The 57,671-nt window shown below is 50.2% G+C and carries 43 protein-coding genes, 1 tRNA gene and 1 pseudogene (1 of these 45 running past the window's edge); 20 read left to right on the top strand and 25 right to left on the bottom strand.

The window, feature by feature from the left end; translation table 11 throughout:
- From rodA to T496_RS0105635, 7 genes are all read right to left on the bottom strand, one after another.
- A protein-coding gene (gene rodA / locus T496_RS0105665) for a rod shape-determining protein RodA (protein ID WP_027449884.1) crosses the window boundary here: on the bottom strand, positions 1-849 show its 5' portion. The gene continues 621 nt to the left of window position 1, outside the view; the window shows 849 of its 1,470 coding nt (coding positions 1-849); the start codon lies at positions 847-849; the stop codon falls past the left edge of the window.
- Positions 830-2,680 carry a penicillin-binding protein 2 gene (gene mrdA / locus T496_RS0105660; protein WP_027449883.1) on the bottom strand — a complete coding sequence of 617 codons (1,851 nt, stop codon included), beginning with the start codon at positions 2,678-2,680 and terminating at the stop codon, positions 830-832. Before mrdA ends, rodA begins: the two co-directional genes overlap by 20 nt.
- A 12-nt stretch (positions 2,681-2,692) precedes the next feature.
- Positions 2,693-3,193: a rod shape-determining protein MreD gene (mreD, locus tag T496_RS0105655; RefSeq protein WP_027449882.1), complete on the bottom strand. Its 501-nt coding sequence runs from the start codon at positions 3,191-3,193 to the stop codon at positions 2,693-2,695.
- Positions 3,194-3,196: 3 nt separating this feature from the next.
- The gene (gene mreC, locus T496_RS0105650) at positions 3,197-4,057 is read right to left on the bottom strand and encodes a rod shape-determining protein MreC (RefSeq protein WP_027449881.1); all 861 of its coding nucleotides are present in this window, start codon (positions 4,055-4,057) and stop codon (positions 3,197-3,199) included.
- Positions 4,057-5,079 (bottom strand): rod shape-determining protein, encoded by a 1,023-nt coding sequence (locus T496_RS0105645; protein ID WP_027449880.1) that lies wholly within the window; start codon positions 5,077-5,079, stop codon positions 4,057-4,059. Before T496_RS0105645 ends, mreC begins: the two co-directional genes overlap by 1 nt.
- 19 nt (positions 5,080-5,098) lie before the next feature.
- Positions 5,099-5,692: an IMP cyclohydrolase gene (locus T496_RS0105640; RefSeq protein ID WP_027449879.1), complete on the bottom strand. Its 594-nt coding sequence runs from the start codon at positions 5,690-5,692 to the stop codon at positions 5,099-5,101.
- Positions 5,693-5,803: 111 nt separating this feature from the next.
- The gene (locus T496_RS0105635) at positions 5,804-6,742 is read right to left on the bottom strand and encodes a UDP-glucuronic acid decarboxylase family protein (RefSeq protein WP_027449878.1); all 939 of its coding nucleotides are present in this window, start codon (positions 6,740-6,742) and stop codon (positions 5,804-5,806) included.
- A gap of 190 nt (positions 6,743-6,932) precedes the next feature.
- On the opposite strand from T496_RS0105635, the gene T496_RS0105630 reads away from it, so the two are divergent.
- Complete coding sequence (locus tag T496_RS0105630; RefSeq protein WP_081783560.1) at positions 6,933-8,438, top strand: SLC13 family permease; 1,506 nt, start codon at positions 6,933-6,935, stop codon at positions 8,436-8,438.
- A gap of 100 nt (positions 8,439-8,538) precedes the next feature.
- Here the strand turns inward: T496_RS0105630 and T496_RS0105625 are convergent, their stop codons facing one another.
- From T496_RS0105625 to T496_RS0105615, 3 genes are all read right to left on the bottom strand, one after another.
- A complete protein-coding gene (locus T496_RS0105625) occupies positions 8,539-9,480 on the bottom strand; it encodes a glycosyltransferase family protein (protein ID WP_027449876.1) in 942 nt (313 codons plus the stop codon).
- Between the two features lie 115 nt (positions 9,481-9,595).
- The gene (gene tamL, locus T496_RS0105620) at positions 9,596-11,989 is read right to left on the bottom strand and encodes a translocation and assembly module lipoprotein TamL (RefSeq protein ID WP_027449875.1); all 2,394 of its coding nucleotides are present in this window, start codon (positions 11,987-11,989) and stop codon (positions 9,596-9,598) included.
- Complete coding sequence (locus T496_RS0105615) at positions 11,973-16,484, bottom strand: translocation/assembly module TamB domain-containing protein (RefSeq protein WP_052342097.1); 4,512 nt, start codon at positions 16,482-16,484, stop codon at positions 11,973-11,975. Before T496_RS0105615 ends, tamL begins: the two co-directional genes overlap by 17 nt.
- 958 nt (positions 16,485-17,442) lie before the next feature.
- Here T496_RS0105615 and T496_RS0105600 point away from each other — a divergent pair.
- The 3 genes from T496_RS0105600 to T496_RS0105590 all read left to right on the top strand — a co-directional run bounded on the left by T496_RS0105600 (position 17,443) and on the right by T496_RS0105590 (position 19,522).
- Positions 17,443-18,036 carry a TetR/AcrR family transcriptional regulator gene (locus T496_RS0105600; protein ID WP_027449873.1) on the top strand — a complete coding sequence of 198 codons (594 nt, stop codon included), beginning with the start codon at positions 17,443-17,445 and terminating at the stop codon, positions 18,034-18,036.
- Between the two features lie 24 nt (positions 18,037-18,060).
- Complete coding sequence (fabG, locus tag T496_RS0105595; RefSeq protein WP_027449872.1) at positions 18,061-18,798, top strand: 3-oxoacyl-[acyl-carrier-protein] reductase; 738 nt, start codon at positions 18,061-18,063, stop codon at positions 18,796-18,798.
- Positions 18,799-18,859: 61 nt separating this feature from the next.
- Complete coding sequence (locus T496_RS0105590; RefSeq protein WP_027449871.1) at positions 18,860-19,522, top strand: RluA family pseudouridine synthase; 663 nt, start codon at positions 18,860-18,862, stop codon at positions 19,520-19,522.
- A gap of 120 nt (positions 19,523-19,642) precedes the next feature.
- Here T496_RS0105590 and T496_RS13575 read toward each other — a convergent pair.
- The 4 genes and pseudogenes from T496_RS13575 to T496_RS0105570 form a co-directional block, all read right to left on the bottom strand.
- Positions 19,643-20,803: pseudogene (locus T496_RS13575) on the bottom strand (cyclodeaminase/cyclohydrolase family protein); the annotation flags it as partial.
- 301 nt (positions 20,804-21,104) lie between these two features.
- The gene (locus tag T496_RS0105580; RefSeq protein ID WP_027449870.1) at positions 21,105-21,539 is read right to left on the bottom strand and encodes a transglycosylase SLT domain-containing protein; all 435 of its coding nucleotides are present in this window, start codon (positions 21,537-21,539) and stop codon (positions 21,105-21,107) included.
- Positions 21,540-21,866: 327 nt separating this feature from the next.
- The gene (locus T496_RS0105575) at positions 21,867-22,301 is read right to left on the bottom strand and encodes a transglycosylase SLT domain-containing protein (RefSeq protein WP_027449869.1); all 435 of its coding nucleotides are present in this window, start codon (positions 22,299-22,301) and stop codon (positions 21,867-21,869) included.
- Between the two features lie 187 nt (positions 22,302-22,488).
- On the bottom strand, positions 22,489-25,077 hold the full coding sequence (locus T496_RS0105570; RefSeq protein ID WP_027449868.1) for an endonuclease MutS2: 2,589 nt from the start codon (positions 25,075-25,077) through the stop codon (positions 22,489-22,491).
- A 109-nt stretch (positions 25,078-25,186) separates the two neighbouring features.
- Between T496_RS0105570 and T496_RS0105565 the strand changes: the two genes are divergently transcribed.
- Positions 25,187-25,271: transfer RNA gene (locus tag T496_RS0105565), tRNA-Ser, on the top strand.
- A gap of 205 nt (positions 25,272-25,476) precedes the next feature.
- Here the strand turns inward: T496_RS0105565 and T496_RS0105560 are convergent.
- The 5 genes from T496_RS0105560 to pfkA form a co-directional block, all read right to left on the bottom strand.
- Positions 25,477-26,280: an MBL fold metallo-hydrolase gene (locus T496_RS0105560; protein ID WP_027449867.1), complete on the bottom strand. Its 804-nt coding sequence runs from the start codon at positions 26,278-26,280 to the stop codon at positions 25,477-25,479.
- 13 nt (positions 26,281-26,293) lie between these two features.
- Positions 26,294-26,695 carry a NifB/NifX family molybdenum-iron cluster-binding protein gene (locus T496_RS13570; RefSeq protein ID WP_044110707.1) on the bottom strand — a complete coding sequence of 134 codons (402 nt, stop codon included), beginning with the start codon at positions 26,693-26,695 and terminating at the stop codon, positions 26,294-26,296.
- A 415-nt stretch (positions 26,696-27,110) separates the two neighbouring features.
- Positions 27,111-29,198, bottom strand: a complete 2,088-nt coding sequence (locus T496_RS0105550; RefSeq protein WP_027449866.1) for a tetratricopeptide repeat-containing sensor histidine kinase — start codon at positions 29,196-29,198, stop codon at positions 27,111-27,113.
- Positions 29,199-29,224: 26 nt separating this feature from the next.
- Complete coding sequence (gene greA / locus T496_RS0105545; protein ID WP_027449865.1) at positions 29,225-29,689, bottom strand: transcription elongation factor GreA; 465 nt, start codon at positions 29,687-29,689, stop codon at positions 29,225-29,227.
- A gap of 25 nt (positions 29,690-29,714) precedes the next feature.
- On the bottom strand, positions 29,715-30,692 hold the full coding sequence (gene pfkA / locus T496_RS0105540; protein ID WP_027449864.1) for a 6-phosphofructokinase: 978 nt from the start codon (positions 30,690-30,692) through the stop codon (positions 29,715-29,717).
- Between the two features lie 164 nt (positions 30,693-30,856).
- On the opposite strand from pfkA, the gene T496_RS14670 reads away from it, so the two are divergent.
- From T496_RS14670 to T496_RS0105520, 4 genes are all read left to right on the top strand, one after another.
- Complete coding sequence (locus T496_RS14670; protein WP_081783558.1) at positions 30,857-33,535, top strand: alpha-galactosidase D; 2,679 nt, start codon at positions 30,857-30,859, stop codon at positions 33,533-33,535.
- A gap of 81 nt (positions 33,536-33,616) precedes the next feature.
- Entirely contained in the window at positions 33,617-34,393 is a 777-nt protein-coding gene (locus T496_RS14890; RefSeq protein WP_052342095.1) for a M15 family metallopeptidase, read from the top strand.
- Positions 34,394-35,089, top strand: a complete 696-nt coding sequence (locus T496_RS14885; protein ID WP_027449862.1) for a nucleoside-specific channel-forming Tsx family protein — start codon at positions 34,394-34,396, stop codon at positions 35,087-35,089.
- Positions 35,077-36,105, top strand: coding sequence for a glycoside hydrolase family 53 protein (locus tag T496_RS0105520; protein ID WP_027449861.1), 1,029 nt, complete (start codon positions 35,077-35,079; stop codon positions 36,103-36,105). The genes T496_RS14885 and T496_RS0105520 overlap by 13 nt, the downstream gene beginning before the upstream one ends.
- A 104-nt stretch (positions 36,106-36,209) precedes the next feature.
- Here T496_RS0105520 and T496_RS0105515 read toward each other — a convergent pair whose 3' ends face one another.
- On the bottom strand, positions 36,210-36,974 hold the full coding sequence (locus T496_RS0105515) for a radical SAM protein (protein ID WP_027449860.1): 765 nt from the start codon (positions 36,972-36,974) through the stop codon (positions 36,210-36,212).
- A gap of 142 nt (positions 36,975-37,116) precedes the next feature.
- Here T496_RS0105515 and T496_RS0105510 point away from each other — a divergent pair, with 142 nt between their 5' ends.
- Genes T496_RS0105510 through folK form a run of 6 tightly spaced genes read left to right on the top strand, consistent with a single transcriptional unit; the run spans position 37,117 to position 41,482 of the window.
- A complete protein-coding gene (locus T496_RS0105510) occupies positions 37,117-37,995 on the top strand; it encodes a cell division protein FtsX (protein WP_027449859.1) in 879 nt (292 codons plus the stop codon).
- Between the two features lie 28 nt (positions 37,996-38,023).
- Positions 38,024-38,266 carry a DUF3098 domain-containing protein gene (locus tag T496_RS0105505; protein WP_027449858.1) on the top strand — a complete coding sequence of 81 codons (243 nt, stop codon included), beginning with the start codon at positions 38,024-38,026 and terminating at the stop codon, positions 38,264-38,266.
- Positions 38,263-39,138, top strand: coding sequence for an undecaprenyl-diphosphate phosphatase (locus tag T496_RS0105500; protein ID WP_027449857.1), 876 nt, complete (start codon positions 38,263-38,265; stop codon positions 39,136-39,138). The genes T496_RS0105505 and T496_RS0105500 overlap by 4 nt, the downstream gene beginning before the upstream one ends.
- A 1-nt stretch (position 39,139) precedes the next feature.
- On the top strand, positions 39,140-39,853 hold the full coding sequence (gene truB, locus T496_RS0105495; protein WP_027449856.1) for a tRNA pseudouridine(55) synthase TruB: 714 nt from the start codon (positions 39,140-39,142) through the stop codon (positions 39,851-39,853).
- Between the two features lie 26 nt (positions 39,854-39,879).
- Positions 39,880-41,022: a tRNA preQ1(34) S-adenosylmethionine ribosyltransferase-isomerase QueA gene (gene queA, locus T496_RS0105490; protein WP_027449855.1), complete on the top strand. Its 1,143-nt coding sequence runs from the start codon at positions 39,880-39,882 to the stop codon at positions 41,020-41,022.
- Positions 41,015-41,482 (top strand): 2-amino-4-hydroxy-6-hydroxymethyldihydropteridine diphosphokinase, encoded by a 468-nt coding sequence (gene folK, locus T496_RS0105485; protein WP_044110705.1) that lies wholly within the window; start codon positions 41,015-41,017, stop codon positions 41,480-41,482. Before queA ends, folK begins: the two co-directional genes overlap by 8 nt.
- Here folK and rpsO read toward each other — a convergent pair.
- Positions 41,451-41,720, bottom strand: a complete 270-nt coding sequence (gene rpsO, locus T496_RS0105480) for a 30S ribosomal protein S15 (RefSeq protein WP_027449853.1) — start codon at positions 41,718-41,720, stop codon at positions 41,451-41,453. The genes folK and rpsO overlap by 32 nt on opposite strands.
- Before the next feature lie 216 nt (positions 41,721-41,936).
- On the opposite strand from rpsO, the gene typA reads away from it, so the two are divergent.
- Positions 41,937-43,739 carry a translational GTPase TypA gene (typA, locus tag T496_RS0105475; RefSeq protein ID WP_027449852.1) on the top strand — a complete coding sequence of 601 codons (1,803 nt, stop codon included), beginning with the start codon at positions 41,937-41,939 and terminating at the stop codon, positions 43,737-43,739.
- Positions 43,740-43,916: 177 nt separating this feature from the next.
- Here typA and T496_RS13560 read toward each other — a convergent pair whose 3' ends face one another.
- The 4 genes from T496_RS13560 to mtnN all read right to left on the bottom strand — a co-directional run bounded on the left by T496_RS13560 (position 43,917) and on the right by mtnN (position 47,238).
- Positions 43,917-44,564 (bottom strand): DUF6563 family protein, encoded by a 648-nt coding sequence (locus tag T496_RS13560; protein WP_052342094.1) that lies wholly within the window; start codon positions 44,562-44,564, stop codon positions 43,917-43,919.
- A gap of 71 nt (positions 44,565-44,635) precedes the next feature.
- On the bottom strand, positions 44,636-45,763 hold the full coding sequence (locus T496_RS0105465) for a porin family protein (protein ID WP_027449851.1): 1,128 nt from the start codon (positions 45,761-45,763) through the stop codon (positions 44,636-44,638).
- A 177-nt stretch (positions 45,764-45,940) separates the two neighbouring features.
- Positions 45,941-46,435 carry an S-ribosylhomocysteine lyase gene (locus T496_RS0105460; RefSeq protein ID WP_027449850.1) on the bottom strand — a complete coding sequence of 165 codons (495 nt, stop codon included), beginning with the start codon at positions 46,433-46,435 and terminating at the stop codon, positions 45,941-45,943.
- A gap of 158 nt (positions 46,436-46,593) precedes the next feature.
- The gene (mtnN, locus tag T496_RS0105455; protein WP_027449849.1) at positions 46,594-47,238 is read right to left on the bottom strand and encodes a 5'-methylthioadenosine/S-adenosylhomocysteine nucleosidase; all 645 of its coding nucleotides are present in this window, start codon (positions 47,236-47,238) and stop codon (positions 46,594-46,596) included.
- A 111-nt stretch (positions 47,239-47,349) separates the two neighbouring features.
- On the opposite strand from mtnN, the gene T496_RS0105450 reads away from it, so the two are divergent.
- From T496_RS0105450 to T496_RS0105435, 4 genes are all read left to right on the top strand, one after another.
- A complete protein-coding gene (locus tag T496_RS0105450) occupies positions 47,350-49,947 on the top strand; it encodes a YfhO family protein (RefSeq protein ID WP_027449848.1) in 2,598 nt (865 codons plus the stop codon).
- A gap of 2 nt (positions 49,948-49,949) precedes the next feature.
- The gene (locus T496_RS0105445) at positions 49,950-50,771 is read left to right on the top strand and encodes a GSCFA domain-containing protein (protein ID WP_027449847.1); all 822 of its coding nucleotides are present in this window, start codon (positions 49,950-49,952) and stop codon (positions 50,769-50,771) included.
- Positions 50,772-51,242: 471 nt separating this feature from the next.
- The gene (locus T496_RS0105440; protein ID WP_027449846.1) at positions 51,243-53,189 is read left to right on the top strand and encodes a site-specific DNA-methyltransferase; all 1,947 of its coding nucleotides are present in this window, start codon (positions 51,243-51,245) and stop codon (positions 53,187-53,189) included.
- Positions 53,190-53,192: 3 nt separating this feature from the next.
- The gene (locus tag T496_RS0105435) at positions 53,193-56,093 is read left to right on the top strand and encodes a DEAD/DEAH box helicase family protein (protein WP_027449845.1); all 2,901 of its coding nucleotides are present in this window, start codon (positions 53,193-53,195) and stop codon (positions 56,091-56,093) included.
- Positions 56,094-57,671: the final 1,578 nt, after the last annotated feature.

The following is a 57,671-nucleotide window of genomic DNA, read 5'->3' as shown; positions in this document are numbered from 1 at the left end:
GAGAATGAGGCTGAGAGCCATCTGAACCCAGAAAAGGTCGAAGGGAATGACGTAAACAGAGAACAGCAGACAGATCAGGGTGGTGCCCAGGCACAGCCCCAGACAGTGAAGGGCCTGTTTCTGATTGCGACAGTAGATGCCAATGAGGGCAGATGAGAAGATCTGGATGAGCAGCAGGACAATGAACCTGCCAATGGATGTGGGTGTGTCGAACAGCAGCGGTTCGGCATAACGGATGCCAATGACAAAGTATATGACCATCGCTGCACCGGTGAACAAGACACTGCCGGTCATGCCTTCACGATAGAGCATGAGGAAGAATGACAGATAGACCAGGGCGGAACCCGTCTCGCGCTGCATGATGATGAAGAACATGGGCACGAAGATGATGGTCAGCGTCAGTAGGAAGTCCTTGGTGTCGTGGATGTTATAGCGGAAACGCCCCATGAACTTGGCCAGCGCCAGTGCTGTGGCAAACTTGGCAAACTCGGCAGGTTGCAGTCGCAGCGGACCTAACACGAGCCAGGAATGCGAGCCTTTGATGCTATGCGGATTGAAGATAGTACCGAAGAGGAGGAGTAGCAGGATGCCGTAGATGACAAAGGCAAAAGTGTCGTAGAATCGGTCGTCGAGCAACAGCAGTACGAGTCCCAGAAACAGTGAGGTGCCAATCCACACAATCTGCATGCCAGAGCGGGCCGACAGCGAGAAAAGGTTGGGCTCTTCGAAACTGTAGCTGGCGCCACAGACACTAAGCCAACCAAAGGTGAGCAGCGCCATGTAGATGGCGATGGTCCACCAGTCTATAGACCGTAATACACCGGGATGTTTATCTGTCGCCTGCTCCATAGTCAATACGTTTATGTTGTATCTCGCTGGCCTTGCTCTGGGATGCTGCCGAGAGCTCGCCATTGATGAATTGTTCCATGATCAGTCCGCCGATGGGCACACCATAGGTGGCACCCCATCCACCGTTCTCTACATAGACGGCCACGGCAATCTTGGGCTCTTCCATAGGTGCAAAGCCCATAAATACAGAGTGGTCGTGGCCACGGTTCTGGGCTGTACCGGTCTTGCCGCAAGCCATGAAGTCGTAGCCGGCCAGGGCCTTACACGTACCACCGAGCACAGCCGAACGCATGCCCTGCACCACGTAGTCGTAGGCTTGCTTGCTGGCCTTGGTGTAGCGCTTGTTGGTATAGAGCGTGTCCAGCTTTTCGCCCTTGATCTTCTTGACCACGTGAGGGGTGATGAAATAGCCGCGGTTGGCAATCGTGGCGCCTAGGTTGGCAATCTGCAGTGGCGTGGCGTTCACCTCGCCCTGACCGATGGATATACTGATGATGGTGAGTCCGTTCCATGAGCCTTTATAGGCCTTGTCGTAGAACTGGGCGTTGGGGATGAGGCCTCGTTTCTCGCCGGGGAGGTCGATGCCCAGTTGATAGCCAAAGCCCATAGACACCATATAGTCGCGCCAGGTGTTCATGGCATCCTGTACGGTGTGGTATTTCTGGCGGTTGCCTATCATGTGATAGAGTCCCCAACAGAAATAGCCGTTGCACGAGGTGGAGATGGCTGGCACAAGGGGAAGGGGAGAGGCATGACCGTGGCAACCCACGCGAAGGCCCTTGAAGACGAACCCGTGGTAGCAGGGGTAGGCTGTCTGGGCGGTGATGATGCCCTCGCTCAAGAAGGTGAGTGCCTGGGTGGTCTTGAAGGTTGAACCAGGAGGATATTGACCCATGATACTGCGGTTGAGCAGGGGTTTCCAAGTATTTCGACTCAGTTGATTATGACTCTTGGAGCGCTTGCGACCTACCATCATGCGTGGGTCGTAGCTGGGAGAGCTGACCATGCAGAGCACCTCGCCCGTCTTGGGCTCGATGGCTACAATAGAGCCAATCTTGCCTTCCAGCAGTCTTTCGCCCAGTTCCTGAAGCTTATAGTCAATGCTGAGGGTCAGGTTCTTGCCGGCCACAGGCTTTCGGTCGTAAAGACCGTTTTGATAGCTGCCCTGGATGCGTCCATGGGCATCGCGCAGCAGAATCTGCACGCCTTTCTTGCCACGCAACTGCTGTTCGTAGGAACGTTCCACGCCTAACTTGCCAATATAGTCGCCAGGCTGATAGTAGTCGTCGTTCTCTATGTCGGCAGGCGATACCTCGGCAACGTCGCCCAGGACATGCGCGGCGAAGGGATAGCGATACTGGCGGATGCTACGTTTCTGTACGTAGAAGCCAGGGAAACGATATTTCTTTTCCTGGAAGATGCTGAACTCCTGATCGGACAGCTGACTCATGAACATCTGTTGGGTGAAACGTGAATAACCGGGGTTCTTGTTGCGGTCTTTCATCATCTCCATGCGCTGGTCGAACTCTTCGCGGGTGATGTTCAGCGACTGGCAGAGCTCCAGTGTGTCGAACTGATCCTTGGCTTCGTTGACCACCACCATAATATCATAGGCGGGCTGATTGTAAACCAGCAGTTCGCCATTGCGGTCGGTGATGATGCCGCGAGCGGGATATTCGATACGTTTCAGAAAGGCGTTAGAGTCGGCATTCTTCTTATAGTCGTCGCTCATCAGCTGAAGTGAAAACAGACGAAGGATATAGATGGTGACGATTGCGACGGCCACCATAGCAATGACAAGCTTTCTATATTCGGCTGAGTTATCTTTCACTTTACTCTCCTTTTATTTCTTTCTGAGACTCTCTAAGGCCAGAATCAACATGGTCGTCAGTATGCTGCTTCCAAAGATGCACATGAGCCAATGGAAGAAGTTGAAGAAGCTGAATGCTTCGATGGTGTAGAATGCCACACAGTAGATGAGCAGCAGGATGTATGTCAGCGATAGGAACTTACCAAAGCCTAGTGTGCGGCTGGAGGTCTTGATGTAGTCGTCGGCATTGCGGGGCAAGAACAGCTCCAGCAGGTAGGGCTGCAGTGCGCCAATCAGCGTGAGTGACATGGCAGCCACGCCGGGCGTGTTGGTGAACATGTCCATGGTGAGGCCCATGGCAAAGCTCCACAGCAAGATGGCCCATTTAGGGTAGTTGCGTGGAAACATGATGACGAAGTAAACATAGATAAGGGGGATGGCGCCATAAAGAATGTCCATGCCGTTGAATACCAGAACCTGTGACAGCCCCAGCAGCACGAATTGCATCACCCGTTTTAATAGATCGTATATCATAGCTTACTTCAGTTTTGATAGTGAGTCAGTGGCTGCCGTGTTCAGGCGTGCACGCTCGGCAATTGAAGGGTCGTCGAACACGCAGACATCGCGCAGTTTACCAAAATCTGTAGAGAGACGGACTTTCACTCGATAAGAAAGACCGTCGGGCGAGTTATAGATGGCCAGAATCCTGCCCACAGAGATGCCTGGAGGGAAGATGGTAGAGAAACCACTGGTCTCTACCCAATAGCCTTTCTTGATGATGGCATGACGAGGCACATCTTCCAGATAGGCAATGGCAGGATCCGTACCGTCCCATACCAGATAACCGAAATAGTCGCTCTCGCGGATGGTGCAGCTGATGTGTGAATGGCGGTTCAATACAGGCAGTACCACAGAATAGTGGTCGTTGACCATATAGACAACACCCACTATGCCTTTACCACAGATTACACCCATATCGCGTTTAATGCCATCGGCACTGCCACGATCAATGGTTATCAAGTTGTCGGGATTGTTTATGGAATTGTCAACCACCTTGGCGGGAATCCATCTTACCTGGCTCAACACTTGTTTTTCGTCGGGTAAGAACATGGTGGTATCTCCTCGTAGTCTGGCATTCTCCTTTCTGAGTTCGTGCAGTTTTTCTTCCAAGTAGATGTTGCGCTGCGTCAATTGTTCGCTGCGCTGGGTTAGAGAGAAAAACTGCCAGAAGCTGGACTGCCATTCATATACTTTTCCTGCGATGGCATTCGACGAGGATACCCACATGCTACCCTGGTAGTTGTTGTATCCAAACAACATCACACCACTGACGATTTCCAATACGAGGAAAATCAGCCAGTGGTAGTATTTGATGATGAATGCGAGCAGGTTATTCACTATCGCATCAAGAACGAGAATCGGTCAACATTCTTAAGTGCAATACCTGCACCCTTAGCAACAGAGCGGAGAGGATCTTCAGGAACATGGAACTGAATGTTCATCTTGTCCGTCAGACGCTGGTCAAGACCGCGCAGCAATGCGCCACCGCCGCTGAGGTAGATACCGTTCTTGACGATATCTGCATACAACTCGGGAGGTGTGCTCTCCAGTGCAGAGAGAACGGCATTCTCAATTTTGGCAATGGTCTTGTCCAAGCAGTGAGCAATCTCCTGATAGCATACGGGCACCTCCATAGGCAGGGCTGTGATACGGTTTGGACCGCGTACGATGTAGTCTTCGGGTGCTTCGTCACCAAGGTCGGTCAGTGCAGAACCTACGTGAATCTTGATACGTTCGGCCATGCGCTCAGAAACCTTGATGTTGTGCTGGCGAAGCATGTATTCCTGAATATCGGTAGTCAGATCGTCACCGGCCGTACGGATGGAGTTGTTGGATACAATGCCACCCAGTGAGATGACGGCAATCTCGGTAGAACCACCACCGATGTCAACAATCATGTTTCCTTCGGGGGCTTCAACGTCAACGCCAATACCGATGGCTGCAGCCATGGGCTCGAAAATCAGATAGACATCGCGGCCGTTAGCATGCTCGGCAGAGTCGCGTACGGCACGCAGCTCAACTTCGGTAGAACCAGAAGGAACGCCGATGACCATGCGAAGAGAAGGCGAGAAGAAATGATGTCCTGTGTGAACCATGTTGATGAGTCCACGCATCATTTGTTCGCAAGCAGAGAAGTCGGCAATCACGCCATCGCGCAAAGGACGGATGGTACGAATGCTATCGTGTGTCTTTTCGTACATCAACTTGGCCTTTTGTCCTACGGCAATCATCTTGTCCGTACGACGGTCGAGCGCTACGACAGAAGGCTCGTCTACCACAATCTTGTCATCACTGATGATAATTGTGTTTGCTGTGCCAAGGTCCATGGCCAGCTCTTGTCTAAAACTGAAAAAACCCATTAATGTTATTAATCAATTATTATTTTTCAAACCAGCTGTGAATGGCTGTGTCGTAATGACTGCTGACGCCGAAGGCACGTGTGGCAAACATCTTACGGTCCTCGATGTCGGTCTGAGCACCCTTCTTGTTCAGGATGTCGAGCAATACGCTGTACTCTGCCTTTGAGGGAACGATAACGACGTCCTTGAAGTTCTTGGCAGCTGCGCGGATCAGTGAGATACCGCCAATGTCAATCTTCTCGATGATGTCGGCTTCGCTAGCACCGCTTGCAACGGTCTGCTCAAAGGGATAGAGGTCAACAATGACCAGGTCAATCTCGGGAATCTCGTACTGAGCCATCTGCTCACGGTCGCCTTCGTTGTCGCGACGTGCCAGAATACCTCCGAATACTTTTGGATGTAATGTCTTTACGCGTCCACCCAGAATAGAAGGGTAGGTGGTAACATCTTCTACCTTCTGACAATTGTAACCCAGTTCTTCAATGAACTTCTGTGTGCCACCTGTTGACAGGAAGCTAACTCCCTCTGCATTAAGCTTTTTCAGTAACTCGTCGAGTCCGTCTTTGTGGAAAACCGAAATCAAGGCAGTCTTAATCTTTTTTACTTCAGCCATAGTATTTTTATGTGATATATTATAACGAGCTGCAAAGGTACAAAATAATTCGTAAAACGCGGGTCTTTCTTTTCAATAATTAACGGTGCTTACTCTTTTTTTTATTCAAAGTCAAGTGTTTAGCTTCTTGCGGAAGTAATCGATGATATAATCAAGTCCTTCGTCAAGCTTGACCTTGGGCTCCCAGCCAAGCTTTTCTTTGGCTAATGTGATGTCTGGACGGCGCATCTTTGGGTCGTCGCTGGGCAGGGGTTGGAAGACAATCTTGCTCTTGCCGCCAACCTTTTTCAGCACTTTCTCTGCCAGTTCCAGCATGGTAAATTCGCCTGGATTGCCCAGATTCACAGGGCCTAAGAACGAATCGTCGGTGGCCATGACTCTGATCATGCCTTCAATGAGGTCACTGACATATTGGAAAGAGCGTGTCTGCTGACCATCACCATAGATGGTAATGTCTTCTCCACGCAGCGCTTGAACCACGAAGTTGGAAACGACACGTCCGTCATTGGCGGCCATGCGGGGGCCGTAAGTGTTGAAGATGCGTATCACCTTTGACCTCACACCATGCAAACGGTGATAGTCAAAGAATAATGTTTCAGCACAACGCTTGCCTTCGTCATAACAAGAGCGTCGGCCTATTGGGTTCACGTTGCCCCAATAGCTTTCTGGCTGTGGGTGCACATTGGGATCACCATAGACTTCACTTGTTGACGATTGCAATATCTTGCAGTGCGTTCGGCGAGCCAGGCCAAGCATGTGGTAGGCGCCGAATACAGATGTCTTGGTCGTTTGTATTGGATCGTTTTGGTAGTAGATGGGGGATGCAGGACATGCTAGGTTGTAGATTTCGTCGACTTCTGCCCAATATGGATTAACGACATCGTGGCGTACTAATTCGAAGTTGGGCTTGCCAATCAGGTGCCACACGTTTTCTTTTGAACCAGAATAGAAGTTGTCTAGGCATATTACATCATTTCCTTCATTCACCAGACGTTCGCAGAGATGTGAGCCGATAAAGCCTGCACCTCCAGTAACTAGAATTTTCTTCATAGTTTAATAGAACATTATTATATTATAGTATTTTCGCCTACAAAGGTAAGAAAAAAATAGGTTATCACAAAGAAAAAGGCTAACGAAAATAAAATGCGATAATAATTTGTGTTTATAAACTTTTTTTTTGTACCTTTGCGCTCGAATTTTAATAATCAAACTATAAAAATTACAAAAACAGTTAAACAAAATGGTACACCAACACATAGGTACTCATCTCGTTGACGTGGCCAGAAGATGGCGACATGAACGTAAATATCACCCTGGTAATAAATGTAAGATAGCGGCAAAGATAGCCACCGTGGCTATCGTTACGCTGTTGCTTTGGTTTATGCCAGCCGACTGGTTCGGAATTGCGGGATTAACAGTTATACAGCAGCGCATTATTGCTATCTTTGCTTTTGCAACGCTGATGTGGATTTTAGAGATTGTTTCTTCGTGGGCAACATCTATTGCTATCATCGTGTTGATGCTGCTATTCTGCTCTGACAGTGGTATTGCGCCGCTGGTAAATCCAGATGAAGTTGGTAGTGTTCTCTCTCACAAAGGTGTGATGGCTTCGTTTGCCGATCCTATCATCATGCTGTTTATCGGTGGTTTCGTTTTGGCTATTGCTGCCACAAAGACTGGTCTCGATGCACAGCTGGCAAAAGTGCTGCTCCGTCCATTCGGCACACGTAGTGAGATGGTGCTTCTGGGTTTTCTGCTCATCACCGGTCTGTTCTCAATGTTCGTATCTAACACAGCTACGGCAGCTATGATGCTTACATTCCTTGCACCTGTATTCCATCAGCTTCCTCCCGAGGGTAAGGGCCGTATTGCACTTGCAATGTCTATTCCTGTAGCAGCCAACCTTGGTGGTATGGGTACACCTATTGGTACGCCTCCTAACTCTATTGCCCTGAAGTACCTAAACGATCCAGAGGGACTGAATTTGGGTCTTGGTTTCGGACAGTGGATGATGTTCATGTTCCCACTTGTTATGTTGCTGCTGTTCATCAGCTGGCGTCTGTTGCTTAAGTTCTTCCCATTCAGTCAGAAAACGGTAGAGCTGAAGATTGATGGTGGTATGCAGAAGGGATTCCATTCGTGGGTAGTCATCATTACATTCATTATTACTGTAGTTCTTTGGCTTTCTGACCGTTTTACCGGTATCAATGCCAACACAGTGGCCATGATTCCTTTCTGTATCTTCGCCCTCACAGGTGTTATCAATAAGCGCGACCTTGAACAGATCAACTGGAGCGTGATTTGGATGGTAGCCGGCGGTTTCGCACTTGGTTATGGTCTTAACTCGTCTGGTCTGGCAGCTAATGCTGTAGAGAGCATCCCCTTCGGTGAGTTCTCACCGCTGCTTATCCTGCTCATCGGTGGTGCTATCTGCTATCTGCTGTCTAACTTCATCTCAAACTCTGCTACAGCAGCTCTGCTGATGCCTATTCTGGCAATGGTCTGCGGTGCAATGGGCGACAAGCTTGCACCTATCGGAGGTACACCAACCGTTCTTATCGGTGTGGCTATTGCAGCCTCATCAGCAATGATTCTGCCTATCTCAACCCCACCAAATGCTCTTGCTTTTGCTACGGGCTATGTCAAGCAGAAGGAAATGTCGAAGATAGGTATCATCATGGGTGTCATTTCTATGGTATTGGGTTTCGGCTTGGTTTACATGATGGGTACACTTCATCTCATTTAATGAAGCAAGCTTTCGTATCGTAAGTTCTTAAAGAGATAAAATAAATAGCGACCTCACTTCGAAGATGAGGTCGCTATTTTTTATTGATATCTGTTAAAGCTTAGAACAGCTTGTTGGGATATACACCGTCGTCAACCAGCTTCTTGATGCGTGCTACGGTAGCATCACGGTCGGCAGCATAAGTGACGCCAAACCATACGCTGGTGGTGTCGAGTACCTCGCAGGTAGCGGTGCCTTCGTTGATGAGTTTGTTGACCATCAGAGGAATGAAGAACTCTGCCTTCAGGTTCTCCATGTTCTTAGGATCGCTGAGGAACTCCTTGAAGTAAGCCTCAGAGTGCTCGAAGTAGTCGGGAGTGAAGCCCCACATGTTCATAGACACGGGTACGTTCTCGCCGAGTGCCACCCACTTGCCGTTCTCGTCCTTGTAGCGGATGGGCTGGTTGGCATCGCCAGCATTAGAACCGTCTTCTGCGCAACGAACGATCTCTGTGCGCTCAACAACGTCAGTCAGGTGACGCTTGTCGTTGTAAGCACATACGCCACGAGCTACAGTACCATTCTCAGAAAGTGTGTTGCTCACGCGGAAGCCAACCATGGCATACTGGTTCTTGGCGCCCTCGGGCAGGTTGCTCAGGTATTTGCCAATCTGCATGAAAGCATCACGGCCATAGAAGTCGTCGCAGTTGATAACGCAGAAAGGCTCCTTGATAACGTCCTTACCCATCAACACTGCGTGGTTGGTTCCCCAAGGCTTTACACGTCCTTCAGGTACTTTGAAACCTTCGGGCAGTGCGTCGAGGGCCTGGAAACAAAGTTCGCAAGGTACCTGTCCTTCATATTTAGCCAGAATTTGTGTGCGGAACTGCTCTTCGAAATCTTTACGGATGACCCATACGATTTTGCCGAATCCAGCCTGGATGGCATCGTAGATACTATAGTCCATGATAGTCTCACCATTGGGGCCCAGACCATCGAGCTGCTTCAGGCCACCGTAGCGGCTGCCCATGCCAGCAGCGAGCAAGAATAAAGTTGGCTTCATTGTTTCTTTTCTTTTTATAAAGTTGGAATTTTTAATGCTGCAAAGGTACTATTTATTGTTGAAGTAACCAAATGATTTTTTGGAAAAGTGTCATATGCGTCTCTGTCTCACGCCTTTAGAATGGGTATCCAATGGCAAAATGCAGTGAGTGCATGTCCTTGAAACGTGGGATGTTGAAATAGCCCCCTTTCGATGTCTCGTAGGGCACGTGCAAACCGAATCCCCAGTCAATGCGCACCACCAGAAAGTCAAGGTCGTAGCGTAGGCCAAGACCCGTGCCGGTGGCTATCTGTTTCAGCAGATTCTTAGGTTCAAATTTCGTTTCGCTGGTGGCCTTGTTCCAATCCTCTATGAATGTCTCTTCTTTGCTGTTTGTAGCACTGCTTTTGTCGATACTGTAGTCCGAACTGCTCCACACGTTGCCGGCGTCCAGGAAGACAGCGCCATAGAGGCTGCCGAACAGTTGACAACGGTATTCCAGGTTCATGACCAGTTTCGTATTACCGTTCTGCAGTAAGTATGACATCTGCTTGTTGACATTACCTCCAAAGCCACCAGGACCGATGCTGCGCACCGTGAAAGCACGGATGCTGTTAGCACCGCCCACGTAGAAGCGCTCGCTGAAAGGAGCTTCGTTCGAATTGCCAAAGCACCACATGTGGCCAGCATTCAGGTGACCCACCAACTGTGATTTGTTGTCTATCTTCCATGTCTTGGTCAGGTCTGTCTCTATCTTCACATACTGTGAATAAGGGTTCTTGAACAGCTTCTTTCCCTTTTCGTTCCATCCGTGACCTTTTATCAGCACATCATAGAGAGCCACCGCATTGCCCGATTCCTCGATCACGGTTTCCCAATGCACTGGTGAACGGTGCTTCTTCGACGACCCTTGGTAGATATGCGTATAGCGCATCTTCGGGATGAAGTAGTCATCCATCGAGGTCATCAAGTACGGATTCTGGCTCAGCATGTCGTCGAAGCGCTGCGTGCGTGTGTTGATAAACTGATATTTCAGTGTTAGGGGCGAGAACTCCTGATGTGTACTTTCTCTTGTTTGCCATCGATAGGTCCATTCACCGCTGACGATATGCATTTTATAGTAGTCAGGCCGGTTCACGATGTCAGTAGAAATCTTGGCGATGGTCCATGGTGTGGCAAAGAAGCGGCGAGGGCGCTTGAAACGTCCGTTCTTGTCGCGCTTCAGTCGTTCGCTGACAAATGGCGCCACAATGCGTGGAAACTCGACCGAGGCATCGGCACCATATTGATACGTGTTCATGTTGCTTTCCTGCGAACTGGTCTGCCATTCATACGAGCCATGCACGTTGATGTCCAGCTTTTCTCCGCCACGGAAGGCGTTTCTTCTCACAATACCGGCCTTTATTCCAGGTCCCATGCGCCCGATGGTGCGGTTGACAAAGTTGCCCTCCACATAGACGTCCCACGGCTGATCGAACGTGCAGTTCAGCGTCATGTCTAACGTGTCGCGGTCGCGTGGTGCAAACTGAAGGTCAACCGACGAGAAAACGCCCGTGGCGTTCAACTTCTGCACCGTTTGCATGTAGTCGTCATAGCTGAAAGCCTTGCGCGAACGTAGTTTCATGTCGCGGAAGATGACGCGTGGTCTGATGGGCGCATGCTTCTTGTCGCCGCCCCAGAACACCTTCAGGAAACTACGGCCGATGCTGTCTGTCATCTCCTCGCGGAAAGATTTCTTAAGGTTCACCCTCACATTACCCACATACCAAGGGCGCAGGGCCTGTTGTGGCAGCGAGTCGGCCAGCTGCAGACGCAGCTTCGCACGGTTCGCGATATCAAAAGTGTCTGCCAGATACGAGGCATATCCCGGTTGATAATAGTAGTAGCCATTGTTTCTGAATAACTGACTCAGTCTGCTTCTCTCGCCATCGAGCGATGCCACAGAGAACGGCGAGCCATTCACGATTCTGGCTTCGCTTCTGGTTGAGTCGATGAGTGCCTGCATGCCTTCCGGGAAGTTGACGTATTGCAGCGTGTCTATCGTGTAGAGCGTGTCGAGCACCACGGTATAGCCAATCTTCATCTTCTTCCTGTTGCGTTGAGGCACCTCTTGGTAAGTGACGTCGCCATGCATATATCCGTTCTTTCTCAACACCGAACGAGCCACCGAGGCGCGCAGAGCCGGGTTCACCTGGCTCATCAATACCGGTGCCTTGCCAAACGATTTGTTCAGCCACTGTTTGAATTTTCCACTAGAGCCATGTGCGTAGTTGTATATCCACAGTCTGTAGGGGAACGGCGTGCGGTAGTAGCTCGAGCCAAACAGCGCACCGTTAGGCGCTGTGGCCAAGGCTGCTTCTATCTCCTCTTGTGTCTCGATGAAGTAGTCATCGTCCACATAATTCTTATATTCAATCTTTGTGAGTCCTGTGAACAGTTTGTCGTCCTCAGGTACCATTTTCGTGGTGGAGCAAGCACCGGCAAGCACCATCAACAGTAAGCATGCTATATAGTTATTTCTTCTTTTCATATGGTTGTGGTGTCTTGATGCTGTCGTTGCTCTCTTTGCGTGGCAACAGCGAATCCAGTTTGCGTTTCCAGATATAGCCACCGCCATATTCACCGGTGTAACCCTCTAGCCAGTCGTAGATGTTCTGATTGTAGAACAACTTCACATATTGGTTCGATGTCGGCGTCAGTCGGTATTCCATGGACACGTTGTCAAAGAACGACTGGTTCTGGCCATTCTGCTGTGCCTCGCTTCCCGAAGAAACCTTTCCGCCAATCTGCACTTTCAGACGGTTGTTCCAGAATCGCTTTGCAAACTTAAACGAGTAGTCTGTGTGCATCTGTCCCGTGGCATCTGTGCTGTTGTCCAGACCAACGCTCAGGTCAACGGTCTTCAGGGCGTTGCCCGTGATGTTGTTGATCTCACTTTCCAGGAACGAGCTCAGTGCCGAGTTCATCGAGAAACCGCTGGTGTTTCCGTCGGCCAGATACATGCCTGTGGTCAGCATGGTGACTGCCAGCTTGCCGCGCTGTTCGGGCGTCATGGCCTGCAGTTCGCTGGAGATGCTCATGTCTTCAGGTGCGTTGATGATGAATTGCAGTCCCATGTTGTTCAGTGTCTGTGTGATCACTACGCCGCAGTCGAACAGCACACTTCTCGACGCCTGTCCCTCGCTGCCCACACTGGCACGGTTGCGCTCTGTTGCTGTGATGTTCAGCGTGGGGTTCATGGCATCGCCGGTGAATTCCACGTAGCTACCGTCTTGTATGGTGAAGGTCTTCAGCGGTATGACTGGCAGCGAGTATTTCATCTCGCCGCTGGTCAGTGTGTATCTGCCGTTCAGCGTCAGGCTCTCTGTGTTGTTGAATCGCATGCGCAGGTCGCCACCGCCAAACAGATCCACATAGTTGCTGAGGTCTGCGTTGAGGCCGCACTTTACGTGTGCACCCGGGTCAATGCTGATGCGCAGGTCCATGTCCATGCCCTCGGGAGCCGGACGCTCAATGACCATCTGCGTGGAATCGCTGAAGTCGGTGAACTTCACCAGCTCGTCCAACTGGTTGTCTGTGGATAGTGGAGAGTCTAATAATAAATAGGTGAGGTCTGTGGTGCCCAGCACGTCGAGCTTGCCCAGCACCTTCAGACGGTCTATCGGACCACGCATCACGGCAAAGAAGTTCACGAAAGCCTTGCCGAAAGCCAGTGACTTGGCGGTCTGTTTAGCGTTGATAAGCTGATAGTTTGTGGCCCTCATGCGCACATCCATGCTCATGTTGTCCATGTCGCCAAAGTCGATGAAACCCTGGATGTTCAGCGGGTTGTCGTTGTAGGCATACATGGTGAAGTTCTCCAGCAGCAGTTTCGAGTCCTGTATCAGCACAGGGTCGTTGTCGAATCGCAGACGAATGCCGTAGGGGATGCTGATCAGGTAGGCCGAGTCGAGCATCACCTCACCATCCATGTCGAGTTTGTCCAGTGAGCCATTCACGCTGATATCTCCTTCGGCATATCCCTCCAGACCAATCAGCTGGTCGGGTATGAATCCGTTGATGAGCGACAGTGGCGCATGCATCAGCGACAGGTTGGCATCCAACTGCTCTTTTCCGCCCGTCTCCTTCTTGTTGCGGTAGTTACCCTTCAGCTGGGCCACCTCTCGGCCGTTCTGCATCATGGTGCCTTCCACGGCATGCGTCTGGTCCTCACGTTGCAGATACACAAACTCCGTGGCGATGGTGCCCATCGCACTTCCTTCGTAGGTCATCTGTTTCACCTGCATGTCGCTGGCCACAGATATCTGTCGTTGCTGGTCCATCATCAGGTGATAGTCGCCATCCAGCTGGCCGGTGATGCGTGGCACGTAGGGTAGGGCTGCCGTGAGCTGTGCTAGGTTGATGTGGTGCAGACTGACGGTCAGGTCCTGCAGCAGTGTGGAGTCCTGACTCTCCGAATAGACCTTGATACCTGTCCCGTCGTCGGCCAGCAGGTCCACCTTTGCCTGCAGCTTGAAGTCGTTGCGCAGGAACAGGAAGTTATCTTTGTTCAGTGCAAACTCCTTGTAGCCGATGGTCGGGCGGCTAGGCATCAGTGTGAAGCGCAGACCGTCGCTCTCCATCTCTACCTTCGTGCCCAGTCGCAGGCCCATGTCGCCATTACTGTCGTAAAAGCGCACGCCCAGGCTCAGACCGTGCTCCTGCAGCAGTCCGTCGGCTGTGGCGGTGAAGACAAACTGCGGGTTGCGGCGGTTGTTGGCCACTCGGCTTTGGAAGGTCAGTCCGTGGTCGCTGTCTTTCAGCGTCACCATGATGGTGTCTATGCGGGTAGAGTCGGCATTCAGTCCGTAGATATGTGCCTGTCCGTTGATGCCATGCTCGGCAGAGGTGGTCAGGTCGATGCCCAGGTCTTTGAAATCAATGTTTTGCGACACGCGCAGAATATCGGCGAAGGGATTCTCGCGGCCACTGCTCACGTACAGGCGCATCGTGGGCAACAAGCGTTTGATGGCCTGCTGGTCTATCGCCCTGCGATTGTTCAGCTCCATGATGGTGTCGCCGAGTATGGTCAGCTTGTCTATCAGCTTCTCGTAGTTGCCGCTGGCATCAAACTTCACGATGAGGTTGCCGTTCTGCAGTCGGGCATAGGTGGTGTCGGGTTGTGCGCTGATCAGCACACCCAGGTTTTCCGGATGGAACGTGTTGGCCGAGTCGCGCAGGTAGATATCGCTGAACAGTCCGCTCAGCTTATGACTCTGCTTCAGGTCACTGTTCACGTTGAAGTTGCCCGCCAGTCCTATCTGCAGCGGCTCTTCCATGATGCCCAGCGCGTAGAGGTCCAGCAGGTTCAGTTGGGTGCTGACGCCCAGTTGCGAGATAGCCTCTTTCTGTCCGATGCGTGCATCCAGACAGATGTCGCCATCGAACACGCGGTTTCTGCCGTTCACCTCCAGTTGACCGTGACCGTTCTTCAGGTGTCCCATCAGCAGGATGCTGTCCAAGTGTAGCTTGCCGTATTGCAACTTGCTGATCTCGCCCTCGGCATCCATCCACGACTTGCGGTTCTGGAAGTCCAGTCCCTGTCCTTTGGCAAAGAACATAGCACTCAGGTCGTAGAGCGAGTCTTTGGGCAAGAAGGCATGCAGGTCCAGTCGATGTATGTCAATGTCGGCCTGATAAGCCTCAGTATTCTGGTTAAACTGCAGGTCGGCCATCATGCTGCGTTCCCCCGGCCATTGCTGTGCAAACAGGTGCGCATTGTATTGCGGACCGTTGATGTCGGCATCGCCGTTCAGTGTCAGTCCACCTGGGATACGTATGTTGTTTGGCAGACCGAACATCGGTGTAAGGAAGCCCATGTTGAAGGTCTCGGCCCTCAGGTCGAGCTGTGCCAACAGCTTGTCGGTGTCCATCAGGTTGCCCACTTTTCCGTTGGCTTCCAGGCGGAATGCCGTAGGCAACTCAGCCACCAGCTCGTGTATCTCCGCCTCTTTCATGTTGCCATCCATGCGTCCTCTCAGTGTCAGGGGCATAGCAGGCCAGTGGCGCACCATCGTGGCGTCCAGGTCGGGCGCAAACACCAGCATATCTTTCATGGCCAGATGTGCCAGCATGTCGATGTGCATCTGTCCGGGGTTGACAGAGTCGGCTATGTTGAAGTCCACATCCACGTTGCCGCTGATGTCCGACTGCGGTGTGCAGAGCCTTAGCGAAGCCAGTTTCGCATTCGTGTCGCTCACGCTGACGGCGCCGTGCAGTTCGGTGATTTCCAGTCCGCCTTGCTCCTTCAGGGCCGCCTGTCTGACAATCAGTTTGGTCAGCGGGCTTTTGAAGGCAATCGAGTCGATGCTCACGTTGATGTCGGTCAGTGCTATATGACTGTAGTCCATGCCCCTTTGCTGGCGCGGTTCGTAGGGCAGGTCATAGTAGGCCCGGCCGTTTTTCCAGTCGAAATGACCTATTCTGTAGTCCTCTTTGCCCAGGTCGATGTCGCCATCCAGCATGTTTGCCTCGCCGATATAGCCACCCACGAGCATCGAGTCGCCAGGCATGTGCAGAGCCACCTGCGTGTTTCTCACGGCCAGCTTCTCTATGCCGATGCGCCATAGCAGCGGTTCAGACTCTGTGGTATCTACGGCAGCCGTGTCGCTCATCAGTATCGTCACGTTGGCATCATCCAGCGCGATGGTGCTCAGGTCCACTTTGCCGGCCAGTAGGTGTATCTTGCTGGGCTCCAGTTGCAGTCGGCCCATCGCGCCCTTCACCTGGATGTCGGGTATCAGGCTCAGTGTGTTCACCTTGGCCTCGCTGATGCTCAGCTCGTCCACCACCACGTTGCCCACCAGCAGTGGCAACAGTCTGACGTCTATCACCACGCGCTTGATGTCGGCTACGGTGTCGGCTGTCTCGCTTTTCACCACCACGCCATCCACACCCAGATCCAGCGGGAAGTCCAGGTCCACATGTTCCACGGAAATATCGTAGCCCGTCTGCTCAGAAGCCACACGCGCCACCTGCTGTACCATCCAGTTTTGTACGGGTGGTACATATAACAAAATAAAGAGCAAAAGAAACAATAAAACCGGAATGAGGATCACTATCCCTATCCGTTTAACCGTTTTACTCATATTATACATATTTATAACGAGTGCAAAAGTAAATGTTTTTTTCGATATACACAAGTATTACAGGCCCTTTTTATTGGGGTAATAGGAAGTATATGTCCATTTTTGTCTCTCAATACTTGCTGTTTTGCTCCCCAATACTTACCAAGCAGCATCCTTGTTTCTCCACTCTTGTCATCTCATATTTCCCCTTTTGCTCCGATTCTAGAGTCTAGAATTCATGATTCCAGACTCTAGAACCGTTCAATCTAAACTCTAGATCAGTCCCATCTAGACTCTAGAATTCCCGAATCCAGACTCTATATCAGCATCAAAACTAAAGGAATTGCAGCGCAATACTGGCACTATTAGAAATCAAAACGCCTCATATTGCTGATGAAAAGTGCCCCTCCTAATTGCTGGTAGCTCAGATTTCCTCCCCCTTGGGGAGGTTAGGAGGGGGTCTGGTACGAAAAAAGCCCGATTAAATCGGGCTTCTGTAGTTGCGGAGGCAGGACTCGCGCTCGGCCCTTTGGGACGCTTCGCTTTGCGAAGAACTGCGACCGGGAGCATGTGAGAGTCTGCCGTAGCATACGAAAAAAGCCAGTCGAATTGACTGGCTTCTGTAGTTGCGGAGGCAGGACTCGAACATGGGCCCTCGAGGTTATGAGCCTGGCGAGCTACCAACTGCTCCACTCCGCGATGTGATTTCTATGCTTTGCAGAGGGGTGTCCCTCATTTGCGGCTGCAAAGGTACGGCTATTTTTCGAGATGACCAAATTTTTCTGCATCTTTTTTCATTTTTGGCATCTTTTCCACCCAAAAGCTTGGCTGTTTAAAATAAAAACCGTACTTTTGCACAATACTAAATTAGTGTGCAATGTCAATATCCAAAACCCGACAACTATTGGTTGATGTCGCCAGACAACTGTTTGCTAAGAACGGTCTTGAGAATACGACGATGAACGATATCGCCCAGGCTTCTGGTAAAGGGCGACGTACGCTTTATACCTATTTTAAGTCGAAGGAGGATATCTACTATGCTGTCATCGAGACAGAGCTGGAGCGACTGAGCGACAAGCTCGATGAGGTGGCTGCACGCAAGATTAGTCCGCAGGAGAAGGTCATCGAACTGATCTATACCCATCTGAGCATGATTCGTGAGACGGTGGTGCGCAACGGTAACTTGCGTGCCGAGTTCTTCCGCAATATATGGATGGTGGAGAAGGTGCGCCGCCATTTCGACGATGCCGAGGTGGAGCTGTTCCGCAAGGTGTTTGCCGAAGGAAAGGAAGACGGCGAGTTCGACATCGATAATGTCGATCTGGTGGCCGACATTACCCACTACTGTATCAAGGGCCTGGAGGTACCTTATATATATGGTCGTCTGGCACGAGGCATGACCGAGGAGGCTACGAAGCCTCAGGTGGCCAAGTTCGTGTATGGCGCACTGGGAAAGAAAAACAAGATTTAGTAATTTTAATAATTAAAACAAAAAATGGGATTGTTAGAAGGTAAGACTGCACTCATCACTGGTGCAGCACGCGGTATCGGTAAAGCTATCGCACTGAAGTTCGCCGCTGAAGGCGCAAACATTGCATTCACCGACCTGCAGGTCAACGAAGAGACAGAGCAGGAGATTGCTGCTCTGGGCGTAAAGGCAAAGAGCTATGCTTCTAATGCTGCCGACTTCGCTCAGACCGAGGAAGTGGTGAAAGCCGTTAAGGAGGAATTTGGTTCAATAGATATTCTGGTGAACAATGCTGGTATCACCAAGGACGGACTGATGCTTCGCATGACCGAGCAGCAGTGGGATGCTGTGATTGCCGTTAACCTGAAGTCGGCATTCAACTTCATCCACGCTTGTGTGCCCGTGATGATGCGTCAGCGTGGTGGTTCTATCATCAACATGGCATCAGTAGTAGGTGTGCATGGTAATGCTGGTCAGGCTAACTACGCCGCTTCTAAGGCTGGTCTGATTGCACTGGCTAAGTCAATCGGTCAGGAGATGGGCCCCAAGGGTATCCGTGCTAACGCCATCGCTCCTGGTTTCATCGACACCGCAATGACTCAGGCTCTGCCCGACGAGGTTCGCAAGGAGTGGTGCAACAAGATTCCTTTGCGTCGTGGTGGTACCGTCGAGGATATCGCTAACTGCGCTACCTTCCTGGCTTCCGACATGTCAAGCTACATCAGCGGACAGGTTATCCAGGTTGACGGTGGTATGAACATGTAATTGAAAAAATAACCCAACCCCAACCCCTCCACCATGGAGGGGCTTTTTGATTAATAGGACTATGGACGTAGTTTACGAGGACAATCATATTATCATCGTCAACAAGCAGAGCGGAGAGATCGTGCAGGGCGACAAGACTGGCGACCGGCCTCTTTCTGACATTGTGAAAGACTATATCAAAGAGAAATACCAGAAGCCTGGCGAGGTGTTTCTGGGGGTGGTGCATAGGTTAGACCGTCCTGTGAGCGGACTGGTGGTCTTTGCCCGCACGTCGAAGGCGTTGACGCGTCTGAACAAGATGTTTGCCGAGGGACAGGTGCACAAGACCTACTGGGCACTGGTGCAGGGCTGTCCTGAAAAGGATGAGGACTTGTTGACGCACTGGCTGACGCGCAACGAACAGCAGAACAAGAGTTATGCCTATCAGCGCGAGGTGCCGCGGTCTAAAAAGGCACAGTTGAAGTATCGGGTGCTGAGTCGGGGCGATAACTACTCGCTGGTGGAGGTGCAACTGATGACGGGGCGCCATCATCAGATACGCTGTCAGCTGTCGGCCATCGGCTGTCCTATCAAGGGTGACCTGAAATACGGCGCCAAGCGCAGCAATGCCGACGGCAGCATTTCGCTGCAGTCGCATCGGGTGGAGTTTGTGCATCCTGTGTCTAAACAGACTATCTGCCTGGAGGCTCCGCTGCCGCCTGATCCCCTTTGGAAGAAGTTTTAAGAACTATGATATGAGGAAAGTGGCACTTTACCATGCGTAAAGTGCCACTTTTCTTGTGGAAAAGCGGCACCTTGCTGATATGATTCTTAGGTGTTTTTACAGATAGAGGGGGTGGCGTGCTTAATGATAGCCCGATGTCAACTTCTCGTTGACGATAGCCAGGATTTCCGCCTCGTGAAGGTCGGACCGGCTGATGAGATCCTGTGCCTCTGAAATCAGTTCCTTGGCTTTGGTGTGGTCTTTCAGTTGTCTGGCGTTAAGCTTCACCTTCAGGCCGGCACCGATGACGGCCGCACGAGCAGCCAGTGCACCTATACCGGCATCGCTGGCATTGGCAGGACTGCCCTCTTTGGCCATGGCCTTGCAGATAATGAATGCCTGCATAGCGGATTTCATCGTGCGCAGTGGCACTTGAGCGGCATAGAGGGTGGCCTCCTGGATGGCTTCTGTGCGCAGGGCCTTTTCCTGTTCGTTGACGTTGGGCATGCCAATGGCTGTCCTCAGCCTGTTGTAGGCGATGGCATCTTCGTCTGTCAGGTGGAGCAGCGTTGTTGTCAGGTCTTGTCCCATGGCGGCCCAATCCGAGAATTCTTGCCATCGTTCCTCCCATCCTACCTTGGCCGACGAGAGGTTGGCAACCATCGTGCCTAGGGCGGCAGCCAGTGTTCCCATGTAGGCGGCAATGGTGCCTCCGCCGGGCGCGGGATTCTCGCGTGTGGTGTCTTCGGTGAATGCTTTCACGCTGAGGTCCACAAGTTTGCGAGGCGCCTCTTCTTTTTCTCTCTTCTCGTCCTCCAACAGGTATTCTATCACCTGTTTGCGCACGTTGAACGGCTTCACTGTGTCGAGTCCCATCGACTTGATAGCGATCTTGATGATGTCGTCTTCAGGCACGCCGAGCGAGCGATGCTGCTTCTCCAGGAAGTGTTTGCCGGCATCAATCAGGGTCTTTTTGCTCACGGCTCCCACCAGTTCAGTGCCCGTGATGCGGATGCCACGGCTTTGAGCGTAGCGGCATACTTCGTCGAAGGCCTTGTGTATGGGGGTCACGTCCAGGTCGGTGATGGTCATTGTCAGTTCGGCAATGCCATATTCATCGACATATCTTCCGAAGGCTTCGGTACATTTCAGTGTGCCTGGCTTCATCATGGGTTGTCCTAGGTCATCGTAGATGATGGCGCCCGTGGGTAGGTTGCCTTCGCGCATCGGACGTCCGGCCTCGCGCACATCACCTGCAATAGCGTTGGCACTGCGTGCCGAGGTGGTGTTGAGGTGGAAGTTGATGGTAGCCTTGTGCTGTTCCATGTCATGACAGGAAGCACTTCCGACGTTTCTTTCTTCGATTATCATACTGAATAATTCATTAGGTCCTTCTTATGTGTAGTTAATATCTTGTTGCAAAGATACATACTTTTTTTCTTTTTAACAAATATTTAGTAAAAAAAAGCCCCATCGTCAGGTTTTTGGTCTGACCATCGGGCTTGTATGCTAGCATCTTTTAGCAAAATGTTCTTTGTTTGAACGTTTGCGAGGCTTCCTTTGTGTCCCGTTGGTGCTTCTGACCTGGATGTGACGGGCGAGCCTACTTCATGCAACGTATCACTTTCTTGTAGTAACTGTTGGTGGCCCTTATGCTGTAGCAGGGACCGCCGTTCCACAAACGTATCGCCTTTTCGATGTTGTTCGTCTTGTTGTGATACGATTGAATCAGGAGGAACATCTCTTTCGACTTTCTGACATCATAACGGTCGTTCATCGAGTACCTCAGTTTGCGGCCCAACTTCTCAAGAATCTTGTTGCACTCCTTGACACAGATGGGCGTGATCTGCATGGCGCCTACCGAGTTCCCACTCACGGCGTTTGGATTTCCTCCGCTCTCTACCTGAATGATGGCCTCCATCACGGGGGTCCAGTCAAACGGGGCTAAGCTTTCGCTTCTAGTTACTGCCTCAGCTCCGAGAGGCATCAGGGTTAGAATCGACAAGCTTAGACAGATTTTCTTCATTAGTCTTGTCATATACTTTATTTCTTTCGCTGGACCCCTGTGATATGCGCGATTCACCAACGGGAAGACATCGGCATGGCCTATGTTTTGGGACATGGGTGCTTCGTTTTATTTCGCGTATCAAAAGAGGAGTCCGTGGTTATGTAGTTATAGATCTGGTGCAAAGGTAGTTATAATATTTTGATTATACAAATTTTTCTTAAAAAAAATCCGATCGCCAGGTTTTATCCTGCCAATCGGACTTGTTTATAGCATGTTTGCAAAATGTTCTCTTTTGAACGTTTGCGGGGCATTTTGAGTTTCCCATTGATGGCCTGTGGTCATCGCTTGTGGGAATGCCTACTTTATGCAACGCATCACTTTCTGATAGTAGCGATTAGTAGCCTTTACGCTGTAGCGGGGTCCGCCATTCCACGAACGTATAGCCTTTTCGACGTTGTTCGTCTTGTTGTGATACGATTGAATCAGGAGGAACATCTCTTTCGACTTCTTGACATCGTAACGGTCGTTCATCGTGTATCGCAAATCGCGTCCTAGCTTCTTCAGAATCTTATTGCATTCCTTGACGCAAATAGGGGTGATCTGCATGACGCCTACCGAGTTCCCACTCACGGCGCGTGGATTTCCTCCGCTCTCTACCTGAATGATGGCCTCCATCACGGGGGTCCAATCAAACGGGGCTGAGCTCTCGTTTCTTGTGGCTGCCCCAACACTAAGGGGCATCAGGGTTAGAATCGATAAGCTCAGACTTACTAGCTTCACAAATCTTTTCATATACTCTATTTTATGGGGCTTTGCCAAGGCCCTCGTTTCTTTGCGTACAGTGCGTATGCCCGTCACGGGGAACGCCTGTTATCCTGAATTGCGGTGCAAAGTTAGGTATATTCTTTTGAAGAATAATCAAAAGTGAAAAGTTTTGTGCACGCACACAAAGGTTTTATTGACTTACATCAATTATTCGTTAATCCAGTTCGACCACGGTAATACCGGCGCCGCCAAACTGTACATGTTCGTCGCGGAAGTGGCTGACATTCGGCACGGTAGCCAAGTATTGACGGATGAGTTGGCGCAGAATACCGCTGCCTGTACCATGCAGAATGCGCACGCTCGACACGCCCATCAGGATGGCATCGTCGATGAAGTAGGTCACGGCATTGATGGCTTCGTCGCCACGCATGCCGCGTACGTCCAGATCCTGTCGGAATTTGGTTTTACGTTCGTCTATGGTGTTGCGTGTCATGCGCGAGGTCTGAATGGCCAGACCCTCATGTTTTGAGGCTGCCTGTTCGGCGCTGGCCTTTGCCTTCTCTCTTTCCGAAGCGGTCTCCAGACGGTCAATTCGCATCTTGGTCTTCATGCCGCCAAAGATGACGGTGGCCATCTTGCCATCTATCTTCTCTACCTCGCCCAAAGAGGTGAGGCCTTTGATGCGCACGATGCTGCCCACCTCGATGGGAGCCGATGCTGTCGTTGCTGAGGGGGTGCTGGGTTTCAGCGATTGGGCAAGGCTCTCTGTTGTTGCTTCTGAAAGGGCCGCCTTCTTTTTCTTTTCCTCTTTTCGCTTCTTGCGCTCTTGTATCTGGCGCATCTTGCGTTCTATCATCTCGTCGTTGGCACGTGTGTCAATGTCGGTGACTTGCTGCTTGAAGGTTTCCAGCTCTTCGCGAATACGGCGTGTGGCCTCTTTCTCGGCTTGTTGTTCGCGTATCTCGCGGATGGCATTCTCAATCTTCTTGTTTGTTTGTGCCAACAGCTCTTCGGCTTGTTCCTTGGCGCGGCGCAGAATCTGTTTGCGTTCCTGCTCAATCTCCTCGATGCTCGCCTCCAGTTTCTCGCCCTTCTGCTCCAGGCGCTTCTCGTGCTGGTGGATGGTCTGGCGCTTGCCTTCCCAGTAGCGCTTGTCGCGCACGATGTCCTGCAGGTACTTGTCGCTCTGGATATATTCTGTTCCCACAATCTCTGAGGCATCGTTGATGACCTCCTCGGGCAGTCCGGTATTGCGGGCAATCTCAATGGCAAACGAAGAGCCCGGCTGGCCGATGCTCAGTTGGAAGAGGGCCTTCATCTGATGACGATCGTAGAGCATGGCACCGTTCACCACACCTTTGTGGTCGTCGGCAAAGTGCTTCAGGTTCTGATAGTGGGTGGTGATGATGGCAAAGGCGTGCTTCTTCCAGAACTGTCGCAGCACGGCCTCGGCTATGGCACCGCCAATCAGTGGCTCCGTACCACCGCCAAACTCGTCGATCAGCAACAGCGTGTGCTCGTTGCAGTTGCGAATCATCTGTTTCATGTTCATCAGGTGGCTTGAGTAGGTTGACAGGTCGTCCTCGATGCTCTGCTCATCTCCAATGTCTATCATGATGTTTCTGAACAAGCCACATGACGAACGCTCGCTCAAAGGAATACTGAGACCGCACTGCAACATGTACTGCAGCAGACCTACGGTCTTCAGACATACTGACTTACCGCCGGCATTAGGACCCGAGATAATCAGGATAGATGCACCATCAGCCTCTTTCTTGTTGCCCAGCAGGGTGACGTCTAGCGGCACCACTTTCTTGTTTTGCTTCTCCAGCGAGTGGGCCAGCAGTGGGTGCACGGCTTGGATCCAGTCGATATGTGGCGTGTCGCCAACGTGTGGCTCATAGGCTTTCTGTGCTTTGGCCAATTCTGCCTTAGCCCTGATCAGGTCTATCTGAGCCAGAAACTGGTAGGAGTCCAGTATATCCTTGACGTGCGGACGTACCTCGTCCGAGAATACCGTCAGTATTCGGATAATCTCACGACGTTCCTCGGCTTCCAGTTCGCGGACGCGGTTGTTGGCCTCAACCACCTCTGTTGGTTCTATAAAGACGGTCTTGCCAGTGGCACTTTCATCGTGCACAATACCGCTGATCTTGCGCTTTAGCCCAGGTGCGATAGGTATCATAAGGCGCCCGTCGCGTATGGTTGGCGCTGCGTCTTTATCTACCAGTCCTTCGCGCTGCGCACTATGTAATATACTATATAATGTACGCGAGATGCTACCCTCAGTCTTGGCCAACTCATGGCGAATGCTGGCCAGCGTCATGGTGGCACCATCTTTGATCTTTCCGTATTTGTCGATGATAGAGTCGATGCGACGTATCATGGCTGGGAATGTCATGATGTCGGTGGTCAGTCGTTGCAGGGCAGGATAGGGGTAGGTCGTCGTCTCGCCTTTCTCCTCGCCATCCTTGTTCAGGTAGGCCACAATCTTGCTGATGGTCTCCAGCGAGCGGCGCAGGTCGAAGAGCTCCTGCTCTTCAAAGTGTGTGCCAGCCATGCGGATGCGTGCCACGGCTTCGCGCACGTCAAAGAAATATTGTAGGGGGAAATCGTCGGTGGTCTCTTGCAGTCGGCGGAACTCACGAATCTGTTCCAGCCATTCGTTCACTTCGCTGGCAGAATCAGAGAAGTGGACCTCGTCAACTTTCTCGCGTCCCAGCGAGCTGAGACAGTGTCCACGCAAGAGAGAACGAATATCTTCAAAACCAATCTTATATTCGTAATTATTTGGATAAATCATGGTGCAAAGATACAAATTTACCATGATATTGCAAAAAAGTTGCTGAAAAATTTGCAGGAGTGGAAAAATACTCGTACCTTTGCACCCGCTTTGAAGCAGTTCGAGCACTGGAGAGATGGTAGAGTGGTCGATTACAGCGGTCTTGAAAACCGCCGTGCTGAGAGGCACCGGGGGTTCGAATCCCTCTCTCTCCGCAAAAAGAAAGAGCAATCCAATAGGGTTGCTCTTTTTTTTGCTTCTAGAGAGGGATATCTCATACCCCGGTCGGGGGTTCTTGCTTCACTCCGTTTCGCAAGCGCCCCTTCGGGTCGAGCACGAATCCCTCTCTCTCCGCAAACTATATAACTTTGTACCCACGTAAGAAGACTACTGGGGAAGTCAAGTGGTGGTCAAATACGACTAACAGAAACGTGTTACATTTTGTGTTCCGCAAGAAAATGGATGTATTTTGTTTCCCATCACGTCTTGCAGAATGGCAAACGCTGCATCGCCTGTGCAGTGACTGGTGTAGAAATGTGTCTGAGGATAGGCTTCCGTCAACCTGCTGGAAAGTGCTGTGAGTTTGACTTCGTCCTCATGATTGTCGAGCAGATGAAATCCTCCGACAACCATCTTTACCGGCAACGGACATGCTGCAAGGATGTTTTCCAACCCACTGTGAGCACATCCCGTAAACAACAAGCCTTTTGTGTACAAAGCCAGCTCGTGGCGGAAATCATCATGAACGTACTGCCCCTGCTTGTCTTGAACGAAAAGGTGCTGATTGCCTTCTGGCATCGGATGAAGGTGGGGTATGTGTGCTATGACATAGATGTCGTCGCCTATGCTACCACTATGATTAATCTGCAGCAACCGTTCTTGCGGGAATTCCGGCCATTCGGTGGTAATCGAGTGCAGATATCGGCGTTTAGAATAAAACATGCCGCTGATGGCATCGGGAGAGACAATGACCTTTGCCTTCTTATTGATGTCCATAAAATGCTTCAGTCCTCCTGCATGGTCGCTATGTCCGTGTGAGATAAATACATAGTCAACACTGCTGAGGTCTTTCCCTAAACGCTCTGCATTGCGGATCAGTATGTCGCTGGCTCCCGTATCAAGCAGGATGCAGTGCTTCTCCGTTTCGAGAAGGATAGAAAGACCATGCTCTGTTTCAAAAGCTGGATTGATGGTCCTGTTATCTGATAATACTGTCCATTCCATGCTTCGATGCAAATCACTTGCCTAATGTCGGCATCACATACACGGGCTTCTCTTCGTGGTTGTTGCAGTCGTGATGATTGCAGGCTTCAAGAGAGTCTTTCAGTTCACCATTCAGATAGGCCTGGAGCACATCCTCAATTGTTCCATGACATCCCCTGACCACAGTGATGCCGTGAGCAGATAGCTTGTTGTAGGCTCCCGTCCCCATGTTGCCAGCCAGCATCAGGGTGATGCCCATCTCTTGCATAACTGATGCTATGTTCGACTTGCAGCCACATCCTTCAGGCGAGTCTAGTCGCTCTTGTTTTACTACCTGGTTTTGTTCGTCGAGTGTTACTATGCTATAATAAGCGCAGTGTCCGAAATGGTCGTCAACCATGCCGTCGCGTGTAGGTATTGCTATTAACTTTGTCATTATTTCAACATTACAATTTGTTCAAGTGATAATATTTGTGCAAAGTTACTCACAAATCCTCGCTTTCCATATAATTGCAGCTATATTTAACAAAATATGGCACAAACCTCGGCGGAAGGCTATTGTTATTTGGCCTGTTTGGATTGGCAATAGAGCCACTATAGCGATGCAATAGTGGCAGTTTTGAGATGCAATAGTGGCACTTTTGGGGCGGATCTAGCCCCTGGATGAGCTGCGCGCAGCCCCTGGACGGGGTGAATCTAGCCCCTGGATGCGATGCTTCTAGGGGCTAGATTCGTGTTTTCTAGGGGCTGGAACAAATGGGGGAGTGCCACTATTGCAGAGCAGAAGTGGCGGTTGGGCTGCGCCAGAGTGCCACTATTGGGTGGCGAAAGGGGCGCGATGGCAGAAAGAATCAGTGGTTGATGGGGAGTGTTAGCACAAACCTTGCGCCGGCGGTGTAGGTGGTGTCCAGGAAGATGTCGCCGTGCAAACCTCTGGCCAGCGAGCGGGCGATGGAGAGGCCGATGCCCGTGCCGTCATAGTACTCGTTGAGCTGTACAAACTCGGTGAAGATGTGGTTGGCCTCCTCGGGTGGCACGCCAATGCCGGTGTCTTCCACGATGAAGCATATCTGATCATTGGCCACCTCTATCTGCAGCGTGACGCGCTCCTTACGACTGCCTACAGACACGCCTGTGGCCTCGGCCGGGCGGGTGAACTTGCGGGCATTGTCGAGTATCAGGGTCAGCGCCTTGACGGCATGCGCCTTGTTGGTTGTGATGTGCTGCACCTCGGCCTGTTGCGACAGCTTGATGTCGAAGTTGAGGTGCGAGGCCTCTTTGATGCCACATTCCTCAACGGCCTGTGTTGCAATCTCGATGGGCATGACGTTGTCCTGGCAACAGTCGCATATCTCGTGGTTGGTGTCGCTGAGGTCCAGCATCTTGTCTATGAGGTCGGTGATGCGCTTGCTGTTTTCTTCAATCTTCTTTTTGGCTTCTTGCAGGTTCTCGCCGCTTAGTTCGATGTTTGGACTAGCCAGTACTTGGGTGAAGCCCGTCAGGATGTTGAGTGGCGTGCGTATCTCGTGTGATATCTGCTGAATGAAGTTCGTCTTCATTCTCGATGACTCCTCAGCACGCTTGTTGGCTTCAATGAGCTGATGGTTGGTGGTGTCCAGCTTGTCGTAGGCATCCTCCAGTTTCCGATGCTCTTGTTTCAGCTTCTTCAGGTGGTTGCGGTGGTTGAGGATGATGACGCCAAAGGAGATGACAATCAAAAACAGACAGACGGCGATGGCCACCAGTCGCATCTGGTAGAGCTTAGACCGCTGTTCGGCAATCTGGCGCTCCTTGCCCTGAATGTCATAGACGGCAGCCACCTCGGCAGCCAGACTCAGCTTCTGCTGGTTGAGTGCCGAGTCGTAGATCTGTGCCACCCGGTTGGCGATGCTCAGTGCCGAGTCGATCCTGCCGGCCAGCATGTTAGCTTGATATTTCGGGATGTAGTAGCGACCAATATTCTCGAGGTCGTTTTCCAGATTGCCTTCGAGCATATATTGATCCAGCAGACGATAGTTGTCGGCCGCCTCGCTGTAGCGTTGTGTCTGCAACAGGTATTCGTTGTTGTTGATGATGTTGCCTGTCACCTTAGAAGTCTGCGTTGACAGGTAGTCGTTGTAGGCCTTTTCTGCTTCGTCGTTACGGCCTTGTGCATGAGCCAGCAATGCCTTGCAATAGCAGATTTCCGCTTTCATCTCGTCTTGAAAGACGCTATCCCTATGAGGATGCTTGTCGGCCAGGAGATAGAGCGAGTCCTGTCGCTGGATCCATGGCGCGGCCTCATTGTAGAGCCCCTTCTCGATGTAGATACGCGCAATGGCGTTCATCGTCTTCTGGCATTCGCGGTAGTCCAGCGGCCAACTGTGAATGCTCAGTCGGTTGCGTACGCCCTGCAGCGCCCGTTGATAGCTCTCGGCCGCCTTCTGCGTCTGTCCCAGGTTCAGTTGGCAGTTGCCAATGATCTGAGCAATGTCGTGATGATCGATGAAAGAGTTGTGACCAGCCGCCTTCAACTTCTTATCCACGGTGAAAGCCACGTTGAGCGCTTCGTCGTAGCGCTTCATCTCGCAGAGCAGACGTACGTAGTTGTTGTAGGAATAGACATAGCACTCCACGTCGCACAGGTCTGTCAGCTTCTTCACGTTGATGTTGTCTAGCTGTTCGTAGAGTGCAAACGATGTGCGATACTCTTCTCTGAGATTATAAGCAACGGTCTTGTAGAAGATGACCCTGACCTTTGACAGTTCTCCCTCCTGCTCCAGACTGTCGATGACCGCCAGAATCAGAGGCACATTGCGCGTGTCGCCCACGCGATCGATAATCGAGTCGGCATGATTGGGGATGCCTTCCTCCAGCATGCACGTGGTCGGCTTGTCTTTGGTGCAGGATGTCAGTCCCAGCACCAAGATGGCAGTCAGTAGCAGAAGTTTTCTCGTCATGGTTAAGGCAGTGAAATGTTATTTTCTTAAAGACTGATACTTTCTATACGAAGCCGCTGTATGCCTGCCGGCACACGCACTTCGACGATGTCGCCCACCTTCTTGTTGAGCAAAGCCTGTGCTATGGGCGACTTGATAGAAATCTTACCTTCGCGCAGGTTGGCCTCGTGCGGGCTGGCAATGGTGTAGGTCATGCGGGCATTGTTGGCCAGGTTGGTCATCTCCACCTTGTTCAGCAGCCCGATGCCATCGTTGTTCAGCACCGCCTTATCAATGACGCGCGCATTCTCGAGCACCCGCTGGCGGAAGCGAATCTGACTGAGCAGTCGGCCCTGTTCGCGTTTGGCAGCGTGGTATTCGAAGTTCTCGCTCAGGTCGCCTTTGTCGCGCGCCTCGGCGATAGCGTCTCGCACTTGCGGCAGCTCCACGTTCTCCAGGTGGCGGAGTTCGGCTACGAGCTTGTCGTAGCCCTCTTGAGACATATATTCCATAACGTACTCTCTCTCTCCTTAGTGATTAGATGCTTAGCTCGTCGAGCACCTTGATAAGCTTCTTATTGAAAGGCTTGTCTGTGCGGATACACTCAGAGAATGGCACATAGACAATTTCATTGTTACGAATGCCCACCATCACGTTGCGCTGTCCCTGCTTGATAGCCTCAATGGCGCCAACGCCTGTGCGCGAAGCCAAGATACGGTCGTGTGCAGAAGGTGTTCCACCGCGCTGCAAGTGACCAAGGATAGATACGCGGACGTCGAATTCTGGGAACTCTTTCTTCACGCGGTCGGCATAATATAGGGCACCGCATTTTGGACTTTCGGAGACAATGACGATGCATGACTTCTTCGACTTGCGAATACCTCGTCCCATGAACTGTGATAACTGGTCCACATCGGTTACGTCCTCGGGGATGATGGCAGCCTCGGCACCGCTGGCAATGGCAGAGTTCTGTGCCAGGAAGCCAGCGTCGCGTCCCATCACCTCGACAAAGAAGATGCGCTCGTGCGAGTTGGCCGTGTCGCGGATGCGGTCCACACACTCCATGATGGTGTTCATGGTGGTGTCGTAGCCAATGGTAGAGTCGGTGCCATAGAGGTCGTTGTCGATGGTGCCAGGCAGACCAATCACGGGGAAGTCGTACTCCATGCCGAAGTTGCGCGCACCCGTCAGCGAGCCGTTGCCACCAATCACCACCAGTGCATCAATCTCTTCCTTCTTACAAGTCTCGTAGGCCTGCTGTTGTCCTTCGGGTGTCATGAACTCCTTTGAGCGGGCCGTCTTCAGGATGGTGCCGCCACGGTTGATGATACCACTCACGTCTTCGGTGGTGAACAACTTAACGTCGCCCTTGATCAGGCCGTCGTAGCCGCGATAGATACCTTTGATGTTGAAGCCATTGTAGATGCCGGCACGTGTTACGGCACGAATAGCAGCGTTCATTCCGGGAGCATCGCCACCAGAAGTCAGGATACCGATAGTCTTTATTTTAGTCATAATAATTGTGCAATAATGTTTAATTTACGTAAATCGGGAGCAAAGTTACACATTTTTTTTCGTTGAAGGGCTGATTAAAGGATTTTTAATGTAACTTTGCTTTGCAAAAAGCTGAAAACCAAAGTAATGAGATTTTAGTTTCATCAACCTAAACAATAGTAATAATGAGAAAATTCTTTTTGACAACACTTGCTGTGGCAACTGTGATGTGTGCCCAGGCAAGAGGTGGAGCAGTGGCTCCGAAAAACGAGAAAGGCCCTACGATGGGCTGGAGTTCATGGAACACGTTTTCTGTTCACATTTCCGAGGACATCATCAAAGGTCAGGCCGACGCTATGGTCAGCCAGGGCCTGAAGGATGTGGGCTATGAGTACATCAACATTGACGATGGCTTCCAGTATGGTCGTACGCCCGAAGGAAAGGTGTGCATCCATCCTGAGCGTTTCCCCAACGGACTGAAGGTGGTGAGTGACTATATCCACTCGAAAGGCCTGAAGGCTGGCATCTACAGTGATGCAGGAGACTGCACTTGCGGCAGCATCAGTAATGGCGATGTGAAGAACACCAATGTGGGACTTTATGGTTACGAGCAGATAGACTGCGACTACTACTTCAAAGAGTGTGAGTTTGACTTTATCAAAGTGGACTATTGCGGCGGCATCCACCTGGGACTCAATGAGCAGAAACAGTACAGCCGCATTCACGACGCCATCGTCAATACGGGGCGTGACGTGCGCTATAACCTGTGCCGATGGGCCTATCCGGGCACGTGGTGTCATGATGTGTCAACATCGTGGCGCACCACTGGCGACATCTACGACGGATGGGAGTCGGTGAAAGGCATTTTGAACGAGAACCTCTACATGTCGGCTTACTGCTATGATGGCTGCTATAACGATATGGACATGCTGGAGGTGGGTCGATCGATGACGGCAGAGGAGGATAAGACACATTTCGGCATGTGGTGCATCATGGCCAGTCCGCTGCTGATCGGTTGTAACATGGCAACCATCAACGAGCGTGCGCTGGAGTTGTTGAAGAACCAAGAACTGATTGCCTTGAACCAGGATCCGCTGTGCTTGCAGGCCTACGTTGTGCAGCATACAGGCGATACCTATGTCTTGGCAAAGGACATCCTGACGCTCCACGGAACGACACGTGCTGTGGCTCTCTATAATCCGTCTGACAAGCCCGTGCAGATGAGCGTCAGCTTCGGCGAACTGGACCTTGGGGGCAAGGTGGCCGTGCGCGATGTGTTTGAACATCAGGATTTGGGAACAATGGAGAAAGCGCTCTCAGTGCTTGTACCAGCCCATGGTACCCGCATCTATACCTTGACTGCCGAGCAGCGCTTGATGCGTTATTTGTATGAGGCAGAGACGGCCTTTCTTGGCGATTATCAGGAGGTGTCGAACAACGAGGCGCTGGGCACCGCCAACTATCAGACGGGCGATGGCGCCAGCGGACGAGCCTTTGCCGGTTGGCTGGGCGGTCGCCGCAGCAACTATCTGGAGTGGAAGGATGTCTATGTGGCTGAGGCCGGCGACTATGTGGTTCGCTTCCGTGTCGCTACACAAGACAAGCGCTCGTTTACGGTCGAGGTGAATGGTAACATTGCCGGTGCAATTGAGGCACAAACGCCGGGATGGGGTGACTTCAGAGAGTATGAGATGACCGTCAGTTTGATGGCCGGCTCAAACAGTATCCAGCTGTACAACGAGGATGCCTGGATGCCTAATATTGACCGCATGACAGTGGAGAAGATGGGCGAGACAACAGTCGTGGACCGTAGCTTGGATGAGGCAGCCTCACGGTTGAAGTCGCTGGCCGACGAGAGTAGTCTGCCTGCAGCTTTCTTGCAAAAGGTGAATGGACTGGTGGACAGGGCAACTTCCAACGAACTGACGGCAGATGAGAAGCCCCGCGTGCTGACTGACGTTGACAATATGCTGAAGTCGGTGGTTGCAGTGGTTCCCCTCTGCGAAGAGTTTCAATTGTGGAAAGGCGCTGCCGAGAAGAATGCGGCAGTCAGCATTGAATCTACAGCGCTGAGCACCCTGAACACTTCGATGACTTCTGCCGAGACGAAACTTGCGCAGGCAGAAACACAAGATGCTATTAATAGCGCACTGAACTCGTTGAAGACCGCTGTAAAAAACTATCTGAAGGCGTTGGATGCTCAGCCCAAAGATGGCGAGTCGCTCGACATGACATTGCTCGTCACTAACTATGACTTTTCATCGACCAGCGGTTGGATGGGTAACCCTACCTACCGTTCGGGCTGTGGCGAGGAGTTCAACAAAGATTTCGATATGTATCAGATGCTCTCTGGTATGAAGCCAGGCATCTATACCGTGAGGTGCAATGCCCTCTACCGTGTGGAAAAGAATGAAGGCGACGGGATGTATAAGGCTGGAACGGAAGATATACAGGCCTATTTCTATGTGAACAACCAAATGCAAAAGGTGAAATCGCTGTACTCGGAGGAATGGCCAGAGGCAGAACAGTATGGCAGGGTGGACAACCTGAATGGTTATCCCAACAGTATGCATGCTGCCGAGATGCGATTTGCCGAAGGACATTATCTGAACGAGATGGAATACACGCAGACAACGAAAGCTTCGTTGCGCATCGGACTGAAGACCAGCGGACATCAGGACGATAGCTGGTGCTGCTTTGATAATTTCTCGCTAAGCTATAAGCCACTGCCCGTTGAAACAGGCATACGGCATAGCGAAATGGGAAAGCAGACTAGTCGGGCTTACACGCTCTCTGGCATGAAAGCCAAGGATAAAAATTTGGGTCTGGTGATAAAAGATGGAATAAAGGTGCTCGCTCAATGAGCACCTTTTTTTGTGGCTTTTGTATAGAACATTAGCATTTATTTACTACCTTTGCACTTGAAATCAGTAAAATCGTTTACTATGAGACCTATTTATTACTTCCGACTGGCAGCGCTTTGGCTCGGCATCTGTGCCGTGACAGCCTGCAATAATAACGATGAAAGTAGGCTGCTGCCCACCGACGACAGTAGCCAGTTTGCAAACCTGACGGACGTGGTGCCCGATGCTATTCTGGAGATACGCTACTATGGTACGTACAACTTCGTGGGCACTCGCATCGACGGCTATGAGCAGCCCACAGCCCTGATGACCAAGGTGGCTGCCGACAGCCTGCGCGCCGTGAGCGACGACGTGATGGCGCTGGGCTACAGACTGAAGATTTATGATGCCTATCGTCCGCAGAAGGGCGTGGACCACTTTGTACGCTGGGCAACAAACGTGGCCGATACGCTGATGAAACAGTACTTCTATCCAGACCTGGACAAGAGTGTGCTGTTCGAACAGGAATATATCTACGAGCGTAGTGGTCACACCCGTGGTAGCACGGTGGACCTGACACTCTTTGATATGAAAACGGAAAAGGAACTTGATATGGGCGGAACGTTCGACTGGTTCGGACCGGAAAGTCACCCAGACTTCTGTGGTAATCCTGAAACGGGCGAATATACCGGTGATAACAGCAAGAGCCCCACTGGGCGCTCTATCACCGAACAACAGTTTGCCAACCGCATGATACTCCGCCAGGCTATGATGCGTCATGGCTTCAAACCACTTGACTCTGAATGGTGGCACTTCACACTGAAGAATGAGCCATTCCCAGATACTTATTTTACATTCCCTGTTAAACAATTAAACTAAATGAGAAAAACAATTTTGAGCGCGCTGATGATGCTCGCTACGTGCGTAAGTGCACAGAATGTACAGTTGCATTATGATTTCGGTCGTAACATCTACTCTAACGAGGAGGCTGGTCGACAGAAGGTGACAATGACCCTGGAGCAGTTTAAGGCTGACCAGTGGGGTTCGTGGTTCTACTTCGTTGATATCGACTTCAGTCGTAAGTTCACAGAGGCTGCCTATGCTGAGATCTCGCGTGAATTCAATATTGGTAGTAAGGGTTTTGCTGCCCACGTGGAGTATGATGGCGGACTCAACAAGGGAGGCAGCTTCCAGCAGTCGGCTCTGTTGGGTGGTGCCTGGAACGGACATAACGCTGACTTCTCGAAGACTTACTCGGTGCAGCTGATGTATAAGCGCTACTTCAAGAGTTATAATTATACCAACGCTTACCACTCGCTGCAGTTGACTGGCGTTTGGGGGCTGAACTTTGCCGACAAATGGCGCTTCGCTGGTTTCATCGACTTCTGGCGCGGCGAGAAGGCCAACGGCCATGGACAGCTGGTGATGCTGACTGAACCTCAGTTGTGGTACAACGTGAACGAGCACCTGAGCTTTGGTACCGAGGTGGAGCTGAGCAACAACTTCGTGTATAACTTGTATAACGATAAAAAGTTCTTCGTCAATCCTACCATCGCTGCTAAATGGAACTTCTAATTCTTTTGCTGTTGTTCCTGTTCCTGCCCTTTGGCAGTGCACAGGCTCAAGGCGACTTCGTGAAGGGAGCCGACATCGGTTGGCTGACCGCACAGGAACAGCATGGACAGAAATTCTACGACAACCAGGGGCGCCAGCGCGACCTCATGGAACTGCTGAAGACCGACTACCAGATGCGTGCCGTGCGACTGCGTGTGTGGGTGAACCCCAAAGACGGATGGTGCGGACGCGAGGACGTGCTGCAGAAGGCACTGCGCGCTAAGGCGCTGGGCATGGATGTGATGCTCTGTTTCCACTATAGCGACTGGTGGGCAGATCCCGGCAAACAGCCCATTCCCGCTGCGTGGAAGTCCTATGGCTATCGCAAGATGCGCCGGGCGCTGGCCGAACATACAGCCGATGTGATCAGCTTGCTGAAAGAACATGGTGTCACACCGCGCTGGGTGCAGGTGGGCAACGAGACCAGCAACGGCATGCTGTGGGACATGGGTCACATCAAGAAGCACCCGCGTCACTATGCTGGCTTTATCCGTGCTGGCTATGATGCCGTGAAGAAAGTGTCGCCAGAGACCATTGTCATTGTGCATCTGGATAATGGTTTTGATCCTAAGCTCTACGACGAGAACCTGGGCATCGTGCTGAAATACGGTGGCAAGTTCGACATGATTGGCATGTCGCTCTATCCCTACTGGGCGTTGGAAGCTAAGCGTGAGCCCACTGAAGAGCAGTGCATCATGGACTGTATGGCCAACATCCGCAGGGTCACAGAGAAGTTCAATCGCGACGTGATGATCGTCGAGACAGGTTTCCTAGTCGATGAACAGCATCCGGAAGTGATGGAGAAGGGTAGGGAACAGCTCAAGCGCATCATTCGCGAAGCACGCAATGAGTGCAACGGGCGCTGCCGTGGCATCTTCTACTGGGAGCCACAGTGCCTGCCCAGTGCCTATAAGTTGGGTGCCTTCAGCAGTAAAGGTGCACCCACAGCTATCATGGACGGTTTCGTGGAAAAATAGAAACAAAAAGAATAGTGCCGCTAAACCTGCTGTTTGGCGGCACTAAAGTATCGCTTTGGCGGCACTAAACGATGGGTTTGGTGCCGCCAAACTATTTGTCTTGTTTAATAGGATGCTTGACAAGGAATGCCGGCAGCGATGACGCGGTCGCGGATGGCATCCAGTTCTTCGTGTGTAGCTTTCTGCAGAAGCTTGTCGGGCGTCTCGCGGTCGATGGTGTAAATCATCACCTGGCGAGGGGCAATGGCCTTGACTGCCTCCAGCCACGGACCCACATATTCCTCTGAGGTGTTGTCGCTGTGGTCGCCATGCATGAACATGGTCTGGATGATGACGTGCCCGTTGAAGCGCTTCAGGTCTTCTATAATCTGCTGCACGTCGTAGTGGCCCGTGGGTCGATCTACCTTATTTATATATATAGGGTCCACAGTGTCCAGTTTCATGATGTTGTTGTCCACGCGCATCAGCGCATCGTGAACGGCCTGGCGGTGGATCATGGTAGAATTGCTCAGCACCGATACCTTGGCCTCGGGGAAGTATTTGTCGCGCAGGCGAAGCGTGTCGTCTATAATCTCAGGAAACTCGGGGTTGGCCGTGGGCTCACCATTGCCGGCAAAGGTCAGCACATCGGGGGTAGGGCCGTTCTGCTGCATGTCTTGCAACTTGGCCTCAAGGGCCTCGGCCACCTGCTGGCGGTGGGGCATGGGCAGATGAGGCCGGTGGTCGGCATTGAAGCCACACTCACAGTAGATGCAGTCGAAGGTGCACACCTTGCCATCGGCTGGCAGTAGGTTGATACCCAGCGATGTACCCAAACGACGACTGTGGATGGGACCGAAAATCGGAGAAGGATAAATAATCGTACTCATAATGGCGGCAAAAGTAAGTTTTTTCTGTCAGCTATGATAAAAAGTAAGGGGCTCTTTAACTCCTTTTAACGTGTTTGTGGTATAAAACTACCAAAAAAGACGTAACTTTGCAGACAATTTGGTGTATTACGCCTTAAAGCGAATGAAGAATAGAAAAAAGAAGACCCGCCGCCGTTATGGCTTGCAGGTCGTAACACTATGCATCAGCACTACTATGGTGTTGGTAATGTTGGGTTTGGTGGTCATGTCTGTCTTGACAGCACGAAACCTTTCTACTTTTGTGCGTGAAAACGTAACGATGAACGTGATGCTGGGCGACACGGTGTCTGTCAGTGAAGGTGTGGAACTGGGCAACATGATTTTGGCGCAGCCTTATGCCAAGCATGTGACCTATATCAGCAAGGAGCATGCGCTGAAGACCATGACCGAGGTGATGGGTGCCGATCCTAAGGAGTTTACGGGTGTGAACCCCTTTGAGGCCGAACTGGAGGTACAGATGAATGCCGACTATGTGGACACTGATTCCATGCGAAAGATATCCGACCATCTGATGACCAACGAAAAGGTGACGGATGTGGCCTATATGGAGAACCAGATAGACGATGTGAATCGCAATGTGCAGCGCGTCAGTGTTGTTCTTCTTGTCTTGTCGCTATTGCTCATCTTCGTCAGCTACTCACTGATTAGTAGCAGTGTGAGGTTGGGCGTCTATTCCAGTCGTTTCTTGATTCACACGATGAAGCTGGTGGGTGCTTCGTGGGGCTTCATTCGTAAGCCATTCCTTCGCAACTCACTGTGCATCGGCGTGTTGTCGGCCTTTATTGCCTGTCTGGTACTTGGCGGTGTGGTCTATGGCCTGTTCCGCTACGAGCCTGGTATTACCGACATCCTGACGTGGCGCGAGATGGTCATCACGGCATGTGCTGTGTTCCTGGCTGGTTTCCTGATTATGTTGTTCTGCACTCTGTTGTCGGTCAACAAGTTCCTGCGCATGACGGCCAATGAGGTTTATAAGATTTAAGTTAATAGAAATATAGAGTTATCATTTCATGAATAAGAGAGATTTTGCATTTGGAAAGATGAACTACATCCTGCTGGCAGTGGGCATGCTCATTGTCATCATAGGATTTATTCTGATGGGTGGCGACAGTTCTACGGCGGACGCCTTCAATCCTAATATCTTCAGCGCTCGTCGTGTCAAGGTTGCTCCAGTGGTTTGTCTGCTGGGCTTCGTGTCGATGATATATGCCGTTGTCTATAAGTCGAAGGAAGATAAGGAGGAGGCCGAATGACCTGGATTGAAACCATCATCATAGCTATCGTAGAGGGTCTCACCGAGTTTCTGCCAGTCTCTTCGACGGGTCATATGATCATCACGCAGAACTTGTTGGGTCTGGATCCGTCATCGTTGAGCGAGAGCGACAAGGCTTTCGTGCATGCCTTCACGTTCATCATCCAGTTTGGTGCCATCCTGTCTGTGGTATGCCTCTATTGGAAACAGTTCTTCCAGTTCGACAATAGTCCTGCACCTGCCGGAAGCAACCTTCTGCAGCAGCTGAAGCATCGCTTCAATTTCTACTGGTTGCTGGTTGTCGGTGTGCTGCCTGCAGTCGTTATCGGCTTGTTGGCTAAGAAGTCGGGACTGCTTGACTGGTTGCTCGACAGCGTCGAGGTGGTAGCCGTCATGCTGGTTGTCGGAGGCATCTTCATGTTGTTCTGCGACAAGCTCTTCAATAAAGGTACCGACGAGAATAAGGTGACAGAGAAGCGTGCGTTCAATATTGGTCTTTACCAGTGTATCTCGGTGATTCCAGGCGTGTCGCGCTCTATGGCAACCATCGTGGGTGGTATGACACAGGGACTGACCCGCAAGCGTGCTGCCGAGTTCTCGTTCTTTCTGGCCGTACCTACAATGGCAGGTGCCACCTTGTTGGATTTGCTCGACTTGTTTAAGGAAGACACGGCATGGGCCACAACGCACAACATCACCATGCTGCTCTTGGGATGCGTGGTAGCCTTTGTAGTGGCGCTGCTTGCCATGAAGTGGTTCGTGAACTTCCTGTCGAAATATGGCTTTAAGGCTTTCGGAGTGTATCGTATCATCGTTGGCAGCATTATCATCGTGATGCTGTTGACAGGTCATTCACTAGCAATGGTTGACTGATATGAACTTCCACGAAGGAGCTTTTGTTTTTGTCAACAAGCCTTATCGCATGTCGTCGTTTGGCGCACTGGCTTTTGTGCGCACCCGACTGTCGAAGAAGTTGGGCGTGAAGCGCCTGAAGACGGGACATGCCGGAACACTTGACCCGCTGGCAACGGGCGTGTTGATACTGTGCACGGGTAAGGCAACAAAGAAGATAGAGAGTCTGCAACTGCAGAGCAAGGAATATACAGCAACACTGCAACTGGGAGCCACGACACCATCGTTCGATCGTGAACATACGGTAGATATGACTTATCCCACCAAGCACATCACCCGCGAGTTGATACTCCAGGTGCTGAAACAGTTCGAGGGCGACATTATGCAGGTGCCTCCTGTCTATTCTGCCGTGATGGTCGATGGACACCGTGCCTATCATCTGGCCCGCAAAGGCGACGAGGTGGAGCTGAAGGCGAAGCCCGTGAGGATTGATGAGATAGAACTGACCGACTTCAATCCCGACACCATGCAGATGAGCATCCGCGTGGCTTGTGGCAAGGGAACCTACATCCGCTCGCTGGCACGCGACATCGGTAAGGCACTCAATAGCGGTGCTTTCCTCACAGCCCTCTGCCGCACCCGTTTAGGCGATGTACGTATTGAAGACTGCGTCAAGCTTGACGAGTTCAACGAGTGGCTGGAGCAGCAAGATATAGAAGATTTGAAAAGTAAATAAACAGCAAACAATTAACATACACCATAATGAAGTTATCACAATTCAAATTCAAACTACCAGAGAGCCAAGTAGCTCTCTATCCCCCTCATCGCGCATTCGAGAATGAGGATGGTACGATTGATCGCGTTTATAACCGTGACCAGTGTAAACTGATGGTGATACACCGTAAGAGCGAGAAGATCGATATGTTCAAGAAGGATGCCGAGGGCAACGATACCGAAGAGCTGATGACCTTCCGCAATATCGTGGACTACTTCGAAGAGGGTGATACGTTTATCTTTAACGATACACAGGTGTTCCCCGCTCGTCTCTATGGTACTAAGGAAAAGACCGATGCTAAGATTGAGGTGTTCTTGTTGCGTGAGCTCAACGAAGAACTGCGTCTTTGGGATGTGCTGGTAGAGCCCGCACGTAAGATAAGAATAGGTAATAAGCTGTTCTTCGATGGTGAAGGTCCTATGGTGGCCGAGGTCATCGACAATACCACGAGTCGTGGACGTACGCTGCGATTCCTATATGACTGTCCGCACGATGAGTTCAAGCGTGAGCTGTTCTCGCTGGGCGAGGCACCATTGCCACGCTATATCGTTGACCGTCGTCCGGCTGAGCCTGATGATATGGAACAGTTCCAGACCATCTATGCACGTCATGAAGGTGCTGTGACGGCTCCAGCAACAGGTCTTCACTTCAGTCGCGAGCTGATGAAGATGATGGAGATTCGTGGCTATAACTTTGCTTACATCACCGTGCATTGCGGCCTGGGCTCTTTCGATCCTATTGAGGTGGAAGACCTGACCAAGCACAAGATGAACTCTGAGCAGATGATTATCAGTGCTGAGGCTTGCGACATTGTGAACAAGACCAAGGCAGAGGGTCACCGCGTATGTGCCGTGGGCATCAGCACAGCACGTGCCACCGAGTCGGCAGTTGGCACCGATGGCATGCTGAAAGAGTTCGAGGGATGGACCAACAAGTTTATCTTCCCTCCCTACGAGTATGGCCTGGCTAATGCAATGATTACCAATTTCTATCATCCCGAGTCAACCATGCTGATGGCTGCCACAGCCTTTGGCGGTTACGACCTCGTGATGGAAGGCTATAAGAAGGCATTGAAGAACGACTATCAGTTCGGCTGCTATGGCGATGCCATGTTGATACTGGATGATTAAACTGCATAATGTATATCTAGGCCTGGGCTCAAACCTCGGACAGCGTGAGGAGAATATTCTTCAGGCCTATGAACATATAGAAAGGCTGATTGGACATATTGTGTGCCAATCAGCCTTTTTTTATTCCGAACCATGGGGCTTCCAGTCTGCCCATGGTTTTGTTAATACTGCCATTCGTGTGGAGACGTCCTTGTCGCCTTTCGAGGTGCTGCACCAGACACAGTACATAGAGCACCTGCTGGGCAAGACGGCTGCACATGCCACCATCCGTCAGTCACACGACGTGTGTCTGTATCAGGACCGTCCTATTGATATAGATATCCTGCTCTACGATAACTTATGCATGGACGAGCCGGAACTAAAAATCCCTCACCCGCTGATGCAGGAGAGGGAGTTTGTCATGATTCCGCTTCGCGAAGTGCTGCCGATTACTTACGCAGACCGAGAGCCTTCACAATAGCACGATAGCGGTTGATGTCGTTATCGTAGAGATACTTCAGCAACTTACGGCGACGACCTACCATCTTGGTCAGTGAACGAGCGGTACCGAAGTCCTTGTGGTTAGCCTTCAGGTGCTCTGTCAGGTGCTTAATACGATAGGTGAACAGAGCAATCTGGCTCTCTGCAGAACCGGTGTCTGTTGTTGACTTGCCATACTGGCCGAAAATCTCTTGCTTCTTAGCTTGATCGAGATACATAATTGAAATGTGATTAATTACTGTTTTTGCTCATACATTCTTCCGACGTCATGACGCCTTAATCACAGAGTGCAAAACGTCGTCGAATGCTTCGGACTTTCCGAAAAGCGGGTGCAAAGGTACAAAAAAAAGTGAAAAGTAAAAAGTGAAAAGTAAAAAATTTGCTTAAAACTAGCATTTTTTGTAACTTTGCACCCGATTTTACGTAAAATAATTATGCAGGATATCAGAAACATTGCGATTATCGCACACGTTGACCACGGCAAAACTACGCTCGTGGACAAGATGATGCTCGCAGGCAATCTTTTCCGCGAGGGACAGAACCTGTCGAACCAAGTACTGGATGCAAACGACTTGGAGCGCGAACGAGGCATCACCATTCTTTCTAAGAACGTTTCCATCAACTGGAAGGGAACGAAAATCAATATCATTGATACTCCGGGACACTCCGACTTCGGTGGTGAAGTGGAGCGTGTTTTGAATATGGCTGATGGATGTCTGTTGCTTGTCGACGCATTCGAAGGCCCCATGCCTCAGACTCGTTTTGTGCTGCAGAAAGCACTCGAGATTGGCTTGAAGCCTATTGTTGTGGTCAACAAGGTGGACAAGCCCAACTGTCGTCCAGAGGAAGTCTATGAGATGGTGTTCGATCTCATGTTCTCTCTGAATGCTACAGAGGATCAGCTGGACTTCCCCGTGGTCTATGGCTCGGCCAAGAATGGCTGGATGAGCGAGGACTACAACAACCCCACCACCGACATTCATTATCTGCTTGATAAGATCGTGGAGGTGATTCCCGCTCCTAAAAAGTTGGAGGGCACACCTCAGATGCTGATCACCTCATTGGACTATAGCAGCTATACTGGTCGTATCGCTGTGGGTCGTGTGCATCGCGGCACTTTGAAGGACGGCATGCAGGTCACCATCGCCCATCGTGACGGTTCGATGGAGAAGACCCGCATCAAGGAGCTCCACACTTTCGATGGCATGGGACATCAGCGCATCGACGAAGTAGAGTGTGGCGACATCTGTGCCGTCATCGGTCTTGAAAAGTTCGAGATTGGTGATACCATCTGTGACATGGAGAACCCAGAGCCACTGCCACCAATCGCTATCGACGAGCCTACCATGTCTATGCTCTTCATGATCAACGACTCGCCTTTCTTCGGTAAAGAGGGTAAGTTCGTGACCTCACGTCATATCAACGATCGTCTGGAGAAAGAGCTGGAGAAGAACCTTGCCCTTCGTGTAAAACCTTTCGAGGACTGCACCGACAAGTGGGTGGTTTCTGGTCGTGGCGTGCTGCACCTCTCTGTGCTCATCGAGACCATGCGTCGCGAGGGCTACGAGCTTCAGGTTGGCCAGCCACAGGTTATCTACAAAGAGATTAACGGTGTGAAGCACGAGCCTGTCGAGGAGCTCACCATCAATGTTCCCGAGGAGTTCGCCTCTAAGATGATTGATATGGTGACACGCCGCAAGGGCGAGATGACTTCTATGGAGAGTCAGGGCGAGCGCACCAACATCGAGTTCGACATCCCCTCACGTGGTATCATCGGTCTGCGTACCAATGTGCTCACCGCTTCTCAGGGTGAAGCCATCATGGCTCACCGCTTCAAGGAGTATCAGCCCTATAAGGGAGAGATCGAGCGTCGTGTCAATGGTTCAATGATTGCGCTTGAGACAGGTAATTCGTTTGCTTATGCTATTGATAAGTTGCAGGACCGTGGTAAGTTCTTCATCGATCCAGGTGAGGACGTTTACATGGGTGAGGTTGTCGGTGAGCATGTTCACGACAACGATCTGGTGGTAAATGTCTGCAAGGCTAAGCAGCTCACCAACGTGCGTGCATCGGGTACCGATGATAAGGCTCGCATCATCCCGAAGGTGGTCATGTCGCTCGAGGAATGTCTGGAGTACATCAAGGAAGACGAGTTGGTTGAGGTAACACCTAAGTCTATGCGTATCCGCAAGGCTATCCTTGATCACGATCAGCGTAAGAAGGCTGCGAAACAGTGAGCGTAATGATGCTTGCATCGATTACCGAACGCAAGCAGGCTCGACCGAAGGTCAAGGCTAACAAGCAGTAATACTGCTCTCCATCGTTCGGATGGCATACATAAAAAAGTGGCACAGAGGATTCGTTCCTTTGTGCCACTTCTTTTATTCTGATAGTCTGACCTTTTTGCTACAGTCTTATTCCTGACTATCGTGTTTCTGGTCGAACAGGCCGGCTTGCTCCAGAATGGGGATGATATGGCTGGCCAGCATTCGTTTGTTGTCCTTTTCTTCCGAGTAGTATTTGTTGCAAAGATCGGTGTCCTTTTTCAACATCTTTTCCATTAGTCTGTCGTTTATCAGTCGCAGATCGATGACACCCTTTTCATTGCTACCGTGCGAGATGAGGTAACATACCTGACGTTTCATGTGGTTGCTGGCACTGATGGCTCCGCCAATGGCGCCAAACATATAGGCAGATACGAATTCTGACTGGGCTATTTTCTTTCCGATTATTTTGTTTACGATCAGCAGACTGCGCTTGCCAATGCGTCTGGCCTTCACATAACCATTGCCAAAGGGTGTTCCCTCGAACCGCAGGTCGCGACAGTTCACGTAGAGTGTGTTGTTGATAGCGATGGCAAAGGCTTCTTTTTTCAGTAGTTTGTCAATAGACTTGTTGCCCGTGGTGAAGGCAAAGTCACTGCCGCCCCACCACATCTGATGCGTCTTACTGTGGGTCTTGATGTGTATAGAGTCCAGTTCTTCCCATTTGTTGTCCATGAAATCTTCATAGGTCATGCAGAACTTCTTCTGTGCGGTGGTTGTTAGTGATACTAATAGCATGGCTATGCATAGTATCCATCTCGCGTTGTTTTTCCTCATTGTTAGTGTGTTTTTGGTTTATTGTTGTCGTCTTACAAGTGTGTGCGTAGTGTCAGCATCACTGTTGCACATTTAAAGCCATAAGCTTCGTTCTCAGGTTGGTTGAATCCTTCTGGTCGTTTGAATGTGGCCATCTGTATAGCTGCATCAATGCCAACGCTAAAGTGGTTGTTCAGCATCACACCGAGTCCCACCGATTCCCTCATGCCAAATCCCACATCGTCGGAACCACTGTCGTGATAATACCCCATGCCAATGCCCACGGAAAGGTCTGCATAGAAGTGTTGAGCGAATGTGCCGCCCATAACCAGACTAGGACCGGCATAGAAGAAATTATAACTCACTTTCGACGTGTTGAAGTAGTTGCCTATTGAAAGGTTTGTCTGGCTGCCATACAGGTCAAAGCCATAGCCCCACAGGTCTCCTATGCTGTGGATAGATAGGTCGAAAGCAGTACCTCTGGCGTTAGAGATGTAGTCTCTACCGTCGTTCGAGAGGTACATTTTCGATAAAGTCCACATCGGCCCACCACTAATCTTAATGACACCTTTTCGTGACTCTTTCTCTTTCTCGACGTCGAAATAGCTGCTTGCATCTTCAAAAGAGCTCTCTTCTATAGTGGTATCTTGCTGTTCTTCTTTATCTCCTACCTCAGCCAATGTGCTATATTTGCTTATTACCTGTTGTGCGGCCTCCTCCTGACGCTGCTTCACCATCTGCTCTTGTTCTTTGCTCATGGCCTGTATGGGTGACTGGTTCTGCTGTATGCCCATAGCCAACAGGTTCTTGATGCGTTTAGGTGATATCGTCAGGGCGCTGTTTGTTTCGCCGTCGTAGTAGGCCATCGTACCTTTCAACGTGTTCTTCTTCATGTCGCTATGGTCCACCACCAGCATGTTGCCGCCCCGTTGTGCTGTTTCTTTTACAGCCAGGTTCAGTATTCGGGTGTAGCTTTTTTGCAGCGAAGAGTGTCGGCTTTTGATTTTTAGTTGCCCGATGCTGCGCGCTTCGTTGGGTATTGTGTCCCTATGGCCCAGTATCATCACTTGGCTGGTTGCTTTCGGTTCCAGCGCCTGTGTAGTCATTTCGGTCGTTATCTTTGGTGCACAGCCTACCATCAGGCTTGCGGCCATGACAACCATTGCGATATTTTTTTTCATGTAATTATATGGTTAAAGTCGGTACAAAGGTAATGTATTTTGTCTTGATGTGCAAATATTTTACTTAAACTTTTACCCCTTCCCCAATATTTTTGATGTTGTCATAAAGACTAAGAAAAAGAGACATACTTACCGTTGGTTTGTAAGTATGTCTCTTGTCAATATATTGTTGTGCTATTATGCGTCGGCAAAGATGCGCCCGTCTTCCAGTTTGATTTCCAATTTGGTGTATTCACAGTGGAAATCGTTCTTCAGGCGATCTAGGTATCGGCGGCTCTCCCAGTGACACATGGGCAGATCGTGCAACAGATAGTTGCCGCAAGCCTCCGGACGTGTGGCGGGCACCTCTTTCTGTGTCAGTATCCACTCCAAGCATTCGATGGTCAGTCGGCGCATGTCCTCCACCGTATAGGTGCCGGTCATGATGATATACATGCCCGTCAGGCAGCCCATCGGACCAACATACACGACGTCGTCTTTTGCCTCGCTGTTGCGAAACCATGTCGCCATCAGGTGTTCCAGGCTATGCATCGCAGCAGGTGCCACGGCAGGCTCCTGGTTGGGTTCGGTGATGCGCAGGTCGAAGGTAGTAAATCCTTTGTCCTCTCTCGATACATAGATGCCGGGCTTCAGGTGGGTATGGTCTATTGTAAAACTCTGTATTACTTCCATTTCTTTAATGCCCCCTAAGTTCTTGGACGAGCCAAGCGGCAAAGCCGAGCGAGGGGGATGGGGGTCTGAACAAGCGTTTTCAGTTCCCCTATGTAGTTTGACTTATTTATGGAGTCTGCGCTTGTTCAGACCCCTTTGCCTCTTAAGTTAATGGGCATTTAGAGACTCTCTACGAAGGTGCGAGTGGTGACAAACGACTTCTCTGCCACTGTGTTCCAGAAGTCATGATACTGCGAGGCATCGGTGTCGCGCAGGGGGATGTCGCTGACCACACGGAACGAGATAAACTTCACCTTATTTATATAACACGTCTGTGCGATGGCACACGACTCCATGTCGATAGCTTTCGCCTCGGGGAAGTGACCCACAATCTCGCGAGCCTTCTCTTTAGAGTCCACAAACCAGTCGCCGGTCACGATGAGGCCCCCGTGAATCGTGATGCCTTCGGTCTTCAGACTGAGGGCCTTGCGCAGCAATTCGGGGTCTGTCTGATAGCGGGCGGGCAGACCCTGCACCTGTCCGTAAACGGTCTTGTCGTCGATGGCCGTTCCGCAGTACACATCGTGATAGCACAGTTCGGAACTCACCACGATGTCCTGCACGTTGATATCATCCCCATTGCCACCGGCGCATCCGCTGCTGATGATGATGTCGGGGTGAAACTCGTTGATCATGCGCTGGGCGCCCAGTGCGGCATTCACTTTGCCGATGCCGCATTTCTCTACTCTTACGTCGCTGTTCTTGAAAACCTGTTGCAGTTGTTGCAACTCTTTGTCCATAGCGACAATAATTCCTATTTTCATTCTTTCTGTTGTATTTTGACGACAAAGATAGTGGAAATATTTTAAATTCACGTGGTAAGTACGAATTTATTTTGTAATTTTGCGGCCAAATAAATAATAACTTGCAAGATTATGAAATCGTTGAAACCATGGCTACTGGATGCAGTGGCAGTGTTGTTTTTTGTGGTGTTGGCATTTGCCTATTTCTATCCAGCCGACTTCGAGGGTCGTGTGCTGAACCAGGGAGATATCTCTGCTGGCGTAGGTGCAGGCCAGGAACAGGCTGATTACATGGAGCGCACGGGCGACCGTACCCGTTGGACCAACGCCTTGTTCTCGGGCATGCCCACCTATCAGTTGTCGCCATCTTACAATAGCGACAAGGTCATCAGCAAGGTGGCCGATGCCTATCATCTGTGGCTGCCGCTCAACGTGTGGTATCTGTTTGCCTACTTGCTGGGCTTCTACATCCTGTTGCGTGCCTTCGACTTTCGTCAGCAGCTGGCTGCGCTGGGTTCCATCCTGTGGGCCTTCAGCACCTATTTCCTCATTATCATTGCTGCCGGACATATCTGGAAGGTGATGGCGCTGGCCTATCTGCCCCCTATGATTGGTGGTATCGTGCTGGCCTACAGGGGGAAATATCTGTTGGGTGCCGTTGTCACGGGCATCTTTGCGGCCCTCGAGGTGCAGGCCAACCACGTACAGATGACCTATTATTACTTGTTTGTCATCCTATTTATGCTCATTGCCTATCTCGTTGACGCCGTGCGCAAGAAGCAGATGGCTCATTTCTGCAAGGCTACGGCAATGGTTGCCGTGGGCGGACTGCTCGGCATCTTGGCCAACATATCTAATCTGTATCACACTTGGCAGTATTCGCAGGAGACCATGCGTGGCGGTAGCGAACTGGTAAAGAGCGATGCCGGCAACCAGACCGCTGGCGGACTGGAACGCTCGTATATCACCGACTATAGCTATGGCATCGGTGAGACCTGGAGTCTGCTGGTTCCTAATGTGAAGGGCGGCACCTCAACACACGTGATTTGGGAGGATGAGGCTGCCAAGGATATTCTGGAGAAAGAACAAGTGGAACTGGGTGGTGGACAGAAAGCACCAGCCCTGGCGGTGGTTGGCGAACTGGCTAATCCCAATGGCTTCTTCAAGGAGACCACCGGCGGACAGCCCATCTACTTCACACAGTATTGGGAAGAGAGCCTGGAGCCCGGTGCTCACGGCACCATGGGCCCCGTCTATGTGGGCGCCTTCGTGCTGATGCTCTTCGTGCTTGGCTTGTTTATAGTCAAAGGTCCTATGAAGTGGGCACTGCTGGCAGCCACCATCCTGAGCATCATGTTGGCCTGGGGTAAGAACTTCATGGGCTTGACCGACCTCTTCATCGACTATGTGCCGATGTATGCCAAGTTCCGTGCCGTCGAGTCTATCCTCGTCATTGCCGAGTTCACCATTCCACTGCTGGCCATGCTGGCCCTCAAGGAGGTCATCGAGAAGCCCGAGGTACTTGCCGGAAAGAAAATCTACTATCTCTATGGCGCCTTTGCAGCAACGGGCGGCATGTCGCTGCTCTTTGCGCTGATGCCTACGCTGTTCTTCGACTTCTACTCTAATGCTGAGGTCACCGTGGCCAGTCGCATCCTGCCAGCTCCTGCCGATGCGCAGTCGCTGCTCACGGCACTGAGTCATGCACGTCAGTCTATCTTCACTGCCGACTGTTGGCGCTCGTTCTTCATCATTGTCGTTGGCACGCTGATGCTGTTGCTCTATCGTGCTAAGAAACTGAAGGCGCTGCCCGTAGTGGCTGTCCTGTTGGTGCTCTGTCTGGTCGATCTGTGGCAGGTAAACCGCCGCTATCTGAATCCTAACGACGAGCATCAGTTCATTAAGAAGGTGGAGCAGCGCTATGTGCGCCCAATGACCGATGCCGATCGTCAAATCCTGGCAGATACGTCGCTCGACTATCGTGTGCTGAATCTGGCTGGCAATCTCTTCAACGAGAACGAGACATCTTACTATCATAAGAGCATTGGTGGCTATCATGCCGCCAAGCTTCGCCGCTATCAGGACCTCATCGACTATTATATCAGTCGGGAGCACAACCAGGTGTTTGCTGCGCTCCAGCAGTACAATGGCGAGTTGCAGGAGGCACCAGGCGACAGTCTGTGGCCTGTGCTCAACATGCTGAACACGAAGTATTTCCTCTTGGCACAGCAGAACTTCTACCGTCCCAACCCCTATGCACAGGGCAACGCATGGTTTGTTGATAAGCTGAGCTATGTGGATAATGCCACTGCCGAGATCAACGCGCTGCGCACCATCAACCTCCGCCACGAGGCGGTGGCCGACAAACAGTTTGCCGACGTGCTCGGACAGGCCTCTGCGCTCGACACGGCTGCCGTGGTGAAGATGACGGCTTACGAGCCTAACCAGCTGAAGTATCAGGTGAAGAGCAGCAAGGGTGGGGTACTGGTATTCTCCGAGATCTACTATCCCGGTTGGGAGGCTACCGTCGATGGTCAGCCCGTAGAACTGGGACGCGTCAACTATGTACTGCGTGCCATGCGTATCGAGGGTGGCGAGCACGAGGTTGTGCTCAGCTTCTTCCCGCAGAGCATCACCACCACCGAGGTCATTGCCTACACCTCGCTGGTCATCCTCGTCCTTCTGGTTCTGGTACTGTTGTTCTTTACCTATCGAAAGAAACAAAAATAAATATGGAATTTAGAACCAAGGTTCATATTCCCAGCTATCCATTCAGCATTGAGCCCCTCGAAGAGATTCTCTTCGTGGGCTCTTGCTTTGCTGACAGCATCGGCAGTCGTTTCAAGGAGGAGCGCTTTCCGGTCGTTGTCAATCCCTACGGTGTGATGTACAACCCCGTATCGGTGCTTCACACCGTCATGCGCACCGACGCCAAACCGCGTGTGGCGTTTCTAACGTTGGGCACCAACCACGTCTATCGCCTGAAGGAAACGGGCGAGATTGTTGATAACTGTCAGAAGCGTCCGCAGCGTCTTTTCCAGGAAGAGGAACTGTCTGTGCAGCAGTGCGTTGATGCCTTGCAACAGGTGGTCGATGAACTTTCCGCCAGACGTTCAGACGTTCAGGTTGTTCTCACCGTCAGTCCTATCCGTTATCAGAAGTACGGCTTCCACGAGAGTCAGTTGTCGAAAGCCACCTTGCTGTTGGCGGTCAACGAGCTGGTGGCTCGCAATCCCGGTGTCGCCTTCTATTTCCCCGCCTACGAGATCGTGCTCGACGAGTTGCGCGATTATCGTTTCTACCAGCCCGACATGATTCATCCATCGGCACAGGCCGTGGAGTATATCTGGGAAAAGCTAGTTGAAACGCTGTTCAGCGACAGCGCCAAGCAGTTTCTGAAGGAATGGAAGCCCATCAAAGAGGCCTTAGGCCATCGTCCTTTCCATCCAGAAAGCGACACCTATCGCGAGTTCTTGGAAAAGGCTCAGCAACAAGAACGTGAGTTGCTGGCCCGCTATCAAGACAATCGTCAAAACGAAATAATAAAAGAATAATAATTATTTCCTCCACTATAAAAACCAGCATCTTGAAACGAGGTGCTGGTTTTTTATTTGCAGAAAAGAAACTTCTATTAAAAAGAAATATAATATTACGAAGAAATGTTTCTGTTTGAAATTTTATATGTATCTTTGCACATAAGTATTGCCGATACATCGTTAAAACGATGCTTGCCTATCATGGCTTGATTCCCTGAGTGCAGGGTGGCGGTACGATTTTTGAGGTTAAAACATTAGCGTTGGCTATTATTCAAAACGTTCAGAAACTTGCAGGTGGAAAGAACTCGAAAAGAAATAATGGTGACGCTCACTGATATGTGGGCGTTTCTTTGTTCCTTTTCGTAGGTTTCCTGCAAGTACCTTGAACGTTGGACGGGGATTCGTCCACTTCTTGTGTCTATACATGAGCAAGGTATTTGTAGGAACATTTGTTTATTTGCTCGACGCATTATAAAACTATAATGCTACATGGCTAAATCGTTAATTGAGGAACTGCCCCGAATAGTGAGTGAGGGCAGGCGTGAGGCTGCACAGATACTGGAGCGGCTAAGTAGTGGTACGCAAATTGGTCTTCAGACCAATGAGTTAGTGTTGCCGAGTAAGGATGTGAGTGGACTGTTTAAGGGCAGTACGCCCCAGATACCTAATGCCTTCACAATGGCTGGCGGCAATGGGGAGTGGATGAACCGCCTCATCTATGGTGATAATCTTTTGGCAATGCAAGCTCTGCTTGCTGGTGATGCCCAGACAGGGCTTCCTTCACTTCGTGGTAAAGTTGACCTTATCTATATTGACCCACCGTTTGATTCCAAAGCAGACTATCGGACGAAGATTTCTTTGCCAGGTACGGATATTCAGCAGAAGCCAACGGTCATTGAGCAGTTCGCGTATGCAGATACTTGGGAAGAAGGAACCATTTCGTATTTGAAGATGATATATCCTCGATTAGCGCTTATAAGAGAACTACTATCTAGTTCAGGGAGCCTATTTGTGCATATTGATTGGCACATTGGACATTATATGAAACTTATTCTTGATGATATCTTTGGTAAAGAAAAGTTTAGAAATGAAATTGTTTGGCAATATTCTGGATGGAACAAAAAACTAAAGAACTCTTTTGAAAAGAGACATGATGTAATTCTTTTCTATTCATTTGATGATGATGGCCATAATTTTAATTCCTTTTTTGAACAATGGGAATCAGAAGAAGAATATATAAAACGAAGAAAACAAAAGCCATATACCGACGAAAATGGTAGAAGATATGTAATGTCTGACGCAGGAAATGGAAATAGAGTTAGACGTTATTTAGATGAAGCGATGAAAGATGGTGTGGTTATTGACGATGTGTGGAATTTAGATAAACTTAATAATTCTGCAAGGGAAAATGTAGGATATGCCACTCAAAAGCCTGAAGCCCTTCTCGAACGCATCATCAAAGCTTCTTCCAACGAGGGCGACCTCGTTTGCGACTTCTTCGGAGGTAGCGGCACAACGGCTGCTGTGGCTGAGCGATTAGGCAGACGATGGATAACTTGCGATATTGGTAAGCCTGCTTCGTTGGTAATGCGTAAGCGTTTCATAGATCAGGAAGTGAAACCATTCCTTTATCAGAGTATTGGCGACTATCAGAAGGAGGCGTTTAGGAATAACAAGCGCTATAAGCACGTAGGTGATTTGAGCCAAGTGGTACTGGGTCTGTATGGTGCACTACCCTTTACACCTGAACAGACGAACGACAGGAACTTCGGATATATAAAAGGTACGCGAACGCTGGTGATGGTAGATTCACCTAATCGTCTGACAACTGCTGCTACTATCCGCAAGGCTGTAGAAGCCAAAGCATCGCTGCTTGGTGGCGATTGGGAAAAGGTGGTTGTGCTGGGTTGGAACTTTGCCTTTGATATTTCGCAAGCTATTCAGAAGTATGAGAACTCGAACGTGGAGGTATTGGTGATACCACCAGATCTATTGGATAAGCTGGCCAAGAAAGGCTTCAAGAAACTGATAGATGATAAGTCCGTTCGTTTCTCGTCGCTGCAATACTTGGTGGCTAAGCCATTGGTGGTGAAGCAGAATGGCGATCAGGACGAGATAGACGTGGAGTTGGAGAACTATGTGCTGCTGTCGCCAGACAATATCCCGCTGGATGATAAGGACAAAGAGAAACTGCAACAGGTGTTGGAGCGAGACCCGCTCTCGCTGATAGAATACTGGAGCATCGACCCCGACTACGACGGGGTGACCTTCCGCTCCACTTGGCAGGACTATCGGGAGAATATGGAGAACGACAACGACCCGCTGCATTGTGTCTATAAGACTCGTCTCAGAGTACCCCATAAGGCTCAGAGAAAGGTGTGCATCAAGGCTGTAGATGTGTTTGGATTTGAAAGTCAGGTAATCAAGGAAGTATAGGCTATGGCAACAAACGGAATGAATGCTTCGCTGGAGTTAGCCAAGCGACTCAGCGAGACGGTGAATGCAGCATGGGAAAGTGGTGAACTGTTGGAACAAGTGACACCCACGACGCAAGAGTTGTTGAAGTTCTGGTTCTCGGAGGAGTACTGTTCTTTGCGTAATCGTAACTTCCATATAGGTCAGCGTCAGGCGATTCTCAATGTGATATATCTGCATGAAGTGATGGGCGTAAAGAACGTGATGGAGTATTACGAACAACTGACGCCAGACTTGATGCCTGTTGTAGAGTTAGCAACCTTGGGGCAGAAGAAATATCAGATGCCCAAGTATGCCGTAAAGATGGCAACAGGAACAGGTAAGACTTGGGTAATGCATGCCCTGTTGCTGTGGCAGATGCTGAATGCTCGTCATGAGGATGTAAAAAGCGGACGTTTTACCAAGAACTTCCTGATAGTGGCTCCTGGTCTGATAGTATATGACCGTCTGCTGGATGCATTCTGCGGTCGGATGCAGCGAGATAAGGAAGAACGGGATATTGAAACCAACGACTTCTATCTAAACCAGGAAGTCTTTATACCTGTTCACTATCGGCAAGAGGTATTTTCGTTCATTCAGAATAATGTCGTCACCAAAGACGAAGGTATAGGAAGAAAAACAACTGGCGATGGACTGATAGCCCTCACCAACTGGCATCTTTTTGAAAACCAGATAGAAGAAGAGAATACAGGTGAAGACGGAGAACTGACACCCTCAGAGATTATTGACAAGTTGTTGCCTATCCGTCCTGGCAAGGCAGCCGGCAATGACTTGGGTATGCTGGATCGTCGCTATCTGCGAGGTTCGGAACTGGAGTATCTTGCAAGTCTGGAGGACATTATGGTGATTAATGATGAAGCTCACCATATTCATGAACTGAAGCGGAATGGCGAGATAGAGGAAGTGGAATGGCAAAAAGGATTGAACGTCATTTCTGAGAAGAAAGGTGAACGATTCTTCCAAGTGGATTTCTCGGCTACACCCTACGACCAAAGAGGTTCTGGAAAGAAAGCACAAAAATGCTACTTTCCCCATATCGTCGTAGATTTCGATTTGGCTACTGCTATGCGTAAGGGTTTAGTAAAAACGTTGCTTTTGGATCGTCGTCAGGAGCTGACAGAGCTGAAGGACTTGGATTACAAGGCTGTTCGTGACGAGCGGAATAAGGTCTGTGACTTGAGCGACGGACAGCGGTTGATGCTGCGTGCAGGCTTGGCAAAACTGAAGAGACTGGAAACAGAGTTTACGGCTGTCGATGAAAACAAGAACCCCAAGATGCTGGTCATCTGCGAAGACACGTCTGTGGCTCCTTTTGTAAACCAACTGATGTTGGAAGATGGATTGGCACAAGAAGATGTTGTCACCATCGACAGTAATGCCAAAGGAGAGGTAAGTGAAGAGGAATGGAAGGAAACCAAAAAGAAACTCTTTGATATCGACAAATACCAGAAGCCCAAAGTTATTATCTCTGTGCTGATGCTGCGTGAGGGATTCGATGTGAATAATATCTGTGTGATAGTTCCGCTTCGCTCTTCGGAGGCTCCTATCTTATTGGAACAGATTATAGGTAGAGGCTTGCGTCTGATGTGGCGAGAACCAGATTATCAGAGCATCAAAGAACTAGATCGAAAGCGAGTGCTTCAGCTTCACACGCACCCCACTACTTATATAGATATGCTAAGCATCATTGAGCACCCAGCCTTCCTGCAGTTTTATGAAGAATTGTTTGCCGAAGGACTGGCAGCAGAGGATACAGGCGAAACAGGCGCAGGTGGTGCAACAGGTGACTTAATCAGAGTGGGGTTACGTGAGGACTATGTGCAGTTTGACTTTGACTGGCCCATGATAGTTAGAGAAGCGGAAGAGGAACTGGAGGATGTGGATATAGACATCAATACGCTCCAGCCATTTACAGCCTTTCCTTTGGACAAGTTGCGCCAGTTCTTGGCTATTGAAGGTGAGACCTTCATCTCTCAAGAAGCATTGTCAAAGACGCAGTTTGGACGGTATAAGGTAACAGCCAATCTGTTTACAGCTACCAGTTATAATGAATATCTGCAAAAGTTACTTCGTACCATCACGCTGAGATTTGACAGAATATCTTCCCATAAGGAAATGCCTGTGCCTAATCTTCAGATTAACGAGGCTCGTATGATAGCTGTTGTAGATATGTATATCCGTACAAGACTGTTTGGTCAGCCATTTAATCCCTTCAATGGAAGTGACTGGAAGATACTCTTATCGAAAGATGCTATTGTTACAAAGCATATCATCGAGGAGATGGCACGAGCTATCTTCAACATCCAAAATAACATCATGACGACGGATGCTCAGGTGGTGCATACCAAGTTCTCGTCTGTTGCAGAGATTAAGATGCGTGAGTCTTTCTCATTAGTGGTCAGCAAATGCATCTACGAAAGTCTGGGATATCCTACCAGTCGTGGAGGATTTGAGAGGGCATTTATTGAATTTCTCGACAGAGACGGAGAGGTGGAGCGCTTCTTGAAGATAAACGAGAGCCAGCATTCCTTCGCAGTCATCTATTACATGAGGAAAGACGGACTAATGGCTACCTATCATCCTGACTTCATCGTTGGTACGAAGAAGAAGATATATCTGATAGAGACAAAGGGGAACGACAAGCTGTTTGATAAAAACGTTCGACAGAAGCAGACTGCCGCAGTAGAGTGGGCACGCAAGATAAACGAACTGAAGCCCGAAGAGCGAATGAATTGTGAATGGGAATATGTTCTTATCAGTGAGGATAATTTCTATGGCTTATCGCGTAATGGTGCCACAATAACAGATATCTGTGATAGATGTAAAGTTTCGCTGTCTGCCGCAACTGGTGAATTGTTTATGTAAAGGCTTAAATAAGATACCTAGGATCTGGCCTCAGTCTCATAGTGGTGTCTATTGACACTAGGGGACTGGTCCCGATGATTTTCAACACACAAAAGAAGTGGCGGCACTTGCGGGTGCCGCCACTTCTTTATCGGTATCCCTCCCTACTTGGGGAGAGGGTAGGGAGAGGCTTTACTTAATCACGACCTATTTGCCGTTTACGATGTAGAGACCCTTATGAACCTTGACGACGCGTACCCCCTGCATGTTAAGTTAATAATGTAAGTGTATGTTATTATTTGAATAAAACAGGTACCTGGTACATGTTTCAATTATTAAAAACGAAAGCCGCAGGTGCTCGACCAACGGCTTTGTATATAAGGAACGGTTGCGGAGCTTGATGTAATCGCGCCTATATGCAACTCTCATTCGCACTGCAAAGATAAGTATATTTATCTTATCTTCCAAACTTTTTCGTACTTCTTCCGTCATAAAACCTCAAACTATCTATAATCAGTAACCTTATTTTCGCCCACTATAACAACCAGCATCTTGATACGAGGTGCTGGTTTTTTGTTTGCAGAAAAGAAACTTCTATTCCAATGCGTTGGTCAATCAGCGTATCAAGAGTATTGTGGTGCGCAAGGAATTGACCGATGAAAGGTTTAGAACTCTCGATTTGAACACTGATTTCGAGGCTATAAAGAAACGATAAGATAGCTTCGTATTATAAATTGAAAAACTTATTCATCGGCAAAAACACTACATTATCTTCTTATTCGGCCACTATTACGGTGTTATAGCGCCACTGTTGCAATGCAATAGTGGCACTTTGGTATCTTACGACTTAAGTCGTGAGATCTTTCGACTTAAGTCGTGAGAACTGTTGACTTAAGTCGTGAGATCTGTTGACTTAAGTCGAAAGATCTGTTGACTTAAGTCGAAAGTTACAAAAGCGTGAGTATTGGGTTGCGAGACCTGCGCTTTCGCAACGCCATCCTTTTCGTTCTGTGTTGCGAAGGCACGAATCTGGGGTCGGATGCCGGGATTCTTTGTTTCTTTTTGGCCTGTGAGTAGCTTCATACTTCGATTTCGATGAAAAATCAAGGTAGAAGTCGTCTTTTTCTCGGGCGGCTCAGGGTGGGGCGTCATTTCGCGCGCATATATAATATAAGGAGAGTGTATAATACCGGTATTGATATATATCAAGACAAACATAAAAAATGCATTATTTCTCAAATTTTTCCCGAAAAAGTTTTGGTGGTTCCGAAAAAAGCCGTACCTTTGCATCCGCTTACGAGGAACACCTCCTCACAGCAAAACAAGAAGAGTTCTTTGAAAGATTTACATAGACAGAGAAGTAGTACAAGAAGCGAGTGCTAATCTTAATTGAAAAGCACTTGGGTAACAGTAACGAACCGTCAATCATATTTTAAAATAGGTTGATAGACTTGATACTTTTTGGATAGTCATTCTGAAACAGATAATAGATAGTCCTCCTTTATTATATAGGGGAGCGGCGATCAAAAGATACAAACATTATACAATGAAGAGTTTGATCCTGGCTCAGGATGAACGCTAGCTACAGGCTTAACACAT

The organism is Xylanibacter brevis P6B11, assembly GCF_000621825.1.
GTDB classification, from domain to species: domain Bacteria; phylum Bacteroidota; class Bacteroidia; order Bacteroidales; family Bacteroidaceae; genus Prevotella; species Prevotella brevis.
Note: the sequence above shows the minus strand (reverse complement) of the source record. Positions and strands in the feature narration are given on the sequence as shown.

What these genes read in the sequence shown, in the direction of transcription:
- truB (WP_027449856.1), top strand. Translation starts at nt 39,140, where the DNA reads ATGAACTTCCACGAAGGAGCTTTTGTTTTTGTCAACAAGCCTTATCGC.
- T496_RS0105445 (WP_027449847.1), top strand. Translation starts at nt 49,950, where the DNA reads ATGGAATTTAGAACCAAGGTTCATATTCCCAGCTATCCATTCAGCATT.
- fabG (WP_027449872.1), top strand. Translation starts at nt 18,061, where the DNA reads ATGGGATTGTTAGAAGGTAAGACTGCACTCATCACTGGTGCAGCACGC.
- T496_RS0105645 (WP_027449880.1), bottom strand. Translation starts at nt 5,079, where the DNA reads ATGGGTTTTTTCAGTTTTAGACAAGAGCTGGCCATGGACCTTGGCACA.
- T496_RS13560 (WP_052342094.1), bottom strand. Translation starts at nt 44,564, where the DNA reads ATGCTATTAGTATCACTAACAACCACCGCACAGAAGAAGTTCTGCATG.
- T496_RS0105515 (WP_027449860.1), bottom strand. Translation starts at nt 36,974, where the DNA reads ATGAGTACGATTATTTATCCTTCTCCGATTTTCGGTCCCATCCACAGT.
- T496_RS0105615 (WP_052342097.1), bottom strand. Translation starts at nt 16,484, where the DNA reads ATGGTACAGCAGGTGGCGCGTGTGGCTTCTGAGCAGACGGGCTACGAT.
- T496_RS0105435 (WP_027449845.1), top strand. Translation starts at nt 53,193, where the DNA reads ATGGCAACAAACGGAATGAATGCTTCGCTGGAGTTAGCCAAGCGACTC.
- greA (WP_027449865.1), bottom strand. Translation starts at nt 29,689, where the DNA reads ATGGAATATATGTCTCAAGAGGGCTACGACAAGCTCGTAGCCGAACTC.
- T496_RS0105505 (WP_027449858.1), top strand. Translation starts at nt 38,024, where the DNA reads ATGAATAAGAGAGATTTTGCATTTGGAAAGATGAACTACATCCTGCTG.
- T496_RS0105580 (WP_027449870.1), bottom strand. Translation starts at nt 21,539, where the DNA reads ATGACAAGACTAATGAAGAAAATCTGTCTAAGCTTGTCGATTCTAACC.
- T496_RS0105465 (WP_027449851.1), bottom strand. Translation starts at nt 45,763, where the DNA reads ATGAAAAAAAATATCGCAATGGTTGTCATGGCCGCAAGCCTGATGGTA.
- T496_RS0105550 (WP_027449866.1), bottom strand. Translation starts at nt 29,198, where the DNA reads ATGACGAGAAAACTTCTGCTACTGACTGCCATCTTGGTGCTGGGACTG.
- mtnN (WP_027449849.1), bottom strand. Translation starts at nt 47,238, where the DNA reads ATGAAAATAGGAATTATTGTCGCTATGGACAAAGAGTTGCAACAACTG.
- T496_RS0105450 (WP_027449848.1), top strand. Translation starts at nt 47,350, where the DNA reads ATGAAATCGTTGAAACCATGGCTACTGGATGCAGTGGCAGTGTTGTTT.
- T496_RS0105570 (WP_027449868.1), bottom strand. Translation starts at nt 25,077, where the DNA reads ATGATTTATCCAAATAATTACGAATATAAGATTGGTTTTGAAGATATT.
- mreD (WP_027449882.1), bottom strand. Translation starts at nt 3,193, where the DNA reads ATGATATACGATCTATTAAAACGGGTGATGCAATTCGTGCTGCTGGGG.
- T496_RS0105460 (WP_027449850.1), bottom strand. Translation starts at nt 46,435, where the DNA reads ATGGAAGTAATACAGAGTTTTACAATAGACCATACCCACCTGAAGCCC.
- T496_RS13570 (WP_044110707.1), bottom strand. Translation starts at nt 26,695, where the DNA reads ATGACAAAGTTAATAGCAATACCTACACGCGACGGCATGGTTGACGAC.
- folK (WP_044110705.1), top strand. Translation starts at nt 41,015, where the DNA reads ATGATTAAACTGCATAATGTATATCTAGGCCTGGGCTCAAACCTCGGA.
- queA (WP_027449855.1), top strand. Translation starts at nt 39,880, where the DNA reads ATGAAGTTATCACAATTCAAATTCAAACTACCAGAGAGCCAAGTAGCT.
- T496_RS0105630 (WP_081783560.1), top strand. Translation starts at nt 6,933, where the DNA reads ATGGTACACCAACACATAGGTACTCATCTCGTTGACGTGGCCAGAAGA.
- T496_RS0105510 (WP_027449859.1), top strand. Translation starts at nt 37,117, where the DNA reads ATGAAGAATAGAAAAAAGAAGACCCGCCGCCGTTATGGCTTGCAGGTC.
- typA (WP_027449852.1), top strand. Translation starts at nt 41,937, where the DNA reads ATGCAGGATATCAGAAACATTGCGATTATCGCACACGTTGACCACGGC.
- rpsO (WP_027449853.1), bottom strand. Translation starts at nt 41,720, where the DNA reads ATGTATCTCGATCAAGCTAAGAAGCAAGAGATTTTCGGCCAGTATGGC.
- T496_RS0105575 (WP_027449869.1), bottom strand. Translation starts at nt 22,301, where the DNA reads ATGAAAAGATTTGTGAAGCTAGTAAGTCTGAGCTTATCGATTCTAACC.
- T496_RS14885 (WP_027449862.1), top strand. Translation starts at nt 34,394, where the DNA reads ATGAGAAAAACAATTTTGAGCGCGCTGATGATGCTCGCTACGTGCGTA.
- T496_RS0105635 (WP_027449878.1), bottom strand. Translation starts at nt 6,742, where the DNA reads ATGAAGAAAATTCTAGTTACTGGAGGTGCAGGCTTTATCGGCTCACAT.
- T496_RS14670 (WP_081783558.1), top strand. Translation starts at nt 30,857, where the DNA reads ATGAGAAAATTCTTTTTGACAACACTTGCTGTGGCAACTGTGATGTGT.
- T496_RS0105520 (WP_027449861.1), top strand. Translation starts at nt 35,077, where the DNA reads ATGGAACTTCTAATTCTTTTGCTGTTGTTCCTGTTCCTGCCCTTTGGC.
- T496_RS0105440 (WP_027449846.1), top strand. Translation starts at nt 51,243, where the DNA reads ATGGCTAAATCGTTAATTGAGGAACTGCCCCGAATAGTGAGTGAGGGC.
- T496_RS0105560 (WP_027449867.1), bottom strand. Translation starts at nt 26,280, where the DNA reads ATGGAATGGACAGTATTATCAGATAACAGGACCATCAATCCAGCTTTT.
- T496_RS0105600 (WP_027449873.1), top strand. Translation starts at nt 17,443, where the DNA reads ATGTCAATATCCAAAACCCGACAACTATTGGTTGATGTCGCCAGACAA.
- T496_RS0105640 (WP_027449879.1), bottom strand. Translation starts at nt 5,692, where the DNA reads ATGGCTGAAGTAAAAAAGATTAAGACTGCCTTGATTTCGGTTTTCCAC.
- T496_RS0105500 (WP_027449857.1), top strand. Translation starts at nt 38,263, where the DNA reads ATGACCTGGATTGAAACCATCATCATAGCTATCGTAGAGGGTCTCACC.
- T496_RS0105590 (WP_027449871.1), top strand. Translation starts at nt 18,860, where the DNA reads ATGGACGTAGTTTACGAGGACAATCATATTATCATCGTCAACAAGCAG.
- T496_RS0105625 (WP_027449876.1), bottom strand. Translation starts at nt 9,480, where the DNA reads ATGAAGCCAACTTTATTCTTGCTCGCTGCTGGCATGGGCAGCCGCTAC.
- pfkA (WP_027449864.1), bottom strand. Translation starts at nt 30,692, where the DNA reads ATGACTAAAATAAAGACTATCGGTATCCTGACTTCTGGTGGCGATGCT.
- tamL (WP_027449875.1), bottom strand. Translation starts at nt 11,989, where the DNA reads ATGAAAAGAAGAAATAACTATATAGCATGCTTACTGTTGATGGTGCTT.
- T496_RS14890 (WP_052342095.1), top strand. Translation starts at nt 33,617, where the DNA reads ATGAGACCTATTTATTACTTCCGACTGGCAGCGCTTTGGCTCGGCATC.